The 57,671-nt window shown below is 44.5% G+C and carries 44 protein-coding genes and 1 rRNA gene (1 of these 45 running past the window's edge); 27 read left to right on the forward strand and 18 right to left on the reverse strand.

Annotation, left to right across the window (positions count from 1 at the left end; translation table 11 throughout):
• Positions 1-147: 147 nt before the first annotated feature.
• From rrf to T426_RS0114910, 3 genes are all read left to right on the forward strand, one after another.
• A 5S ribosomal RNA gene (gene rrf, locus T426_RS0114900) occupies positions 148-258 on the forward strand.
• Between the two features lie 318 nt (positions 259-576).
• The gene (locus tag T426_RS0114905) at positions 577-2,595 is read left to right on the forward strand and encodes a putative porin (RefSeq protein WP_027585909.1); all 2,019 of its coding nucleotides are present in this window, start codon (positions 577-579) and stop codon (positions 2,593-2,595) included.
• A gap of 48 nt (positions 2,596-2,643) precedes the next feature.
• Positions 2,644-4,086 carry an MltF family protein gene (locus T426_RS0114910; RefSeq protein WP_027585910.1) on the forward strand — a complete coding sequence of 481 codons (1,443 nt, stop codon included), beginning with the start codon at positions 2,644-2,646 and terminating at the stop codon, positions 4,084-4,086.
• On the opposite strand, the gene T426_RS0114915 is transcribed toward T426_RS0114910, so the two are convergent.
• From T426_RS0114915 to T426_RS23880, 3 genes are read right to left on the reverse strand one after another with little or no spacing between them, the layout of a single operon-like run.
• Positions 4,073-4,714 carry an NUDIX hydrolase gene (locus T426_RS0114915; protein ID WP_051569001.1) on the reverse strand — a complete coding sequence of 214 codons (642 nt, stop codon included), beginning with the start codon at positions 4,712-4,714 and terminating at the stop codon, positions 4,073-4,075. The genes T426_RS0114910 and T426_RS0114915 overlap by 14 nt on opposite strands.
• A gap of 43 nt (positions 4,715-4,757) precedes the next feature.
• Positions 4,758-6,023 carry an ABC transporter permease gene (locus T426_RS0114920; protein WP_199898664.1) on the reverse strand — a complete coding sequence of 422 codons (1,266 nt, stop codon included), beginning with the start codon at positions 6,021-6,023 and terminating at the stop codon, positions 4,758-4,760.
• Between the two features lie 43 nt (positions 6,024-6,066).
• Complete coding sequence (locus T426_RS23880) at positions 6,067-7,059, reverse strand: lysylphosphatidylglycerol synthase transmembrane domain-containing protein (protein ID WP_025865351.1); 993 nt, start codon at positions 7,057-7,059, stop codon at positions 6,067-6,069.
• Between the two features lie 163 nt (positions 7,060-7,222).
• Here T426_RS23880 and rsmA point away from each other — a divergent pair, with 163 nt between their 5' ends.
• Complete coding sequence (rsmA, locus tag T426_RS0114930; protein WP_027585912.1) at positions 7,223-8,005, forward strand: 16S rRNA (adenine(1518)-N(6)/adenine(1519)-N(6))-dimethyltransferase RsmA; 783 nt, start codon at positions 7,223-7,225, stop codon at positions 8,003-8,005.
• Here rsmA and T426_RS0114935 read toward each other — a convergent pair whose 3' ends face one another.
• The gene (locus T426_RS0114935; RefSeq protein ID WP_025865352.1) at positions 8,006-9,256 is read right to left on the reverse strand and encodes an ABC transporter permease; all 1,251 of its coding nucleotides are present in this window, start codon (positions 9,254-9,256) and stop codon (positions 8,006-8,008) included.
• Between the two features lie 158 nt (positions 9,257-9,414).
• Here T426_RS0114935 and purH point away from each other — a divergent pair, with 158 nt between their 5' ends.
• The 7 genes from purH to T426_RS0114970 all read left to right on the forward strand — a co-directional run bounded on the left by purH (position 9,415) and on the right by T426_RS0114970 (position 18,266).
• Positions 9,415-10,938 (forward strand): bifunctional phosphoribosylaminoimidazolecarboxamide formyltransferase/IMP cyclohydrolase, encoded by a 1,524-nt coding sequence (gene purH, locus T426_RS0114940; protein ID WP_025865353.1) that lies wholly within the window; start codon positions 9,415-9,417, stop codon positions 10,936-10,938.
• Positions 10,939-10,976: 38 nt separating this feature from the next.
• Positions 10,977-11,999 carry a rod shape-determining protein gene (locus tag T426_RS0114945; protein ID WP_025865354.1) on the forward strand — a complete coding sequence of 341 codons (1,023 nt, stop codon included), beginning with the start codon at positions 10,977-10,979 and terminating at the stop codon, positions 11,997-11,999.
• 55 nt (positions 12,000-12,054) lie between these two features.
• Positions 12,055-12,888 carry a rod shape-determining protein MreC gene (mreC, locus tag T426_RS0114950; RefSeq protein ID WP_025865355.1) on the forward strand — a complete coding sequence of 278 codons (834 nt, stop codon included), beginning with the start codon at positions 12,055-12,057 and terminating at the stop codon, positions 12,886-12,888.
• Positions 12,878-13,384: a rod shape-determining protein MreD gene (mreD, locus tag T426_RS0114955; RefSeq protein WP_027585913.1), complete on the forward strand. Its 507-nt coding sequence runs from the start codon at positions 12,878-12,880 to the stop codon at positions 13,382-13,384. The genes mreC and mreD overlap by 11 nt, the downstream gene beginning before the upstream one ends.
• A 21-nt stretch (positions 13,385-13,405) precedes the next feature.
• Entirely contained in the window at positions 13,406-15,364 is a 1,959-nt protein-coding gene (gene mrdA, locus T426_RS23885) for a penicillin-binding protein 2 (RefSeq protein ID WP_234406813.1), read from the forward strand.
• Positions 15,361-16,785: a rod shape-determining protein RodA gene (gene rodA, locus T426_RS0114965; protein ID WP_025865356.1), complete on the forward strand. Its 1,425-nt coding sequence runs from the start codon at positions 15,361-15,363 to the stop codon at positions 16,783-16,785. The genes mrdA and rodA overlap by 4 nt, the downstream gene beginning before the upstream one ends.
• A 182-nt stretch (positions 16,786-16,967) precedes the next feature.
• Positions 16,968-18,266, forward strand: coding sequence for a KamA family radical SAM protein (locus T426_RS0114970; RefSeq protein ID WP_025865357.1), 1,299 nt, complete (start codon positions 16,968-16,970; stop codon positions 18,264-18,266).
• Positions 18,267-18,270: 4 nt separating this feature from the next.
• Here the strand turns inward: T426_RS0114970 and T426_RS23890 are convergent, their stop codons facing one another.
• Positions 18,271-18,882 (reverse strand): acyl carrier protein phosphodiesterase, encoded by a 612-nt coding sequence (locus tag T426_RS23890; RefSeq protein ID WP_025865358.1) that lies wholly within the window; start codon positions 18,880-18,882, stop codon positions 18,271-18,273.
• A 162-nt stretch (positions 18,883-19,044) separates the two neighbouring features.
• Here T426_RS23890 and T426_RS0114980 point away from each other — a divergent pair, with 162 nt between their 5' ends.
• Positions 19,045-20,394: a cyclic 2,3-diphosphoglycerate synthase gene (locus T426_RS0114980; RefSeq protein WP_027585914.1), complete on the forward strand. Its 1,350-nt coding sequence runs from the start codon at positions 19,045-19,047 to the stop codon at positions 20,392-20,394.
• 104 nt (positions 20,395-20,498) lie between these two features.
• Positions 20,499-21,401 (forward strand): carbohydrate kinase family protein, encoded by a 903-nt coding sequence (locus T426_RS23895; protein ID WP_025865359.1) that lies wholly within the window; start codon positions 20,499-20,501, stop codon positions 21,399-21,401.
• 16 nt (positions 21,402-21,417) lie between these two features.
• On the opposite strand, the gene T426_RS0114990 is transcribed toward T426_RS23895, so the two are convergent.
• Positions 21,418-22,374 carry a DMT family transporter gene (locus T426_RS0114990; protein ID WP_025865360.1) on the reverse strand — a complete coding sequence of 319 codons (957 nt, stop codon included), beginning with the start codon at positions 22,372-22,374 and terminating at the stop codon, positions 21,418-21,420.
• Between the two features lie 544 nt (positions 22,375-22,918).
• Between T426_RS0114990 and T426_RS0114995 the strand changes: the two genes are divergently transcribed.
• From T426_RS0114995 to T426_RS0115005, 3 genes are all read left to right on the forward strand, one after another.
• Positions 22,919-23,560 carry a hypothetical protein gene (locus T426_RS0114995; RefSeq protein ID WP_027585915.1) on the forward strand — a complete coding sequence of 214 codons (642 nt, stop codon included), beginning with the start codon at positions 22,919-22,921 and terminating at the stop codon, positions 23,558-23,560.
• Between the two features lie 444 nt (positions 23,561-24,004).
• Positions 24,005-25,168 (forward strand): hypothetical protein, encoded by a 1,164-nt coding sequence (locus T426_RS0115000; RefSeq protein ID WP_025865362.1) that lies wholly within the window; start codon positions 24,005-24,007, stop codon positions 25,166-25,168.
• A gap of 251 nt (positions 25,169-25,419) precedes the next feature.
• Positions 25,420-25,965 (forward strand): DUF1697 domain-containing protein, encoded by a 546-nt coding sequence (locus T426_RS0115005; protein WP_025865363.1) that lies wholly within the window; start codon positions 25,420-25,422, stop codon positions 25,963-25,965.
• A gap of 121 nt (positions 25,966-26,086) precedes the next feature.
• Here T426_RS0115005 and T426_RS0115010 read toward each other — a convergent pair whose 3' ends face one another.
• The 3 genes from T426_RS0115010 to lysS are packed head-to-tail and all read right to left on the reverse strand — an operon-like array spanning position 26,087 to position 30,189.
• Positions 26,087-27,430, reverse strand: coding sequence for a glucose-6-phosphate isomerase (locus T426_RS0115010; protein ID WP_025865364.1), 1,344 nt, complete (start codon positions 27,428-27,430; stop codon positions 26,087-26,089).
• Between the two features lie 21 nt (positions 27,431-27,451).
• A complete protein-coding gene (locus T426_RS0115015) occupies positions 27,452-28,456 on the reverse strand; it encodes an NAD(P)H-dependent glycerol-3-phosphate dehydrogenase (RefSeq protein ID WP_027585916.1) in 1,005 nt (334 codons plus the stop codon).
• An 11-nt stretch (positions 28,457-28,467) separates the two neighbouring features.
• Complete coding sequence (gene lysS, locus T426_RS0115020; RefSeq protein WP_027585917.1) at positions 28,468-30,189, reverse strand: lysine--tRNA ligase; 1,722 nt, start codon at positions 30,187-30,189, stop codon at positions 28,468-28,470.
• Positions 30,190-30,505: 316 nt separating this feature from the next.
• Between lysS and recJ the strand changes: the two genes are divergently transcribed.
• Together recJ and T426_RS0115030 are read left to right on the forward strand one after the other, a co-directional pair.
• Positions 30,506-32,242 carry a single-stranded-DNA-specific exonuclease RecJ gene (recJ, locus tag T426_RS0115025; RefSeq protein WP_025865365.1) on the forward strand — a complete coding sequence of 579 codons (1,737 nt, stop codon included), beginning with the start codon at positions 30,506-30,508 and terminating at the stop codon, positions 32,240-32,242.
• Between the two features lie 31 nt (positions 32,243-32,273).
• A complete protein-coding gene (locus T426_RS0115030) occupies positions 32,274-33,545 on the forward strand; it encodes a uracil-xanthine permease family protein (RefSeq protein WP_025865366.1) in 1,272 nt (423 codons plus the stop codon).
• A 121-nt stretch (positions 33,546-33,666) separates the two neighbouring features.
• On the opposite strand, the gene T426_RS0115035 is transcribed toward T426_RS0115030, so the two are convergent.
• The 4 genes from T426_RS0115035 to T426_RS0115050 all read right to left on the reverse strand — a co-directional run bounded on the left by T426_RS0115035 (position 33,667) and on the right by T426_RS0115050 (position 39,462).
• Positions 33,667-34,053, reverse strand: a complete 387-nt coding sequence (locus tag T426_RS0115035) for a hypothetical protein (protein ID WP_025865367.1) — start codon at positions 34,051-34,053, stop codon at positions 33,667-33,669.
• A gap of 347 nt (positions 34,054-34,400) precedes the next feature.
• On the reverse strand, positions 34,401-34,910 hold the full coding sequence (locus tag T426_RS0115040; protein ID WP_025865368.1) for a shikimate kinase: 510 nt from the start codon (positions 34,908-34,910) through the stop codon (positions 34,401-34,403).
• Positions 34,911-34,932: 22 nt separating this feature from the next.
• Positions 34,933-37,569, reverse strand: a complete 2,637-nt coding sequence (locus T426_RS23900) for a DNA gyrase/topoisomerase IV subunit A (RefSeq protein ID WP_025865369.1) — start codon at positions 37,567-37,569, stop codon at positions 34,933-34,935.
• A gap of 51 nt (positions 37,570-37,620) precedes the next feature.
• Positions 37,621-39,462 (reverse strand): DNA topoisomerase IV subunit B, encoded by a 1,842-nt coding sequence (locus T426_RS0115050; RefSeq protein ID WP_025865370.1) that lies wholly within the window; start codon positions 39,460-39,462, stop codon positions 37,621-37,623.
• Positions 39,463-39,788: 326 nt separating this feature from the next.
• On the opposite strand from T426_RS0115050, the gene T426_RS0115055 reads away from it, so the two are divergent.
• From T426_RS0115055 to T426_RS0115070, 3 genes are all read left to right on the forward strand, one after another.
• Positions 39,789-40,115, forward strand: coding sequence for a TfoX/Sxy family protein (locus T426_RS0115055; protein WP_025865371.1), 327 nt, complete (start codon positions 39,789-39,791; stop codon positions 40,113-40,115).
• 294 nt (positions 40,116-40,409) lie between these two features.
• Complete coding sequence (locus T426_RS23905) at positions 40,410-41,264, forward strand: metallophosphoesterase (protein ID WP_159103358.1); 855 nt, start codon at positions 40,410-40,412, stop codon at positions 41,262-41,264.
• A gap of 217 nt (positions 41,265-41,481) precedes the next feature.
• Positions 41,482-41,925: a DUF6790 family protein gene (locus tag T426_RS0115070; protein WP_025865373.1), complete on the forward strand. Its 444-nt coding sequence runs from the start codon at positions 41,482-41,484 to the stop codon at positions 41,923-41,925.
• A gap of 171 nt (positions 41,926-42,096) precedes the next feature.
• On the opposite strand, the gene T426_RS0115075 is transcribed toward T426_RS0115070, so the two are convergent.
• Both T426_RS0115075 and T426_RS0115080 read right to left on the reverse strand, forming a co-directional pair.
• Positions 42,097-43,440, reverse strand: a complete 1,344-nt coding sequence (locus tag T426_RS0115075) for a fibronectin type III domain-containing protein (RefSeq protein WP_025865374.1) — start codon at positions 43,438-43,440, stop codon at positions 42,097-42,099.
• Between the two features lie 41 nt (positions 43,441-43,481).
• Entirely contained in the window at positions 43,482-44,315 is an 834-nt protein-coding gene (locus T426_RS0115080) for a hypothetical protein (RefSeq protein ID WP_036984801.1), read from the reverse strand.
• Between the two features lie 404 nt (positions 44,316-44,719).
• Between T426_RS0115080 and T426_RS23910 the strand changes: the two genes are divergently transcribed.
• From T426_RS23910 to T426_RS0115120, 6 genes are all read left to right on the forward strand, one after another.
• Positions 44,720-46,654, forward strand: a complete 1,935-nt coding sequence (locus T426_RS23910; protein ID WP_025865376.1) for a helix-turn-helix domain-containing protein — start codon at positions 44,720-44,722, stop codon at positions 46,652-46,654.
• A gap of 362 nt (positions 46,655-47,016) precedes the next feature.
• Positions 47,017-47,517: an RNA polymerase sigma factor gene (locus T426_RS0115095; protein ID WP_025865377.1), complete on the forward strand. Its 501-nt coding sequence runs from the start codon at positions 47,017-47,019 to the stop codon at positions 47,515-47,517.
• Positions 47,518-47,521: 4 nt separating this feature from the next.
• Positions 47,522-48,112, forward strand: a complete 591-nt coding sequence (locus tag T426_RS0115100) for a hypothetical protein (RefSeq protein ID WP_027585919.1) — start codon at positions 47,522-47,524, stop codon at positions 48,110-48,112.
• A gap of 423 nt (positions 48,113-48,535) precedes the next feature.
• A complete protein-coding gene (locus T426_RS0115110; protein WP_025865380.1) occupies positions 48,536-51,814 on the forward strand; it encodes a hypothetical protein in 3,279 nt (1,092 codons plus the stop codon).
• A gap of 823 nt (positions 51,815-52,637) precedes the next feature.
• Positions 52,638-53,600 carry a HEPN domain-containing protein gene (locus T426_RS0115115; RefSeq protein WP_025865381.1) on the forward strand — a complete coding sequence of 321 codons (963 nt, stop codon included), beginning with the start codon at positions 52,638-52,640 and terminating at the stop codon, positions 53,598-53,600.
• A gap of 470 nt (positions 53,601-54,070) precedes the next feature.
• Positions 54,071-54,430 carry a helix-turn-helix domain-containing protein gene (locus tag T426_RS0115120; RefSeq protein ID WP_025865382.1) on the forward strand — a complete coding sequence of 120 codons (360 nt, stop codon included), beginning with the start codon at positions 54,071-54,073 and terminating at the stop codon, positions 54,428-54,430.
• Positions 54,431-54,441: 11 nt separating this feature from the next.
• Here T426_RS0115120 and T426_RS0115125 read toward each other — a convergent pair whose 3' ends face one another.
• The 3 genes from T426_RS0115125 to obgE all read right to left on the reverse strand — a co-directional run.
• On the reverse strand, positions 54,442-56,253 hold the full coding sequence (locus T426_RS0115125) for a MutS-related protein (protein ID WP_025865383.1): 1,812 nt from the start codon (positions 56,251-56,253) through the stop codon (positions 54,442-54,444).
• Positions 56,253-56,942, reverse strand: a complete 690-nt coding sequence (locus tag T426_RS23915) for a phosphatase PAP2 family protein (RefSeq protein ID WP_153637583.1) — start codon at positions 56,940-56,942, stop codon at positions 56,253-56,255. The genes T426_RS0115125 and T426_RS23915 overlap by 1 nt, the downstream gene beginning before the upstream one ends.
• A 256-nt stretch (positions 56,943-57,198) precedes the next feature.
• Positions 57,199-57,671 carry the 3' portion of a GTPase ObgE gene (gene obgE / locus T426_RS0115135; protein WP_027585920.1) on the reverse strand. It continues 520 nt past the right edge of the window, so the window shows 473 of its 993 coding nt (coding positions 521-993); its start codon lies beyond the right edge, outside the window; it ends in the stop codon at positions 57,199-57,201.

Consider the following 57,671-nt stretch of genomic DNA (forward strand, 5'->3'; position numbering starts at 1 on the left):
TTTTCTTCCAGGGTTCATGTCAGTAAATCAGGGGACAAGTAAAAAGGCAAAAGTGAGAAGTAAGAATAGTTTCTAAACACTAAAAAGCTGATACTTGGCACTGTTTTACAACAAGATATTGTATAGCTGAAAAGCAAGCTGAAAACTTTAGGTGGCTATAGCGACGGGGCCCCACCTCTTCCCATTCCGAACAGAGAAGTTAAGCCCGCCAGCGCCGATGGTACTGCAGAAATGTGGGAGAGTAGGTCGCCGCTTATTTTACACAAAGCCCGGTTCCTGTATTGGAGTCGGGCTTTTTTGCGTCAGCAAAGTTTTCAGACCAGAAGAAATATTATGCAGTTGTATGGGATTTCAGTTATTAACAATAATTAATACGTGGGTTGGTTCGGTTTATCGTTGGTAAAGGATAAACTACCAGCTAGTTACTAAGTTGTTGGTTTAACGATAGTTTAATAAAACGGCAAGAACTTGTATTAACTGGGATTACAGGATGTTTTCTGCTTGACAGACCATATAACATATGATAAAATGGTCACGGAGTAACGTCACGACGCCGAAATAGCTATCTTTGCGCAGATGAATTTTCAGAGGCAAATAGGACTTTTATTTATCCTGCTGGCGTTAGCCGGTACGGTTAAGGCTCAGCGCGGGATGCCCGAGAATGTGGGAAAACAGCGCTTGCCAGCTAAGGAGGCGAAAAAGGACTCGATAGTTTCGGTTATTCATGTTTACAACCTGGTTGACGGGCTGTCTCGTCCGCAAGAGGTACAGCTCGATACCACATTAACCGACTTTCAGCAATACAATTTAACTTACGAGGATAATATTTCGGTACAAAATCTTGGTAACTATGGCACGGCCTACAAAACCAATCAATTCTTCAACCGAAAGAATTATTCCGATTTTATTTTTTTGAATAATCATGGAGCCTACGGCGTTTGGCCGAAAACCAATGATTATTATAACACCACTACTCCGTATACGCTTTTGCAGTATGGACAATGGTTTAGCAACCGGCCTAATGGGGAAACCTGGTTGGATGTTCTACACACGCAAAACGTATCTCCTGAATTTAACTTTGGTATCCATTACGGGTCAATCGGTTCGCAGGGAAAATATTTGAACGCCGAGGCTAAGAGTAATAATCTTAGTATGTTTCTCAGTTATAATGGTCCCAAATATGACCTGTGGTTTACATTTGGCCATAATTCATTTAAAAATCAGGAAAGTGGTGGATTACTTCGCCCCACTGATATTGCAAATCCTGATCTGAAGCCTGAAAATATGCCTGTATGGCTCGACGGAGCCAATTCGAAGATGCAGAGTCTTTACGGAAGCCTGTCTCACCAGTTCAAGGTGGGGAGCTGGAAGGAAGTGAAAGAAGGTGATGAGATGTTCCAAAAATTCATCCCTCGTGTAGCTTTTATGCATACCATCGATTTTGCCGATAGTAAGCGGACATTCACTGAATCGGATCCCAATCCATATTTTGTATTCAGTAATCCGGTTGATACGGTTTATTTTTATGGAACCAATCATCAGCCGTTAATTAACGACGTGGCAGGTACCACTTCCGATCCGGCTACTAAAGATATGGCCGGCGAGACTCGGGTGACCAATACCTTCCGGATGAAGGTGCTGGAATCAGCCGACCGGAAATATTCATTCGGGAAGCAAGCCTTCATCGGTAACGACTTAATTAAAGTTTATTACCCTACGAAAGGGACTGACAATACTGTGGGTTTAACCCAATCGCATAACCTCACGAACACCTACATCGGTGGTGCGTTGTACCGTACCGAAGGAAAGTTCTGGAGCTGGAATGCTTTTGGAAAATACTACATACAAGGATATAAATTTGGTGATTTTGACCTTAGCGGTTATATCGAAAAGCCCATTCGCACCAAGCGTGATACTTCGGTGCTCCATATTTACGGAAGAATGCAAAATGTGACGCCCGATTATTTCTTGCAGCATTACTTCTCGAATCATTACGAATGGGACAATAACTTCGATAGAACCTATAACCTATCAGTGGGCGGATATTATGACAATCCGCATTGGCATCTGACCACTGGTGCTGACTATCGTATCGTTAATAACTACGTTTATTTTAACGAAAACGCTGTTCCCGGGCAGGCGAGCTCGGAGTTCTCTGTCATGCAGGCCTATCTGGCCAAAGAATTTGTGGCAGGAGGACTACATTTTTATAACAAGCTTGTTTATCAATGGACTACTACTGATAAATATCTTCATCTCCCGGAGATTATGTTCCGGAACCGTACCTATTATCAAACGCTGGTTTCGCAGGTTTTGCATGTTCAAATCGGGTTTGATTTTCATTATGAAACCAGCTATTATGCCGATAATTACAATCCGGCTACTGGTATGTTTTATATTCAGAATACCGAAAAAATCGGTAACTACCCCTGGCTCGACGCCTTTATCAATCTTAAACTGAAACGTACCCGGTTCTATCTGAAATATTCGAACCTGGGTGAAAAGTTTATGGACGGAGGTTATTACAGAACCCCGTCTTATCCTGAACAGATTGCAACCTTGTCCTTTGGAGTTGCCTGGTCGTTCTACGACTAGACTTCCCGACATTTGGTGCGTTTGCAATTATTCCCTTACATTTAGCTTATGAGAATCAGAAGATACATATTTCTTCTCTTTGCTGTTTTCTCTCTATTGGTCATTTCATGTGAGCAGGCTACGGCTCCTACACGTGCCGATGATGATCATATCCCACAAAAGACAAATGAATTGGACAGGGTCCTGAAAGATGGGAAACTGAAAGCAGTTGTTGACTATAATTCAACCAACTATTTCGTATACCGTGGTCGTCCGATGGGTTTTCAGTACGAATTGCTGAAAGCTCTGGCTAAGAACATGGGCGTGACTTTGGAAATTAATGTGCGGAATAACCTCGAAGAGACTTTCAACGACCTGAATGCCGGTCGGGTGGATCTCGTTGCCAAAAATCTGACGATTACAAAAGAACGGAATCAAATCGTTTCGTTCACTTATCCCCTGGGACAAACGCGTCAGGTTTTGGTTCAGCGCAAGCCCAAAGACTGGCGGCAGATGACGGAAGAGCAGATCGACCAACATTTGGTCCGGAATCAGTTGGACCTTGCCGGGAAAACGGTTTATGTACAGCAAAACACCGCTTATGCTGAGCGTATGCGTAGCCTTTCGGACGAAATTGGTGCTGAAATCAATTTAAAAGAAGACTCGGTGTACGGCGTGGAACAATTAGTTGCCATGGTAGCTGAAGGAAAAATCGATTATACGGTTTGTGACGAGAACGTTGGAAAAGTAAACGAGGGCTACTACCCTAACCTCGACGTGAAGACTCCGGTAAGTTTTCCACAGTATCTGGCCTGGGCGGTTCGAAAGAATGCTCCGTCGCTGAAGAAATACATTGATAAGTGGATAAAAGATTTCCGGAAAACCGATGATTACCGGAAGCTGTACAACAAGTATTTCCGCAATCCGCGCACCGCATCCATCGTACAAAGTAATTATTATTCACTTAACGGGAACCAGCTTTCCCGCTACGATTCCATTATTAAGGTTGACAGCCGGAAGATTCATTGGGACTGGCGTTTAGTAGCATCAATCATATACCAGGAATCGCGCTTCGACCCACATGCCGAATCATGGGCCGGTGCTGTTGGCTTGATGCAGTTGATGCCGGAAACAGCCGAGTGGTTCAATGTAGATGACATGATGGATCCGAAACAGAATATCTACGGAGGAACGCAAATGCTCTCGTGGCTCGACAACTATTTTTCCGATGATATTCCGGATAAGACCGAACGGTTGAAATTTGTACTGGCTTCCTACAACGTTGGATTGGGGCACGTGCTTGACGCTCGTCGTTTAGCCCGGAAATATGGCAAGGACCCGAATATTTGGGACGGCAATGTCGACTACTTCCTGTTGCATAAATCGGTAGCTAAATATTACAAAGATCCGCTTGTTAAATGGGGATATTGTCGCGGAGAAGAACCGTATAAATACGTGAAAGAAGTTTGGGAACGGTACCTGCATTACCGGAACCTGGTTAAGGAGTCCTGACAGGCATCTGTTTCAGCACCTCCCGGAATTCTGAGAAAATCATCGCGGTTGCGCCCCAAATGATGTGCCCGTTAAAGCGGAAACAGGGAACTTCCCTGGAACCACTCCGGGTTTCAATTTGGGTCGTTTGAATGGCGTCTGGAGCCAGCAGTTTCTTTATGGGAACCAGTATCAAATCATCTACTTCGGTTTGATTAATCTGGAAATTAGGCTTTGAATCGCTCCAACCAACGACCGGCGAAATAAAGAAATTGCTGACCGGAACATACAACGGGCTTAATCGTCCCAATATGTCGATATCAGAAGGTATTACGCCAACTTCCTCCTGTGATTCCCGAAGGGCTGTGGCAATCAAATCGGGGTCCTGATCTTCTTGTCTTCCTCCCGGGAAGGAGATTTGACCGGCATGATTTTTCATGGTTTCCGGTCGCCGGATGAAGCAAGTGTAAAGCTGTCCGTTATCCGGGAATAACGTCAGCAAAACGCCACTTTGGTTAACCGACAAATCACTGGTGACAGGCTTTAACTTTCGTCCGGCCGGAAGCAGCATCTGATGTGCTTTTTCTCCCGGAAGGGAATGCGAAAGCGCAAAACGGAGATAGGATTGTATGTGAATAAAGTCTGTCATAATTTGCCGCTGAATTTACGAACTTCCTGCCGGAGGTTACTCATCAATCGAAACGAATGGCTTTATCGGGAGTAATGCGGGAAATATACCACGATGGAATAACCAGCATTGACACGGTAATGACCAGTGTTCCGATATTCAGTAAAACAAAATGAAGCAGTTTTAAGTTGATAGGAACCGTGTTAACATAGTAGGAAGTTGGGTCGAGCTTGATGATACCAAACTGTGCCTGCAGAAAACAAATCAGCAAGCCAATAATGTTTCCCCATAGCATTCCTTTCCCGATAAGGAAAGTCGAGAGGTAAAGAAATACTTTTCGAACACTCATATTCTCGGTTCCCAAAGCTTTCATAACACCAATCATGTTGGTCCGTTCCAGAATGAGAATTAACAATCCCGATACCATATTGAAACCGGCGACAATTAAAATCAATCCCAAAATCACCCAAACGTTCATGTCGAGGAGATTCAGCCAGTCGAAAATCTGGGGATATTTTAATTTGATACTCACGGTGCGTAAAACCGGTAAATTTTTCTGGTCCTCATATCTCAACGTCAGGTTGCGGACTTCCTGTGTCATTCGGTCAATTTGGTCGAAATTATTCAGCGAAACTTCAAAACCACTCACCTGGTCACTCGTCCAGTTGTTTAAGCGTTGAATGTGTTTGATGTCAGCCAGAATGAATAGCCGGTCAAACTCTTCGAGGCTGGTTTTGTATATGCCCGTAATTTTGAAACGCCGCATTCGTGGAGCGCTTGAAACATCGTTCAGAAAATACATGAATAACGGATCGCCCAGCTTGAGTTTTAGTAAGTCGGCAAGTTGCTCTGAAATAATAACATCGTCGGTGCGAACCGAATCGTTAACATGAAATATTTTGCCTTTCACCATGTTCTGGCGGAAGAAACTCCAGTCAAAATCGGGACCGACTCCTTTCAGCACTACGCCCTGAATTTCTTTTTTTGTTTTAATGATACCCGGTTTGGTGGCAAACATTTGCACATGCCTGACATCGGGCATGCCCCGCAACGAGTCGAGCCAGGGCTGCTGTTTGGGAACGGGCTTGGTTTCGTACGATGAATTGGAATCGTAGTTCACTACCTGTATATCCGAACCAAAGCCAATCACTTTCTTGCGAATTTGGGATTTGAAACCAGTGACAATCGCTACGGAAAGAATCATCACAATTAATCCCAATGCTATACCAATGATCGCAAATGAGACAATGGACCGCGAAAATCGTTTTTTTCCTTCTCGGGTCGAGAAAATCCGTCGTGCTATAAAAAGTTCTGTGTTGATTCTGGACACGGGGTAATGATTTTGCGTAAAGGTAGCGAAAAATTCTCCGGTGCTACGCCCGGTGGCGGTTACGGTTAATGAACGGCAATGCCCAAAGAGAAATCAGGCCGATAACCAGCATCATGGAGGTTTGGGCTGCATGCACTAAAAAGGCGAAAATAACCCCGTTGCTTTTAGCCACTCCGTAAAGTGCTAATCCTTCAATGGTCATTACGTGCCATGCGCCAATGCCACCCTGAACAGGGGCGACCATGCCGTAACTTCCTAACACAAATACGGTCATTCCTGCCAAAATTGGAAGATCGCGCGTGAATTCAAAACTCTGGAATGAAACATAGCTCATCAGGAAATACATAGCCCAGATAAAGAAGGTGTGAAAAACAAATGCTCCCTTGTTATCCATACTTTTGAATGAGCGGAATCCTTCTCCAAAGCTGCTTAAAACGTCGTTGAGTTTCTTTGCTGCCGGTAGATGTCCGTATTTCTTCCGGAAGATGATAAGGGCTGCAATTCCAAAAATAACGGCTCCAATTAATACAGGTGATGTTACCACAGATACAACTTTATCTTCCACTTCTGGGTTGTGATGGAGGAAGAGCAGCATTTTATCGAACTGGGTAACAAATACAAACAACGTGAGCAGCAGTAGCATGATAACATCCACGAATCGCTCGAGAACGACCGTTCCCAGCAATTTCGGCATGGAAATCTTTTCATATTTCGATAGCGCACCGCAACGCGAAACCTCTCCCAGGCGTGGAAGGGCCAGGTTCATCAGGTAGCCGGTCATAACTGAGAAAAAGGTGTTCAGGAATCCTGGTTTTTTTCCCAGTGGTTTAATCAGAATCACCCAGCGCAGGGTTCGGCTAATATGGCTCAAAAGCCCCAGAAACAGCGAAAGCCATATCCAGCTATAATTCACGTTATTTTTCAGCACCGATTTGATGCGGTCAACATCCTGACCACGGTAAACCAGCCAGAAGAGAAATACACCTAATGCCAGAAATATAAGTGCCTTGGCTATATCGAGTAATTTTTTTTTCAAAGCGAATCAAGTTTTTGGATGGGCAAATTACTTTGGTAATCTACCATCTTCTTCAGACGAAAGCCGCTGAATTTTTGTACTTTTGGACTTCTTTTTAAGTTGAGCAAATTTAGTTTTTTTCGGGAAACAGAACACATTTAGTCTAAGTCTTGATAACGCAAATATGACAGTAAGGGCAAAGAAAAACCTGGGACAGCATTTTCTTACGGACAAAAATATTGCCCATGAGATTGTTAATAGCCTCCAGAGAAAGGATGTTAAACAAGTGCTGGAGGTAGGGCCGGGTATGGGCGTACTAACGCAGTTTTTACTGGAAGACAAAGACTTGCAGACGTATGTGGTCGAGATTGATCGCGAGTCGGTTGCCTACCTTCACGAGCATTTTCCGGAGCTTGGAGACCGCGTGATTTCAGGCGATTTCCTGAAAATGAATTTAGCAGAACATCTTCCTGCGCCTTTTTCCCTTATTGGAAATTTCCCGTATAATATTTCATCCCAGATTTTTTTCAGGGTACTGGAATACCGTAACCAGATTCCCGAGGTGGTGGGGATGTTACAAAAAGAGGTAGCCGAACGGATTGCCGCCGGGCCGGGAAGTAAAACCTATGGAATATTGAGTGTATTGCTTCAGACCTGGTACGATATCGAGTATCTTTTTACGGTGCATGAACATGTCTTTTCACCACCACCCAAAGTGAAATCGGCTGTTATCCGGTTAACCCGGAATAAAGTCGAATCGCTCGAGTGTGATGAGAAATTGATGTTCACTATCGTGAAACAGTCCTTTAATCAGCGGCGAAAAACGTTACGAAACAGTTTGAAGGGACTTGTTCCGGAAATCGATAAGGTCGATAAAGTCTTACTATCGAAGCGGCCCGAACAGCTCTCCGTTCAGGAATTCGTTGCCTTGACTCGTGAAATAGAAAAGGTACTTCACGCTAAATAATTAAATGGTATTGATGGCTTCTACCGGGTCGAGGCTGGAAGCTTTTCTTGCCGGTAGCATCCCCGCTACCACTCCGATGGTTGCCGAGATAAAAATTCCGGTGAAGATATTTCCCAGTGTCAGCGAGAGATTAAAGGAGGACATATGGCTGACGAGCACCGAGCCGGCATATACGATTAGAAGGCCAATCGCTCCTCCCATGACAGAAAGAACCACCGATTCAAACAGGAACTCCAGCATGATGAAATAATTCTTCGCGCCCAGCGATTTTTGAATACCAATAATTTTGGTGCGCTCCCGCACCGAAACAAACATGATATTGGCAATGCCGAAACCTCCTACCAGGATAGCAAATCCTCCAATAATCCATCCTGCCAGGTTGAATACCTTGAAGAAATTATCGAGCTGTCCGGAAATCAGACTGACTTCATTCAAGGCAAAATCATTCTCTTCGCTTGGTTTGAGCCGCCGGATGGAACGCATCACTCCCTCCAGATCGTCGCGAAGCCGTTGCGCCGAAACGCCTTCTTTCCCTTTTACAATAATGCTTTGCCCCATGTCGCGATGAATATCGACCATGCGGGCTGCAAATTTGATGGGAAGTAGAACCCGTTTATCCATGCTGGTACCAAACATGTCTTCCCCCATCTTCGTAAAAACCCCGATGATGAAAATTTTGTACCCCTGTATTTTGATGGTTTTACCAATCGGATTTTCATTCGGGAAAAGTTGCGATGCCACATCGGCTCCCAACATGCCGAGGTTTCGGGCCGAATTCATTTCAATTTCGGAGAATGCCCGTCCCCGGGCAACGTCCAGCGACCAAATGTGAATTAAGCCCGGCGAGGTTCCCATGATTTGCACATTCTCGGCACTGTTTCTGCCCACTTGTACGGTGCGCTGAAAACCGACATTAAATGACGCGTCCCGGGAGAGTTGCGAGCGCCGCAATATATCTTCTGCTTCCTGCAGTTTGGGAACCGGACGGTTCAGATATTTCCACCATGGATATTCCGTTTCCCCTTCGGGCGGAGCCCACGGCCATTTCTGAATATAAATTACATTGCTGCCCAATGACTCCATACTGTTACGAATGGCCCGTTCCAGCGAATCAATCACGGTGAAAACCGATATGATACAGAAGATGCCAATTGTAATGCCTAAAAGCGACAGGAATGTTCGCAGTTTGTTTACGATCAGTGCATTGTACGCAAAGCGAAAACTTTCGAGTATGAGTTTGAGTAAAAGCATAGCGTTTAATGGTTGTTTAAAGGTAGGAATAATTTGAAAAGAGAACTTTGCTCGCTTTTGTTTTTATGTTTATTGAAAATATTATAAATCAATTTATAAAAGGCCTGAAAACTTACGGCTTTTTATTAACTTTGCGGGTAAAAGTTAAATAATTATAAATGAGCGGCTTAAAGAAGATAAAATCAGCGTTGGTTTCTGTTTATCACAAAGATAAACTGGATCTCATTGTTAAGAAACTGAATGAGCTGGGGGTTATTATCTACTCAACTGGTGGTACACAAAAGTTTATCAGCGAACTAAATGTTCCGGTAACGGCAGTGGAAGATTTGACCACATATCCTTCTATTTTAGGAGGACGAGTTAAGACACTTCACCCGAAAGTATTCGGTGGAATCCTGGCCCGTAGAGAGAATGACGGAGATAAAAGACAGTTGGAAGAGTATGAGATTCCGGAAATTGATTTGGTAATTGTCGACCTTTACCCTTTTGAGGAAACAGTTGCCACAGGAGCTTCTGAAGCCGATATCATTGAAAAGATTGATATTGGTGGAATTGCGCTGATTAGGGGAGCCGCCAAAAATTTTAATGATGTGTTGATCGTTTCCCACCGCGGTCAGTACGAAGAAGTGCAGGCTTTACTGGATGAAAAAGGCGGCGAAACTTCTCTGGATGATCGGAAAGCTTTTGCAGCACAGGCTTTCGCTACTTCTTCGCATTACGATACAGCTATTTATAATTATTTTGCTGGCGAATGGCCGGAAAAATTCCGGGCTAGCCAGAATGAGTCGAAGTCGTTGCGTTATGGTGAAAACCCGCATCAAAAAGGTGTTTTCTTCGGCAAATTTGATGAAATGTTCGAGCAACTTCACGGCAAGGAGATTTCGTATAACAATTTGCTGGACATCGATGCGGCGGTCAGTTTGATTGATGAATATGACGACACGACTTTTGCCATCCTGAAACACAATAATGCCTGCGGATGTGCCAGCCGCGAAAATCTTGTAACCGCATGGAAAGATGCATTGGCTGGTGATCCGGTATCTGCTTTTGGTGGAATATTAATTACCAACCGGGAGGTAGATGCTGCAACCGCTACCGAAGCAAATAAGATTTTCTTCGAGGTAATTATTGCTCCGTCTTATTCTGCAGAAGCACTCGAAATTCTGGAGAGTAAGAAAAATCGTATTATACTGATTCGGAAAGAAGGTGAGACACCTGATGTTCAGTTCAGGAGTGTGTTGAATGGAGTGATTGTTCAGGAAAAAGATAGAAAACAGGAAGTCGCTGATGAGCTGAAGCCGGTAACGAAAAAAGTACCTACAGCAGAGCAGGTGGAAGATTTATTGTTTGCAAATCGTTTGGTTAAACAATCAAAATCAAATACGATCGTTCTAGCTAAGGGGAAACAACTACTGGCTAGTGGTGTTGGTGAAACTTCCCGTGTGGATGCGCTGAAGCATGCCATCGAAAAAGCAAAATCATTTGGTTTTGATTTGAAAGGCGCTGTTATGGCATCCGATGCGTTCTTTCCGTTTGCCGACTCGGTCGAAATTGCACATAACGAGGGGATCGATTGTGTGATTCAACCGGGAGGATCCATCCGGGATAAGGACTCCGTCGAATTTTGCGATGCGCATGATATGGCGATGGTTGTAACCGGATTCCGGCATTTTAAGCATTGAGTTAGTAAAACAATAAATGAACTAAGACACGTATACGTATGGGCCTATTCTCTTTTCTTACCCAGGAAATTGCCATCGACCTTGGTACGGCCAATACCATCATTATTCATAATGATAAAATTGTTGTTGATGAACCATCGATCGTGACCATCGATATGAAAACCGAAAAAATGGTCGCCATCGGGGAGAAGGCAAGGCAGATGCAGGGGAAAACACACGCGAATCTGAAAACCATCCGTCCGTTGCGCGACGGGGTGATTGCGGATTTTAACGCGGCTGAACAGATGATCAGAGGGATGATTAAAATGATTCATCCGAAAAGCCGTTTGTTTTCACCGGCATTAAAAATGGTAGTTTGTATCCCGTCCGGATCAACCGAGGTGGAGATCAGGGCGGTACGCGACTCGTCGGAGCATGCCGGCGGACGCGAAGTTTATATGATTTACGAACCGATGGCGGCAGCTATTGGTATCGGCCTCGATGTAGAAGCACCCGAGGGAAATATGATTGTCGATATCGGTGGTGGTACTACCGAGATTGCCGTTATTTCGCTTGGCGGAATTGTGACCAACAAGTCCATCCGTATCGCGGGTGACGACCTGACCGGCGACATCATGGAATACATGCGCCACCAGCACAATATCAAGATTGGTGAGCGTACGGCTGAGGAGATTAAAATCAACGTGGGAGCAGCTCTATCCGAGTTGGAGGACCCGCCATCTGATTTTATCATCCAGGGACCGAACCAGATGACGGCATTGCCTATCGAGGTTCCGGTATCTTACCAGGAAATCGCACACTGTCTGGAAAAATCGATTTCGAAGATTGAAACGGCTATTTTGAGTGCGTTGGAGCAAACTCCGCCTGAGTTGTATGCTGATATCGTGAACCGCGGTATTTGGCTGGCCGGTGGAGGAGCCTTGTTGCGCGGACTCGATAAACGCCTGTCCGATAAACTTAATATTCCGTTCCATATTGCTGAAGACCCGTTGCGGGCTGTTGCCAGAGGAACAGGAATTGCACTGAAGAATGTGGACAAATTCTCATTCCTTCTTCGTTAACATGAAATAAAATTAACGCAGACCAGGGAGGAGTATATTCCTCCCTTTTTTGCCTATGAGGAATTTACTACGTTTTCTGGCTAAGTATCATGCCGTATTTTTATTCGTATTTCTGGAGGTGTTGTCCATCACGATGATAGTGAAGTACAACAATTATCAGCATGTCAAATTTTTGAACTCAAGTAATCGGGTAACCGGAGGTATATACAACGGTTATTGGGGCGTTGCACAGTATTTTTCCTTGAAGGAGCTCAACAACGAACTGGCCGAAGAGAATGCCAAGTTGCGTTCGGAACTGATGCGTGAAGAACTATCGAAAATCGGAAACGATGCTCCGCAACACGATTCCTTGTACCGCCAGAATTTCTTCTTCATCACCGCCAAAGTGATTAATAATTCGGTAAACAGGGCCCACAATTATATTCTGCTGAATAAAGGTTCGAGGCATGGAATTAAACCTGATATGGGGGTTGTATCAAGCGATGGTGTTGTAGGTGTGGTTACTAATGTATCGAAGAATTACAGTACCGTCATTTCCATCCTGAATAACCGGTTGAAGATTAGTGCCAAGATTAAGCGTAACAATTATTTTGGTTCGCTTACCTGGGATGGTGGTGATTACCGGAAAGCTGAACTTGACGAAATTCCTTTTCACGTGGATGTGGCTAAAGGGGACACCATTGTGACCAGCGGTTATTCGGCCATCTTCCCGGAAGGATTGATGCTGGGAACCGTTTCCGATTATTCACTACAGGGAGGAAGTAATTTCTACAAAATTACGGTTAACCTGTCTGTGGATTTCAAAAACCTGGTGTATGTGGATGTCATACAGAACAAAACACGTGACGAAATATTGAAGCTCGAATCAACGGACGAAAATGATCAATGATATTCTGAAATACGGCATTATGTACGTGGTGCTGGTCCTGGTTCAGGTCCTGCTCATTAATAACGTGCAATTGGGGGGAATATACTCTCCGTTTATCTACATCCTTTTCATTTTACTGTTGCCGTTCGATACTCCCCGTTACCTTTTGTTGATTTTAGGCTTTTTACTTGGACTGACAATTGATATTTTCTCCAACACCCCGGGAATTCATGCCTCGGCTACGGTGTTTGCAGCCTTTTTACGGCCGGGGGTCTTAATGCTGATTTCGTCCAGAGATAACTATGAACCGGGAAGTGCTCCGCGAATCAGTACCTATGGTTTTGAGTGGTTCCTGAAATATGCAGTTATACTGATTTTGGCGCATAACCTTTTTCTCTTTTTCGCAGAAGCATTTACCCTGCACGGATTATTTCATACATTGCTTAAAGCAATTATCAACTCCTTTTTATCGATAATTTTAATAGTTTTGAGCCAGTATCTGGTATTCCGGAAATAACGTGGTTCGAAATTTAACGTGGTGGATTCCAACGCAAAACGCACATACCTTATTGCAGCCATTTTTTTGGTGGTAGCTGTTACGTACATCATACGCCTGTTTGCACTGCAGGTGATTGACACTTCGTATAAGCTTTCAGCGACCAATAACGTGGTGCGCCGTATTGTGAATTACCCGGCCCGTGGTTTGATTTACGATCGCAAGGGAACCCTGATGGTCTACAACCAGGCTGCATACGATGTGCTGGTTACACCCCGCGAACTTCAACCGTTCGACACCCTAAACTTCTGCAACATTACAGGGATATCAAAGGAAGAGCTGAACGAACAACTGCAGAAAGCAAAAGAATATTCTTATTTCAAACCTTCCGTCATCATCAAGCAATTGTCGGCTCAGCGGTATGCCATTTTGCAGGAGCAGATGTATAAATTCTCCGGATTTTTCGTCCAGACGCGTACCCTTCGGGAATACCCGCAAAAAATTGCATCGCATGTGCTGGGATACGTTGGGGAAGTGAACCAGCAGATGATGAAAAAAGACTCGTATTACGAAACGGGTGATTATGCCGGTATTACCGGAATTGAAAAATCGTACGAAAAGGAACTCCGTGGGGAGAAGGGGGTCAATTACCTGATGGTGGATGTGCATAACCGGATAAAAGGTTCTTTTCAGAACGGACGTTATGATACAACGGCCGTTATCGGCGAAAATGTTGTGACCTCGCTCGATGCGGAATTACAGCGGTACGGCGAAGAACTGATGCAGGGAAAAGCCGGAAGTATTGTCGCCATAGAGCCTTCGACAGGCGAGGTGCTGACACTGGTGAGTTCACCTACTTACGATCCGAATTTGCTGGTTGGCCGCGACCGGGGCGAGCACTACCTGGCGCTGGCCCGCGATACATTGAATCCACTGTTCAACCGGGCGCTCATGGCACAATATCCGCCGGGGTCGACCTTTAAAATGGTGAATGCGCTGATTGGACTGCAGGAAGGAGTACTCACACCTCACATGCGGTATTGGTGCCATTACGGTTATACGGTGGGGAATTATCATATGAATTGCCACCATGATTCGGCTTTTGCTTTGAGTGGTTCTATTGCCGAGTCGTGTAACGCTTACTATGCACAGGAATTTCGTAGTATCATGGAGAATCCGAAATACCGGGATGTGCGACAGGCTTACGATACCTGGCGGAAATACGTAATGAGTTTTGGTTTTGGCCGTACGCTGGGAACCGATTTCCCGAATGAGTTGAAAGGCTTTGTTCCTTCTTCCAATTTTTATGAGAAGTATGTGTTTAAAGGTTCCCGTTGGCGGGCATTGCCGATTATTTCGCTGGCCATTGGGCAGGGCGAGTTAGGAATTACCCCTTTGCAATTGGCCAATTATGCAGCCATATTGGCGAACCGTGGATATTATTATATTCCTCACATTGTCAAGAAAATTCAGAACGAAAATATCCCCACGCGGTTTACAGAGCGGCATTATACCGATATTGACACGACCCAGTTCCCGAAAATTATAGAGGGAATGGAAGAAGTTCTAAAGCCCGGTGGAACCGCTGCGATGTCACGGATTCCGGGGATTACCATGTGTGGAAAAACCGGAACGGCACAGAACCCGCACGGGGCAGATCACTCGGTTTTCATGGCATTTGCGCCAGCTGATCATCCGAAGATTGCCATTTCTGTTTATGTAGAGAATGGAGTCTGGGGCGCCCGGTATGCTGCGCCGATTGCCAGCTTGATGATTGAAAAATACCTGACGGATTCGATTTCTTCCGGAAGGAAATGGCTGGAGAAACGTATGATGGAAGCGAACTTACTGGAGCCGAAGAAACCGAAAAAGGAGGTGCCTGCAAAAACGGAAACAGCGGTGAGAAGTAAAGCAAATAAACCAGCGAAACGGGATACGACGGCCCCGAAAGAGATAGCGATAAAAAGAGATTCACTGATTTTACAAGATACAATACATTGATTAGCAGGAATAACATATGGTATAATCTTGACTGGATCACGGTCTTTCTTTACATGATCCTGGTGGTTATGGGATGGCTGAATATTTATGCCGCCGTGTACAACGAAGATCACCAGAGTATTCTGGATATGACACAGCGTTATGGTAAACAGCTTTTATGGATTTTAATGGCAGCGTTTATTGCCATTACCGTCTTGATTATTGACAGTAAATTCTATGTCGCCTTTGCCTATGTGTTTTATGGTGTGGTTATTCTTTTACTGATTGCTGTCCTGTTTTTTGGTAAGGAGGTCAATGGTGCGCGTGCCTGGTTCGAGATTGGTGGCTTTGCTCTGCAACCTGCCGAGCTGGGAAAGTTTGCGACAAACCTTGCTGTCGCGAAATATATTAGTCAGTACAATTTTAAGATGCACCGGTTTAAATCCCTTGCCGTTTTGGGGATGTTGATTGGTGTTCCTGCGTTGTTAATTATTGCGCAGAACGATACCGGTTCGGCATTGGTTTATGCGGTGTTTATCCTGGTTTTTTACCGTGAAGGATTGTCCGGCATGTTCTTGTTCTGGGGATTCGCAGCCTCGGTCTTGTTTATATTGACACTGATCTGGCCCGAAGTTCGCCTGGTTGGCTTTCTCATATTTGCATCGATATTAGCTTATGGAATTGTCCGGCAACGGATGAAAGAAGTGGCAAAGATGATTGGCATCTTTGCGGCCATTTTGGGTGTCGTTTATCTAATGAATTATACGGTACGTTTGAGTTTGTCAACGGCAATGATTTTATATATCGCGACCGGAATTTCAATCTTAATTTTTATCATTTACGGTATCCGAAAGCGGATTCAGCCGGTTTTCTGGGTCGTGTTATTTTTTGTCAGTTCGCTGGCCCTGAGCCGTTCGGTTTCTTTCGCATATGAGGATGTATTGGTTGCACACCAGCGCGACCGGATTGACGAGGTGCTGGGAATTCGCTCTGATCCACTTGGTGTGGGTTATAATGTGAATCAATCGAAAATTGCCATTGGTTCCGGCGGTGTTACTGGAAAAGGTTTCCTGAAAGGGACTCAGACGAAATTCAACTTTGTGCCGGAACAGAGTACCGACTTTATCTTTTGTACAGTTGGTGAAGAGTGGGGATTTCTCGGAACTTCTACCGTGATTATTCTATTCATGATTTTGCTGATACGCCTGCTAATTCTGGCGGAACGACAACGATCCCGTTTTAGTCGTGTATATGGTTACGGCGTAGCTGGAATTCTGTTTTTTCACTTTGCTATCAATGTCGGTATGACGATCGGATTGGTCCCGGTGATTGGTATACCCCTCCCGTTTTTCAGTTACGGCGGGTCATCGCTGTGGTCCTTCACATTCTTGTTGTTTATCTTTTTGCGTCTCGATGCTAGTCGCATGGAAATCCTTAGATAATAGCACGATAGTGTCCTGGTTTGATTAATAGCCTTTAATTTACTACCTTTAGGAGCCATGAAAATGGAGCTTCCGCCTAACGTGCTATCTAATAGGTGAATATGCGCCTTCCTTAAATCGGCTTCATTATCCTTATTTGGCATCAATTTTATTTTGGGGTTATTTTTTAATTTTTCTAGGGTATGATAAAGTATCGTTCTTATTCTTTGTCCAATTTTCGTTCGATTCCGCAAATCGATCTGCTTTCTGAAGAACAAAAGTTTACCATCGAAGTGGTGGGTACCGTTTTGCCATTCAAAGTGAGTAACTATGTCATTGACGAACTGATTGACTGGGACCACTTCGAGCATGATCCGTTTTTTATTCTTACCTTCCCGCAAAGGGGAATGCTATCCGATGAACATTTTCATGAAGTAGCTGATTTACTGAAGTCAGGTGCTGAAAATGATGCAATCAAACGGGCGGTCGAACGCATCCGTTTGCAGCTGAATCCGAATCCTGCCGGACAGGAACACAATGTTCCGGTTTTTCACGGGGAACGTCTATCTGGTATTCAGCACAAGTACCGCGAAACCATGTTGTTTTTTCCCAGTCAGGGACAAACCTGCCATGCTTATTGCACGTTCTGTTTCCGATGGTCGCAGTTCGCTTTGCAGGATACCAAATTCGCCATGAAGGAAGCTGATTTGATGGTGAAATATCTGAGAGAGCATCCGGAAATATCGGATGTGCTGTTTACGGGAGGTGATCCGGCAGTGATGAAAACGAAGTTTTTCAGGCATTACCTGGAAGCCATTCTCGATGCCGACCTTCCCGGTGTTAAAACGATTCGAATAGGAACCAAAGCATTAACCTATTGGCCCTACCGATTTACCACTGATGATGACGCTGAAGAATTAATGGATTTGTTCCGGAAGGTGACTGACAATGGAATTAGCTTGAGCATTATGGCTCATTTTAATCATCCCAGGGCTTTGGAAACGCGCGCTGTTCAGGATGCTATTGCCAATATTCTTTCGACGGGTGCACAGATTCGTTCGCAGTCGCCATTGATGCGGCACATTAATGATCGCCCTTGTTTGTGGTCGAAGATGTGGCGCCGGCAGGTAGATCTGGGTGTCATTCCTTATTATATGTTTGTCGCGCGGGATACCGGTGCGCAGGATTATTTCGCGGTAACGCTGGAAAACGCCTGGAAGATTTTCCGCAAGGCCTATCAGCAGGTGAGTGGGATATGCCGAACCGTTCGCGGACCGAGTATGTCGAGCGAGCCGGGGAAAATTCGTATTGTGGGTGTGTCGGAGATTAACGGAGAGAAGGTGTTTGTGTTGAACTTCATTCAGGGCAGGAATCCCGACTGGACCAATCGGCCGTTCTTTGCCAAATATGATCCGGATGCTATCTGGATAAGCGATTTAAAACCAGCGTTCGGTGAGGATGCGTTTTTCTTCGAAGAAGAGTTGGTTTCGATGAGTGATTAAATATTCAGCCCCGCTTGAGTCGGGGCATTTTAATGTTTACGCCGGCCTCTTCGATGGCAAATTGAATGATTTCGGGAAAGAAGCGGGCAAATGCTTCATCAAATTGCGCATATTCGTCCTTCAATGTTTTCATCGCATAAGGTGTTTCTTCAGGTAGTGAGGTGCGACGGCTTAAAATTCCCAGCGATTCTTCAATCCCTTCCAGCCGGGCATAGGATTCCAGCCGTTTGTGCTGAATGAGGAACGGTGCAAAAAGCTTTACCCGGGCAGGTAACATGCGGTAGTTGGACATCAGAATGCCATGAAAACGCCGGGTGGCATTTTTCAGCGAATGAGTTGAATAGCGTTGCCAGTTGGCTGCCAGAAAATGATCGAAGAAAATATCGGTAACCACGCCGGCATATTTTCGGTAACCTGGACGAAGTATTTGATTACAGGCACGCACTGCTTCGTGTTGGTCGGTAAATTCATCTATTTTGCGGTGCAGTAAAATACCCCGCTCCACCTCGGCCGGAAAATCACGGTGTTGCCTTCCTTTCACGTAATCGCCAATGAAATTTCCCAGCATCAGCTCTTCCGATTCTCCCGATAAGTATATGTGCGCAAGATAGTTCATTCCATCCCTCCTAATCTGCGGGCAAAGTGCCATTTATTCATGTAATATCCAAATCGGAGGTTTGTGTCCGCTGATCAGGTGAGAAAATTCATGTTCTGGACGTATTGTTTTAGTTAACTTAAGAGAATCGTTTAAACCTCTCACATCTAAATCATTTCAACTATGGCACGCCGTAATGTTCTTATCATCGGGGCTGCTGGCCGCGATTTTCACAATTTTAATACCTTTTTCAGGGACAATCCCGATTACCGGGTTGTTGCATTTACTGCCACGCAAATTCCGGATATTGATGGAAGAAAGTATCCGCCGGAGCTAGCCGGAGCCAACATTTATCCGGACGGCATTCCGGTTTACGAGCAAAACGATTTGGGAAAATTGATCCGCGAACTCAACGTTCAGGATTGTTTCTTCTCGTACAGCGATGTAGCGTACGCTAAAGTAATGAGCCTGGCTTCTGTTGTTCAGGCTGCCGGTGCCAACTTTATGTTGCTGGGCCCGGGCGAAACCATGCTGAGAAGTACCAAACCGTTAATCTCGGTAACGGCAACCCGCACCGGGTGTGGAAAAAGCCAGACTTCCCGGAAGGTGGTTGAACTGCTGACCCAAATGGGACTGAAAGTGGTTGCCATCCGTCACCCGATGCCTTACGGTGACCTGAATGCACAAAAAGTACAGCGTTTTGCCGAGATTGCCGATCTGAAGAAACACAAATGCACCATTGAAGAGATGGAAGAATATGAACCGCATATCGTCCGTGGAAACGTTATATACGCCGGTGTGGACTACGAAGCTATCCTCCGCGCTGCCGAGAACGACCCGAATGGTTGCGACGTCATTCTCTGGGATGGTGGTAACAATGATATGTCGTTTTACCAATCCGATCTGTCCATTGTAGTGGCTGATCCGCACCGTGCCGGAGCCGAAGGCGCTTACTATCCGAGTGAAGTGAACGTACGCCTGGCAGACGTGGTGGTCATTAACAAAATCGATACCTCGGGCCCCGAACAAATTCAGGAGGTGAGGAATAACATTGCCCGCATCAACCCGAAAGCGGTGATTGTGGAGGCTGCTTCTCCCGTACGGGTAGAAGATCCCGATTTGATTCGCGGCAAGCGGATTCTGGCAGTGGAAGATGGCCCGACGCTTACCCACGGAGAAATGAAGATAGGAGCAGCCATCGTAGCTGCACAAAAGCTGGGTGCTTCCGAGATTGTCGATCCGCGTCCATGGTTGACCGGGCGGTTGGAAGAAACTTTCCGGATTTATCCGAATATTGGAACGTTGTTGCCGGCGATGGGCTACGGTGATGAACAGGTGAAAGACCTGGAGAAAACCATTAACAAAGTAGATTGCGATGCCGTGATTGTTGGAACCCCCATCGACCTGCGGCGCGTGGTGAAAATTAAGAAACCGTCGACCCGGGTATACTACGATCTGGAAGAGATAGGGGAGCCCAAACTAACGGGTATACTGGGTGAGTTCGTTAAAAAACACCTTCCCGGAAGGGGATAAGAAAAGGAAAGCGGCTTCGGTCGCTTTTTTTTATTTTATATAAACATTACCTTCACGTGAAACTTGATGGCAACAATTGGTTGCTCCAAAATTTTACTTCGTACATGACATATAATATCATTGCATTTGGGGAGTTGTTATGGGATTTGTTGCCTGGAGGCAAGGCATTGGGAGGCGCTCCGGCGAACTTCGTTTTTAGGGTGAACCACTTTGGAAATAACGGACGACTGATTACCCGGCTGGGAAACGACGAGCTGGGTAAAGAGGCAATGGATCGTGTAAGGGAAATTGGCCTGCCGACCGGATATGTGCAGGTGGATGAAGATGTTCCTACCGGGACGGTGGATGTTTTCCTGGATAAACAAGGAATTCCCGATTTTACGATTAATACCGGCGTAGCGTTCGATGAGATTGAATTTACCTCCGATATGAAGGAACTGGCATCCGAAGCACACTGCATTTATTACGGAACGTTGGTGCAAAGAGGTGAGAAGTCCCGGGAATCGCTTTTTAAACTGATCGATGCGGCACCCAAAGCCTTGAAGTTTTGTGATATCAATTTACGGAAAGACTGTTATACCCGCGAAACCCTGCATGAATCACTCCAGCGAGCCGATGTGGTGAAGATCAACGATGACGAGATTATGGAGCTCGGGAAAATTTTTACACTCATCGGGACCGATCCTCGAAGCTATGGCGAAGATTTGATGATGCGCTATGATCTGGGTATCCTGTTGGTGACGATGGGCCCCAAAGGTGCTTTGTGTATCACGCAGGATGGTGAGTTTTTCTACGATTCAGGGTACGAAGTGAAGGTGAAAGATACGGTGGGCTCAGGAGATGCTTTTTCCGCCGGATTTATCCACATTTTACTGAAAACCGGAGATGTGCACCATGCGCTGAATTTTGGTAACGCATTGGGCGCATTGGCGGCTACAACGGCTGGTGCGACGGTTCCCATCAGCGAATCGGAAGTGATGGCTTTTATGCGAAAGTATTACGTCTGATTCGAACGAAACAAAATCACCTAATGGTTGAAATATTCTTCTGCCCGGAATTCTCTTTCCGGGCTTTTTTATTCCGGTACTGTTCCGGCAGCTTGGCTACGGCGATTAAAATAACGCCGGCAACAGAGAGGACTCCACCAAATATCTGGTAACCCTGCGGCAACTGTCCGAAGTAAATCAGCACGCCTCCCATCACGAACAATCCTTTTAATGCCTGAATAATGGACGAACGCGAAGCTTCGATGTGCTCGAAACTTTTGTAGATCAGAAGTACTGCGAGGAACGGCCCGAAGAAAGCGCCCAGTCCGGCATTGAGCAACGCCTTTCCGGGAACATGCAACGAATCGCCCGAAACAAGTATCCAGCCAATGGCAAACAGGAAGAGCCAGAAGGTACGGTTGAAATTGAGCAGCTCGGGCGGAAAATCTTTTACTTTCACTTTCACCAGGATGGTGGTAGCTGCGGCAAACAACGCATTGAGTACCACGATTCCCGTACCCGGAATGAAGAAATCGGCGAGTTTGGCTGAGCCCGAATAGCTGGTGATGAAGGCGCCAATCAGTACGACGACAATGCCCACCGTTTCGAGGCGGGTAAACCTTTCTTTTAACAGCACAACCCCCATCAAGGTCACAAATAGCGGAAACAGGTTGCCGAGGAAACTCGTCACGGCCGGATTTTCGATGACTTTGATGGAAGCGAAAAACAAGGTTGTTGTCGCTATCTCCATCGCGCCCAGCGTGGGCAATACCCAGCGCGACTTTTTCGGAATGGTCCGTAGCATCGATAACTTGCCACGGGAAACCACGACAGCCAGGTTCAAACTAACAGCAATCAGGAACCAGTAAAACCAGAACTGCGACATGCTCATGTCGTTCATGGCAGCTTTACTGAAGATGTACACATTGCTGAACGAAATAGTGGCCAGCACCGTGTAAAAGTATCCGCGCGGGCGGTTAGCCTGTGTTGTCATACGGTTGGTATTTGGGTGCAAAGATAGACTAATGTAAATTTTAAATGATGGATGTTGAATTTTGAATTAAAAAAAGACGAAAAGACATTAGATGTCAGACTCCAGTCATCAGATGGTGACAGTGGGAGATGAAGTAAGGCGCAGGCTGAGGCAAAAGCGAAGAAATAGCTCCGCATTTTGTTGGTCTAATATCTTTCATCTAATATCTAATAGTCTTATTCGAAAAACTTATCAACCATCTCGTGTTATGTTTAGTAGTGGCGAACGTTCGATTTTTGATGGTGAACGTGCAAAAATCTGTGGTGAATGACATACTGTACGAAAAAGTACACCTGGACCAACCGGGTTATTAACAATATGCAGAGAGGTCGATTTAGGTTTCCTGAACGTAATGTTTTAATTTAGAATAGTTCATTTGGCGATAGCTGATAAATGTGAGGTAGTCTATCGCCCACAAGCAAAAGACCCAAAAAAAATGGCGGTTGCAGAAACCCCGATAATTTGAGCCATACAGATAAGTAATAAAGCATTTAAAATTTAGCTTATGAACACCAACCAAAACAAACATCTGCGTATGTACCTCAATACGCAAGCTGCACTCGACAACCACACCAATAAGTGGAATACGCTTCCGATTATGGTGGCGAAGAAGAACGAGTATGATGAACTGATTCAGCGTATCATCGGGCAAAACGAGAAGACAAACCCGGCGAGCAAAGGTGTTACCGAAAGCAAAGAAATGGTACGAAACGGGCTTATCGGGAAGGCGGTTTCGCTGTCGGGAACTATGCAAGCTTTTGCCGCGGTAAACGATGACCCGGCGTTGGCCGAAAAAGTGACCCTGAACAAATCGGACCTGACTCGTTGCCGGGAGACTGACGTGGAGGCCATGGTAGTTCCGTTGATTACCGAAGCCCGGAACCATATAGAGGCGCTCGCCGATTACCAGGTTACCGAAGATATGATTTTGGAGATAGAGACCAGTCTCGACAACTTTATGGCGCTCATCGGGCAGCCGCGCACCATTCGGAACAAGGCGTTTGTCGCCAAAACGGTATTGAGCGATTTGTTCGATCAGGCGGATGACCTGCTGAAAAATCAGCTGGATAAGCTGATGATACGTTATAGCATAACCGATAACGATTTTTACGAAGAATATACCCGGGCACGGGTGATTGTTGATTAATTTGCTTTTAATGGTTTAGAAGAAAGCCCCGGCACCCTTTGTCCTGTTTCCGGCAAAGGCCTGTCGGGGTTTACTTAGTAAGAAAGCGGTGCAGAGAACAACTCATCTCTTTCGAACTAGTCGGCGAGTGATGCAATCTACTCCGGGAGGCGTTCGAACTACTCGACACCCGATGCAAACGACTCCGCTTGTGATTCGAAGAACTCCGGTTGCCGTTCAAACTACTCCGGAGGTCATGCAAAGCACTCGCGTTCCCGTTCGAAGAACTCCGCGACTGACGCAATGGCAGTTGCGACTGCTGCAATGACAGTGGGGAGGCGTGCAATGGATATGGTGGTGAATTCTTTAGTTAAATAATTTTGTTGTAACTGTTTGAGGGAGAATTTTATAATGTATGTATATTACAATCAGTCCTAACTATAGGTTTCTCTAAATTTAAATTCAATGTTTGATTCAATAACCTATAAAATAAACAATCCATCAAACCCATTAGATATCGGCTATTTAGCAGAATGTTTGCTCTTCTATGATAGGGTTAATGTTTTAATAGACAGTGAGAATCTTGCTCATTTGTTTTTGTTCTGTGGAGTTGAAGAAATATATGAACTAATTCAGAGAGGTAATCTGGCAATTCTTACCAAAGAAAATATTCTTGGGGCTGGAAAGAGGGAAGACATGTATTTTGTGGATTTATTTTCAGCACAGAATATTGACAAGCATTATGAAACTATTTATAGAGCTTTCTTTAAAATTTTCGATAAACAAGGGAAATCAAGAAGATATGCTCAACGATTTTTAAATATTACTTCTTCCTATACATATGATTCAATTATATTGGAAGATATAAGAGCATCAATCAATGATAGACTATTTGTAAAGCGAATTATCAATAATTTTATTACTCAAATAGACAATGAAGGTGAGTTTATCGGTAGAGAATGGTATTATGATTTTGTTCCGATAGATGAATATTCTTTTCAGCATATAACAAATCTGGATTTGGATATTCTAAAGAAAATCTCACAGTCAAAGAATCTTCATTTTGATTTTTCTCCAAGTTCTTTGATCTTAAGTTTATCAGAGTCTTTCGGAGACACTCAAATTGCAGTTAATAGAAATTCAGAGATTTTCACCACCTCGATAAATTCACAGATCATTAAATTAAAATTTGACACTCTGTTTGAAAGGGCACATATAAGTAGAGAGACAATAAGTAACTTTCAGAAGATCGCCTTACCAAATTATAAGGATTTAGCAACCATAATAAACAATAAGGAAAGATCCTTCAGTGATTTGATCACTCTATTAGAAGAAGCTGAGAGATTCCGGAGTTGGAAAAGAGAACTTGATAATGAGTCTAATTTTATAGAAGAGTATTCAAAAGCCTTGTCCGCAGAAGGATGGTTCGAAAAACTTCCTTCTAAAGTTGGACGATTTGTGATTTTTGAAGGTGTTGGAGTTGCACTCGATTTTATGGGGGCAGGGGGGCTGGGAACTACTACTGCAACGGCATTAAGTGCAGTTGATTCTTTTTTTCTCGATAGGTTGTTGAGAAATTGGAAGCCGAATCAGTTTATTAAAGAAGAATATAGAACGTTTGTTAAATGAAATATATGGCCATACTATTCAGAAATAATTGATTTCAAACTTTCACTTCTATAATCAGTTATAGGGATTAAAACCAACTCATCTCCCCATATGACCAAATACAAGCAATTCTTTGTGGCATCAATGTGGGTGGAACCAGGAAAATAAGTTTAGTGAAGGATGTCATCCCTCGGAGGGATGACATCCTTTTTTCTTTGAACCTTCCGTCTCAGTCGTTGGTTTCATGAACCATAACCAACCCATCCTTACAAATGAACCAATACATCGCTATTCTTCGCGGCATTAATGTGGGAGGTAACCGGAAAATCAAGATGGCAGATATGAAGGAACTCTTTGCCGACCTGCGCTTCACGGAAATTTCTACCTATATACAAAGTGGTAATGTACTATTTTCTTCTGCGAAAGCGGAGGATACAGTCGCATTGGGCGACAAATTGGAACAAGCCATCGCTAAATCTTTCGGCTTCAATGTGCCGGTAATTGTCCGTACCGTTGAGGAACTGGAACAAGCTGTTGCCACCAACCCGTTTTACTCCTCACCCGATGCCGATATCGAACGGCTGCACCTCACCTTCCTGAAAACAGCACCGGCACCTGCTCAGCTGGATGCCATTAACCAAATCAATCACTCACCTGACAAATTCAACATCATCGGAAACCATGCATTTGTTTATTGCTCGGGCCGATACAGTGAATCAAAACTCACCAACGCTTTCTTTGAAAAGAAGCTGAAAGTGCCGGCTACTACGCGAAACTGGAAAACGGTGCTGAAGCTGATAGAACTTGCGGGACACTAATTGAAGGATTTTGACTTCGCCAAACTAACCACCGACAGGGTTTTCAACCACTGTCGGTGTCAAACAAAAAAAGCTGCCCGAATGAGCAGCTTTAATATTCTTATTGCAACCTGTTAATTGCTTACAGGCGTGATTTGATTTTCTTGGTTTCCTCTTCGAAGCCGGGTTTTTCGAGCAGGGCGAACATGTTCTTTTTGTATGCTTCTACTCCGGGCTGATCGAATGGATTTACCTCGAGGGCATAACCGCTCATACCGCAGGCAATTTCGAAGAAATAAATCAACTGTCCGATGTTGTACTCGTCGATTTTCGGAACTTCAACACGGATGTTCGGAACGCCGCCGTCCATGTGGGCCAGGGCAGTTCCCAGCTCAGCCATCTTATTTACCTCGTCGACGCGTTTGCCGGCCAGGTAATTCAGCTTGTCGAGGTTGTCCTTGTCTTCCGGAATACGCACTTCGTTATCGGGATTAGCGATCGAGATAACGGTTTCGAACAGAATGCGCTCGCCTTCCTGGATGTACTGTCCCATGGAGTGCAGGTCGGAGGTGAAGTCAACACTGGCAGGGTAAATACCTTTACCTTCTTTTCCTTCACTCTCGCCGTACAGCTGTTTCCACCATTCGGAGAAATAGTGCAGTTTCGGGGTGAAGTTCACCAGGATTTCGATTTTCTTACCCGATTTGTACAGGCTGTTACGAGCGGCAGCGTACTGAGCTGCGAGGTTTTCTTCGAACGGAACGTTCACATCGCTGGCTTTTTCCATGTCGCGGGCTCCCTGAACGAGGGCACGCACATCGAATCCGGCAACAGCAATCGGTACCAAACCGACGGGAGTAAGCACGGAATAACGGCCACCGACATCGTCCGGAATGACGTACGTTTTGTAACCTTCGGTGTTGGCAAGGGTACGCAGCGCACCTTTGCTTTCATCGGTAATGGCCACAATGCGCTGACGGGCTTCTTCCACACCATATTTCTCTTCAATATCCTGACGAAGCAAGCGGAAAGCCAACGCCGGTTCGGTGGTGGTTCCCGATTTGGAAATAACCGCCATGGCGTATTCTTTGCCTTTCAGCAGTTCGCGCAGTTCGTACAGGTAATCTTCACCGATGTTCTGTCCGGCGAAGAGAATATGTGGAGCATCGCTTCCTTTCAGGTGAGCAAATGAATCGGACAAAGCATCGACCACGGCTTTAGCACCCAGGTACGAGCCACCGATTCCGATGACCACAAAAATGTCGAGTTTCTTACTTCTGAGACGGGCTGCTGTTTCTTCTACATCACTCAGGTGTTCTTCGGTGATGGCAGTCGGCAGGTTGACCCAACCCAGAAAATCATTTCCTTTTCCAGTCTTCTCGTGGAGAGCTACATTGTTCTTTTCCATAGTTTCCTTCCAGGCGAAAACTTCGTCACGGGAAACAAAGGAAAAGGCCTTCTCCATATCCAGCTTAATATTGTTCATGATAGCGAGATTAAAATATGATTATCGAAGATGTTCTGTTAAGATTCTTAATTCAATGGCCGGCGAGATGCTTTCGTAAAGTATATTGAAAACAGCGTCGGTGATGGGCATGTTCACATTATACCGGCTATTTATTTCGCGAATACATTTGGTGGCGAAATAACCCTCTGCAATCATGTGCATTTCGAGCATCGCGCTACGAACCGTGTAGCCCTTGCCAATCATAGTTCCGAATGTCCGGTTACGGGAATATTGAGAATATCCGGTTACCAGCAGGTCGCCGAGGTACGCACTCGATTTGATATCACGGGTAATGGGATGTACTGTATCGACAAAACGTTTGATCTCCTGAATGGCATTCGACATCAGGACGGCCTGAAAGTTGTCGCCATAACGCAAACCGTGCGAAATGCCGGCAGCAATGGCCATGATATTTTTCAGAACGGAAGAATATTCGGTTCCCCAGATATCGTCAGAAATGTGCGTGCGGATGTACGGACTCTCGAGTAAGAAAGCAAATTGCCTTGCTTTTTTTACATCCGGACTGGCAATGGTGAGGTACGACAATAATTCCCGTGCAACCTCTTCGGCGTGGCACGGGCCGGCAATAACCCCGAACTGCTCGTAGGGCACATTAAAATATTCATGGAAAAACTGTCCCACCACCAGGTTATCATCGGGAACAATCCCTTTGATAGCAGACACCACAAACTTGTTCGTAATATCGACCTTCAGATCTTTTAAGGCATCTTTCAGAAAGGCCGAAGGAATAGCAAAGACCAGAATATCCGATTGCTCAGCAATTTCGTTGATGTCGGAATAGAAATGAATCCGGTCGACATCGAACTCCACTGCCTGCAGGTAGTTGGGATTGTGGTGAAATTTCCGAAACAGTTCAATGGTCTCTTCCTTGCGGAAATACCAGTTGAGTCCCGGAAGGTTATTCATAAACATCTTGGCGAGAGCTGTGGCCCAGCTTCCGCTTCCGATGATGGCAATTCTTAATTTCTCGCTTATTTCAGACATTCAGTGAAAGTCTAGTTTACCCACTGCTTGACTTCATCCGCCGAGGGATTGGTCAAGCCCAGTTTGTTTTTCTTGTTGTACCCACAGAGGTCGTTGAATAACTTGCCGGGTTTAATCTCTTTGAGTTGCTCTACTTTGGTGATGCCCATCTTCCGAATGACACCAACCCAATCGGTCGGAATTCCCAACTCTTCGAATTTTCCGTCGGTGTCACCTTCCGATTTCTTCTCCGGTTTCATTTGCGGGAAGAGGAGGACATCCTGAATAGAGAGATTATTGGTCATCAACATGGTGAGACGGTCGATACCGATACCCATTCCCGAAGTGGGGGGCATGGCGTATTCCAGCGAACGCACAAAGTCCATATCGATGTACATGGCTTCATCATCTCCTTTTTCCGACAGCTGAAGTTGTTCCTGGAAACGTTCCAACTGATCGATGGGATCGTTCAGCTCGGAATAAGCGTTGCAGAGCTCTTTTCCGTTCACCATTAACTCAAAACGCTCAGTCAAATCAGGATTGTCGCGGTGCTTTTTACACAGCGGCGACATCTCTTTCGGATAATCGATGATGAAGGTTGGCTGAATGTAGTTGCCTTCGCACTTTTCGCCGAAAATCTCGTCGATGAGTTTGCCTTTTCCCATGGTTGGGTCCACCTCGATATCGAGATCCTTGCAAACTCCGCGAAGTTGTTCTTCATCCATTCCGGAAATATCGATGCCGGTGTATTCCTTGATGGCATCGTACATGGTTACCCGCTTGAACGGGCGTTTGAAATCAATTTCCTTGTCGCCCAGCTGCACTTTGGTGGTACCATGAAGTGCCAGGGCCACGCGTTCGATCATCTCCTCAGTGAAATCCATCATCCAGTGGTAGTCTTTGTAGGCTACATAGATTTCCATCACCGTGAATTCAGGATTGTGCGTACGGTCCATTCCCTCGTTACGGAAATCCTTGGCAAACTCGTACACTCCATCGAAACCACCGACGATCAATCTTTTCAGGTAGAGCTCGTTGGCGATACGCATATAGAGCGGCATGTTCAGCGCATTGTGATGTGTGATGAACGGACGGGCCGCTGCTCCTCCCGGAATGGGTTGCAAAATGGGGGTTTCTACTTCGAGGTAACCGCGCTCGTTAAAGAGCTCGCGCATGGTGTTGATAATTTTCGTGCGTTTCACGAAAACGTCCTTCACCTGCGGGTTAACAATCAGGTCAACATATCGTTGACGGTAACGTTGTTCGGGATCGGTAAAAGCATCGAATACTTTGCCGTCTTTCTCCTTTACCACCGGCAACGGGCGAATGGATTTGCTCAATACGGTGAGCTCTTTCACATGAATGGATATTTCGCCCATCTGGGTGACAAACACAAAGCCTTTCACGCCAATAATGTCGCCGATATCGAGTAATTTCTTAAATACTTCGTTGTAGAGGGTTTTGTCTTCACCCGGACAAATCTCGTCGCGGTTGACATATATCTGGATACGTCCGGTACTGTCCTGTAATCCGGCAAACGAGGCTTTACCCATAATACGCCGGCTCATGATACGACCGGCAAAAACTACTTCCTGAAAATTCCCTTTTTCGGGGTCGAACTGCTCCTTTATTTCCTTCGCGGTAGCGTTGACATTGTACATTTCGGCGGGATAGGGATTGATGCCCAGTTCCCGCAACCGATTCAACGAATTTCGGCGGATAATTTCCTGTTCACTCAGCTCTATGTTACTCATTTTTAAACGTTCTCCAGTTCTACGTTTGAGAAAATTATCTGCAAAGATAACAAAGAAATCTTATTTGAGGTTGAATGCCCGGTCGACAAAGCATTTTATAACCAAAGGATTATATTTTTTGGTAGTCTGAAAAAAGAGACAATGGTCAGAGTGAAGGGGAAATAACCATACGGTGTTAATGTGTTTATTTTCTCCTTAATGTTTTGTTAACAAAACTTGATGAATGTTAGATTTTTGTTTTTGCTCCCTGCCGGCATTTTGTATCTTTGGAAGATTTATAAATAAAGCAGAAAAGCGAGTTAGGAGACCATAGGGTATGCAAAAAATCTGGAACTTAAAACAGCCTGCCGACATGAATGAGGTGAAGCACTTATCTGCAGCCTTGAATGTTGACATGGCGATTGCTAACCTACTGGTCCAGCGAGGCATCAAAACCTATCAGGATGCCCGTTCTTTTTTCCGCCCCCGGTTATCCGATTTACACGACCCTTTTTTGATGAAAGACATGGACAAGGCGGTCAAACGTCTTGTTGAGGCCATTCAAAGCGATGAGAAGGTGTTGGTATACGGTGATTACGATGTGGACGGAACTACTTCGGTCGCCCTGATGTATTCCTTCCTCCAAAACAAACTGACGAATGTCGATTACTATATTCCCGATAGGTACATGGAGGGGTATGGAATCTCGAAACAGGGAATTGAGTATGCGGCAAAGAATAATTATTCGCTCGTCGTTGTGCTCGATTGTGGTATTAAAGCGATTGATAAGATTGCCCAGGCGAAGGAGATGGGAGTTGAATTTATCATTTGTGACCACCATAATCCCGGCGATGAAATTCCCGGTGCGGTGGCGGTTCTGGATCCCAAACAGCCCGGCTGTAACTATCCTTACAAAGAACTTTCAGGTTGTGGCGTTGGATTTAAATTTGTACAGGCTTTTTGTCGTGATCAAGGCATTCCGGAGGATGTGATTTACGAATTGCTCGACCTGGTGGTCGTAAGTATCGCGTCCGACATTGTTCCGCTCACCGGTGAGAACCGGGTGTTGGCATATTACGGCTTGCGGAAACTGAATTCCAATCCTTCAATTGGCTTGAAGACCCTCATTAAGTATGCAGGCATGCAGGGCGAGATTCGTGTGAATGACATTGTCTTCCGAATTGGGCCACGGCTGAATGCTTCGGGCCGGATTGAACACGGAAAGAAATCGGTGGCCATTTTGATGGCGCAGGATGAAGAAGAAGCCGAAGCGTTGGGCTCGGAAATCAACTCCTACAACGAAATACGTAAAACGCTCGACCAAAATATTACCCAGGAAGCGCTGGAGATGATTCAGCAAAACGACGGATGGGAGAAACTGAATTCTACTGTTCTGTACAACCGCGACTGGCATAAAGGCGTGGTGGGAATTGTTGCTTCGAGATTGACCGAGCACTATTATCGCCCAACCATCATCCTGACTGAATCGAACGGAATGGCGACTGGCTCGGCACGTTCCGTTGGGGAATTTGACCTCTACGAAGCGGTTGGGGCTTGCGCCGATTTGCTGGAATCATATGGCGGTCATATGTACGCGGCGGGTATGTCGATGAAGATTGAAAATGTGCCGGAGTTCAGACGTCGCTTTGAGGAGATTGTGACGGAATCGGTCAAAAAAGTAAAACTGGTGCCAACCATCGATATCGATGCGAAGGTGAGTCTTTCGGATTTGAATCCGAAATTTCTCCGGGTACTGAACCAATTTGAACCGTTTGGCCCGCATAACATGATGCCGGTTTTCCTGACGGAGGACGTGATGGATTACGGAACAAGCCGGCTGGTAGGAAAAGGAAGCGAACACATCAAGCTCGATTTAATTGAGGCCAACCGATCATCTTCGGTTTTCTCGGCCATTGCTTTCTCTCAGTCACAGCATTTCGAGATGATTAAACAATCGCTGCCGTTTGATATTTGTTATTCGGTTACGGAAAATGAATACAGGGGAAAAGTATATATGCAGTTGAATGTGCGGGATATGCGCTCCCGTTTGTCTGAAAGTAATGACAACGCTTAATCATAGATTCTAAACACAAAACGCCTAATCAATGACTTCAACAAATTTGAACCAGCTAACTGGCTGGAAAAGGACTGTTCTGGGGATTCAGTTCCTGTTTGTGGCTTTTGGGGCCACTGTACTGGTTCCGCTTCTCGTGGGAATTGACCCGGCCGTTGCGCTCTTTACAGCTGGTGTAGGAACCCTTATTTTTCATCTAATCACCCGGGGAGTCGTTCCGGTTTTTCTGGGTAGTAGCTTCGCTTTTATCGCACCAATTATTGCCTCTACCGAGATGTACGGCCTGGCCGGTACGCTTTCGGGACTGATGGCCGTTGGTTTGGTGTATGGTGTTATGTCCACGCTGATAAAACTGCGGGGGATTCGCTTCATCGAGCGTTTGTTTCCTTCAGTCGTTGTTGGCCCGGTTATCATTGTTATCGGGCTTTCTCTGGCTCCGGTGGCTATTAATATGGTACAGTCGCCAAGTGCGGAGATTCTGCAAACGACCGGAATCGGTCTGCGCTGGTTGGTAGCGGCTGTAGTACTTGGCACGGCTATCGTGGTGGTTACTTTCGGAAAAGGCATGATGAAGTTGATTCCGATTTTTATTGGAATGGCGGTAGGATATATTCTTTCGGTATTGCTCGGTATCGTTGATTACTCTGCGATTCTGGCGGCGGATTGGTTCTCTCTGCCCGAATTTACGCGTCCGGAATTTAGCTGGGGAGCTATTCTGTTTATGATTCCTGTTGCCGTGGCTCCCATCATTGAACATGTGGGGGATATGTATGCCATTGGTGGTGTAGTAGAAAAGAATTTTATTGAGAAGCCCGGCTTGCATCGTACGTTGCTTGGTGACGGAGTTGCGACCTTCTTCGCTGGTGTCATGGGCGGACCGCCTAATACGACCTATTCGGAGGTGACGGGTGCTATTTCATTAACGAAAGTTGGCGATCCGAAGGTTCTTCGCATTGCGGCCATAACCGCCATTGTTTTCTCTTTGGTTGGAAAAATTTCCGGATTCCTGAAAACCATTCCGGAGCCTGTGCTCGGTGGCATCATGCTATTGCTGTTCGGAATGATTGCCTCGGTCGGCATTAAGACACTAATCGACTCCAAAACAAACATGAATATTACCCGTAACCAGGTAATCGTTTCCGTAGTGCTCACACTTGGTGTAGGTGGTGCGACATTGCAATGGGGCAGTTTTTCGCTGGCTGGAATTGGATTGGCATCGGTCGTAGGGGTTGTATTGAATTTGATTTTACCCGGCCATTCATTGCGTGTTCACGAAACGAAAGAAGATGATATTGTGATTTAGCTTTTGCTGAATAGCAGACAGATATAAAAAGGCTGCACCATCGGTGCAGCCTTTACTTTGAAAAAACTGTGCTTAATACAACTAAACCTAATAATAAACTATTTGCGTTGGAAATTTCTTGCTATTTAACTCCCCAGTACTCGTTCGAGGCCATCCAGTTTTCAACTGTTAACGGGGTATCGGAAAAATCGGCTTGTTCCTTCATGCCCCAGTAATTTTCATTACTCATCCAATCTTCTACCTGCAGTTGTTCGTCCTGTTCGTTTACTCTCCAGTAACTATCACTGCTCATCCAGTTTTCTACGTTCAGTTCGCTGTCGTTCAGTTCTTCGTTTACTAAGACCGCCATCTTTTCAACGTTTGTACTGTTCATTGTATTTACGGGTGAAAGCATGGCTACAAAACCTGAGATTCCCTGAGCGTTGGCAATGCTGATTATACTTACAGTCAGAACTATCATGAAGGTTGCGATTACCTTTTTTGCTGAGTTTGTTACTTGTGTTTTCATGACGTTATCTCCTATTTTTTTAATCTTCTATTTTTTTGTCCGTTTGACCAGCTTAAAACAGGAAACGTGCCAAAAAACACACTGAGCAGATATTGAGTGAGTTGTGAAATTATTTATGATTTTTATTGATTGTGGAGGGTCAAAAAAATGAACGCTACAGAACAACGTGTGTTCGGTTTCGTACATTAATAAGTAACGTCAGAGAATATATTTTGGGTGGAAATAGGTGCAATGTAAATACGAAATCATACGTTTGGTTAGTCAATTATATTGCATTGCCGGGCACTTCTACAGACTGCCTTTGGGTGGGCTTTTTTTTTGACTAAGGGAAGAGTAGAGAGGGGAGTTTATTGGTGCTTATCCAGGTATGGCAGGACATCGTCTACCTCCAGGTTGCGTTTATCCCGAATGATAACCGATGCTTTCTCGTAAAAAGTGGCTCTTTTTTGCAGATTTTCATCGATGAAGCGGGTGAGCTCTTCCCGGGACTTTCCTTTAATTAATGGTCGTTCGTTTTTCGATTTCAGTAACCGTTCGACTAATATATCTACCGGAGGTGCCAGGTAAAGCGTGACACCGGTCCGGTTCATCAAATCGATATTCTCAAAAAAGCAGGGAGCACCGCCTCCGGTGGCCACCACCAGGTTTTCAAAATCGGCAATCTCTTCCAGCGCTTTCTTTTCGCGCTGACGGAAACCGTCTTCGCCTTCTTCGGCAAATATAGCTGGGATGGTCCGGAAATTTCGTTCTTCGATGTATTTATCCAAATCGATGAAACAGAGATTCAGACGCTGAGCCAACTTCCGACCCAGCGTCGATTTTCCGCATCCCATATATCCGATTAGGTAAATTTTCACAGGCAGATTCCGGTTTTCCGAATTATTTGTCGAATGATATTTCTATCTGGTTTTCGTCGTCCTCGTCGTCTTCATCCGGGCGGTTGATTTCCAATGGAACATCATCATCATTTCCCTGTTCGTCTTCATCTTTGATGACCGGTTCAATTTCCTTAATATTCTTTATCGTGAAATTGGTCAGACGTTTTCCTTTGGCTTTGAACGATTTTACGCCAATGAATTCCGCTACTTCGATAATTTCGTCCTCCCGCTCCTGACTGTCGCCGCCAAATTTCAGTTCCAGTCTCGGGTAGGTAACCCACGTGATGCTGATTAGCTTATTCTCCTCATTATCGCCAATGAAACGACAGGTTTTGTTCGCGCCATTGTCGATTTCGAAACGTTTCACATAGTAGAAATTCTGATCAGCATCCCAATACACTACCGAAGCCACTTTCCCATCGTGAAATTTCTCGATGGAGAGAATATTATTCTCGAAGTGATTGGTTAAATCATATGAATAAAGCTGGAAACAACCATCTTTGGTGATAACCAGAATTTTATCTTCGCCGCTGAATTCTCCGAGGAATTTTCCCCTTCCGTCAGCATTCAGCCGAAGCACATCCGGATCGAACCAGATTTTCCGGCCGCCCAGTGTTGAAGTTCCTTTTTCCTTCAGGCTAACCTTATGAATATCGTGTTTGGTGACCAGGTTACCCATGGAACTCCGTCCCTTAATCGCCAGTTCACCCATATCAATGTCGAGCGTTAGCTTTTTCAAGCGGGGCCTAGGTTTGAGCATCACCTTCAATACCTCAGCTTCACCGTTGGGATTGACGCTGAAGTACAAAATGCGGGAGCCCGGTGTTCCTTTGGTCATGTTGTATTCTTTGTCGCGGGTCACGCCGGTGACAAAGAAACGTTTCATGTAAGTGTTGCCGGCCCGGCCGTCGCGGTACACCAGGTTGTAAATGGTACGTTTGTCGTTTTTCTTGAAGACGGCCAGGTGAAGAATGTCTTTTCCGATGAACGCTTTTTCCGACACTTTCGTGATGTAATAGGAACCGTCGCGCCTGAAAATAATGATGTCATCGATGTCGGAACAATCGCATACATATTCCGCTTTCTTCAGGCTGGTTCCCATGAAACCTTCCTCGCGGTCGATGTACAGTTTTTCATTGGCAACAACCACTTTTGTGGCTTCGATATTTTCGAAACTGCGGATTTCGGTCCGGCGTTCCCGTCCTTTTCCGTACTTCGTTTTTAGCCGCTTAAACCAATCGATAGTATAATCGATGATGTTCTCGATGTTGTGAACCACCTTGGCGATTTCCTCTTCGATGGAAAGTAAATTATCGTTGGCCTTATCGGAATTGAATTTCAGAATACGGGCCATCCTGATTTCCATCAGTTTGAGGATGTCGTCGCGGGTAATGTCTCTTCTGAGCTTGGGTTTCCAGGGCTCCAGCCTTTTGTCGATGTGCTTAACGGCCACATCCATCGACGAAGCTTCTTCGAACTCTTTATCCTTATAAATCCGCTCTTCGATGAATATCTTTTCCAGCGAGGCAAAGTGCCATTGCTCTTCCAGTTCACTCTTTTTGATTTCCAACTCCTGTTTCAGCAACGAAACCGTTGAGTTGGCTGAGCGCTGCAAGATGTCTGTTACCGTCAGAAATTGAGGCTTGTCATCATGAATGATGCAGGCATTGGGTGAGATGGAAATTTCGCAATCGGTAAAGGCATACAGTGCATCAATCGTTTTATCGGAGCTGATACCGGCGGCAAGATGAACCAGGATTTCAACGCGGTCGGCCGTGTTGTCATCAATCTTTTTGATTTTGATCTTACCCTTGTCGTTGGCCTTGATAATGGACTCAATAACCGATGAGGTCGTTTTCCCGTAAGGAATTTCAGTAATGACCAGTGTCCGGCTGTCCTGTTTTTCAATTTTAGCCCTTACCCGTACGGCTCCTCCGCGCAACCCGTCGTTGTAACGCGATGCATCCATGTATCCGCCCGAAGGGAAATCGGGATAGAGTTCGAACTCTTTTCCGCGCAGGTAAGCAATGGCCGCGTCAATCAGTTCGAGGAAGTTGTGCGGAAGTATTTTTGATGCGAGTCCCACGGCGATTCCTTCCACGCCTTGAGCCAGCAGCAGCGGGAATTTCACCGGAAGGGTAACGGGTTCGCGGTTTCGACCGTCGTACGATAATTGCCAGTTGGTGGTTTTGGGATTAAAAAGTACTTCCAGCGCAAATTTCGACAAGCGTGCCTCGATGTAACGCGGTGCAGCGGCCCCGTCACCGGTCAGTGTATTTCCCCAGTTTCCCTGGGTATCAATCAACAAATCCTTTTGCCCGAGTTGCACCAGGGCATCACCAATGGAGGCGTCTCCGTGTGGGTGATACATCATGGTTTGCCCGATAATGTTGGCTACCTTATTGTAACGGCCGTCATCCATCTGCCGCATGGCATGCAAAATACGTCGTTGTACGGGTTTCAGTCCGTCGTTGACATAAGGTACAGCCCTTTCCAAAATCACATAGGAAGCATAGTCGAGAAACCAGTTTTCATACATCCCCGACAAATACTTCACCTGATGCAAATCTTTTTTTGATTCGTTTGCGCTGTCATCTTCCGGCTCACCAGTGGGCAACTTATCTTCCTCTATACTCATCTATGGTCTAAATCGTTTAGGGTTGACGTAAATCTCCGTTTTGCTTCTGCATTAAACTACTTCCACCTCGTCTTTTTCAACATACAGGTTGTCGATGATGAACTCCTGCCGTTCGGGTGTATTTTTCCCCATGTAGAATGTAAGCATGTCGGAAATCGATTCATGTTTGTTCAGTATCACTGGTTCGAGGCGAATATCCTCACTGATGAAGTTTTTAAATTCATCCGGCGAAATTTCACCTAAACCTTTGAAGCGGGTGATTTCCGCTGTATTCTTCAATTTTTTGATGGCGGCTTCTCTCTCCTGATCTGAATAGCAATAATACGTAACTTTTTTGTTTCGTACCCTGAAGAGCGGTGTTTGCAGAATATACAGGTGACCTTTTTTTATCAATTCCGGGAAGAACTGCAGAAAGAAAGTGATCAGCAACAACCGGATGTGCATTCCGTCCACATCGGCATCGGTTGCGATGATAACCTTGTTGTAACGCAGTTCGTCAACTCCTTCTTCGATGTTCAGTGCCGCCTGTAGCAAATTGAACTCCTCGTTCTCGTAAACCACTTTTTTGGTCAAGCCGAATGAGTTGAGTGGTTTTCCGCGTAAGCTGAATACCGCCTGTGTATTTACATCGCGCGATTTGGTGATGGAACCACTGGCCGAATCACCCTCGGTGATGAAGATGCTGGTATCGTTCTTCCGCTCGTCGTTGGAGTTATAGTGAACACGGCAGTCGCGCAGTTTTTTGTTGTGCAGACTGGCTTTCTTGGCCCGTTGCTTTGCCAGTTTTTTTACACCCGAAATGGCTTTTCGCTCCCGTTCCGATTCCTGTATACGGCGTAGCAGTACTTCGGATGTTTCGGAATTCTTGTGCAAGTAATTGTCAAGTTCCTTCTGAACGAAGTTCATAATGAAATTCCGGACCGAAGGACCATTGGGGCCAATATCTCTCGAACCCAGTTTGGTCTTGGTCTGCGACTCGAAAACCGGCTCTTCCACTTTAATGCTGATGGCTGCTACAATGGAGGCACGAATATCCGAGGCATCGAAATCCTTTTTGTAAAAGTCACGTATGGTCTTCACCACGGCTTCGCGGAAAGCTGCAAGATGCGTTCCGCCCTGTGTGGTGTGCTGTCCGTTGACAAACGAATAATAATCTTCTCCGTACTGGTTTCCGTGGGTGATGGCCAGTTCGATATCTTCATCCTTCAAATGGATGATGGGGTAGAGCGAAGGCTGATCGAGGTTTTCTTCCAGCAGGTCGAGCAGTCCGTTTTTGGAAAGGTATTTTTCGCCGTTGAAATTGATGGTCAGTCCGGCGTTGAGGAAAACGTAGTTTTTGAGCATGCTCACCACGAAATCCGCAATGAAATGGAATTCACGGAAAATGGTACTGTCCGGTACAAACGTAATCAGGGTGCCGTTGAGTTCGTCGGTTTTGTCAATATCAACCTCTTCAACCAGCACTCCCTGTTGGAATTCAACGCGCTTTCCTTTTCCTTCTCTGAAGGCGCTGATGATGAAACTTGAAGACAGCGCATTGACAGCCTTAATACCGACTCCGTTCAATCCGACCGATTTCTTGAAAACTTTGGAATCGTACTTAGCACCTGTGTTCATGCGCGATGCAACTTCCACCAGTTTCCCCAGCGGAATTCCCCGTCCGAAATCCCTTACCGACACGAGTTCGTCGCTCACTTCCACGTCGATTTTCTTTCCAAAACCCATCATGAACTCATCGATGGAGTTATCGATGACTTCCTTCAAAAGCACATAAATCCCGTCATCAGGAGAAGAGCCGTCGCCCAGCTTCCCGATGTACATCCCTGGTCGTTTCCGGATGTGCTCTTTCCAATCAAGTGTACGAATGGAATCTTCAGAATAAGTTGGTGTCATTTTCGATCGATTTTGCACAAATATAACGAAATTCAGAAGCCATAAAGAAACACCGATTCCCTTGAAATAAACAATCTGCGGTTAATAAACGGTTCATATCGGCCATTTTTCACGATGATTTCAAACAGATTTTCAACTGGATAGGAATCAATTGGCAGGATTGTTAATATTATGTTTTAAGAGGATTCTTCTCCGATTCGCTGGTCCGCGGTATCGGTAGGGGCAGGACATGTCCTGACCGGCTACGTTTTAATTAATGATAAAAAGCACTAATTTCAGTGGCCGGAAGGCAGGAAATGAGAAGTGAACAGCTAACAATTAAACACATGGCAACCAAACAGGAATTTGTGGATTTCGTCATCGATCAGATTGATAAGGCCGGAGAAATAACGGCCCGGAAAATGTTCGGCGAATATGGCATTTACGCCGATGGAAAATTCTTCGGCGTAATTTGCGATAATAAGCTATTCATCAAACCGACCAACGCAGGACGCGAATTTGTTGGCAATGTGGTGGAAGCACCTCCATACGAGGGCGCAAAACCGAGTTTCCTGATTGAGGACAAACTTGAGGAGCGGGAATGGTTGAGCGAATTAGTCCGGATTACGGTAAAGGAATTACCCATGCCCAAACCAAAAAAGAAGAAGAAATAACTGAAGCTATTTCTCATATAAGTAGAAAAGTTCCATTTGTAATGCCCGTGACGCCTTCGTACAATCCCAAATTATGTTCCAATCCGTTTGCTGAGGAGCAATACAATGCGGCAGACAACTCCGAATCGTATTTTTTGAAGATTTTATTGGAATTTAACACTTTAACTTGCCGGAAACATCTATTTTCGCAGGCAGATTTTGCGTCGTACGGTGTTCAGGAAGAGTGAAGAAGCACGTACCGCAATGGAATGAAATGAGAAGAGGAGAATGCTGGGTTCGGTTTTGTTATACCAAATGAGTTTTTTTGTAGCTGCTATTCCGGTGGTGTCCGTCCTGTACGGAGTAACCAAAGGAAAATTCAAGTACCGGGTTATACACGAAAAAATTCATTTCAAAAATCTTCCGGAATCGTTTCGTGGATTGAAGATTGTCCAGGTATCGGATATGCACCTGGGGAGTTTTCGCCGGAAATACGAACAAATTGCCAAAGCGGTAGAAATGATCAATGAGCAGGAGCCCGATCTGATTTTCTTTACCGGCGATTTGGTTAATAACTTTGCCGAAGAAACTGATGGCTGGGCACCGGTATTGTCCAAAATGAAAGCCAGATACGGCAAATATTCCGTTCTGGGTAACCACGATTACGGTGACTACTCCGAGTGGGAAACCCCCGCAGCCAAAGAGAGAAATCTGACGGCCATTAAGAATTTTCATAAGAAAATCGGTTTCCGGTTATTACTGAACGAATCGGAGATCCTAACCATCAATGACGAAGAAATTGCATTGGTTGGCGTCGAAAACTGGGGCAAACCTCCGTTTCCCCAACACGGCGATCTGAACAAGGCCTTGGCGAACGTAGCCCCGGAACAGTTTAAAATGCTCTTGAGCCACGACCCGTCACACTGGGACGAAGAGGTGCTCACCGGCACCGATATCGACATCACCTTTGCGGGACATACCCACGGAATGCAGTTCGGCATCGAGCGGGCCGGCATTAAGTGGAGCCCGATACAATATAAGTACCCACGCTGGGGCGGACTATACCGTCAGAATAAACAGTACCTGTATGTCAACCGTGGATTGGGCTATCATGGCTTTTCCGGCCGCATCGGCATGCCCCCTGAAATCACTGTAGTGGAGTTGGTATAGTTCCTTATATCCAAAGAAAAAATTCATCAATACAGTCCTGAATTATCGGGATTGCGGTCAGCCGTGCGCTCGCATTGTGGGGATGGGCTCACCCTCTAAGATCGTTGATTAATGGGGTGTTGAGATGGCTTTTACCGAAAAATAAAGGATAAAAGAGTATTAATATTGTATTTTTGGAGCAAGAACGAAAAATGGTTGACACAAAATCGTTTTAAGGATGATTTATATTTATTCGTATATCGTTGGATGGCTCGTTGGCTTGCTCCTGTTTCAATTTGATGGTTCCTTATCATTACTTGATGCGCTGACGCTTGGTCATTTAGTTTTTACCGTCGGTTTCTTTGGCCTTTTTAATTTTCTGGGCCACGTGATCTTCAGAAAAAGAGTCGCCAGGCAGATTGGATGGGAATCAAATGGCTTTCAGATTGAATTGGGGATCGTTTCATTGGGGATTGGGATCTCGGGAATCCTTTGTTACTGGATCCGGGATAGCTTTTGGATAGCAACAGTCATTCCATTCTCCGTTTTTTTGATCGGAGCCGGAGTATTGCACATCATCGAAATTATTAAAAACAAAAATTTCAATATGGGGAATACGTGGATCATTATTCCGGACTTTCTGATGCCTGTAACCCTGATAGTTCTTCTGCTTTTGAGATAGTTTAAGAATTGAACGTGTGACGGGAAAGCCAGCTTCGTTTCGATGATACTTGTTTAACGCCTGATGTTGCTTAAATGAAAAGGCAGCCCGGTAAAAAACCGGAACTGCCCCTCTTCTAAAAATGCATGATTTGTTTTTGAATAAAACTTCTTAAATCATGAAAAAGAAGTTCTATAACCAAATATCGACTACGTCGCTAAATGTTTTATTACCCGTTGATGAGACCGCAGCCACCTGGTAGTACACGCGTACGTTTTGTCCTCTGTCAGGATCATCCATGGAAGTGCTGCTGGTTTCTCCAACTTTTGTTTTATAAGACATATCCTGACTGGTTGAAACATATACGATATAGGAGTCCGCATCCTTGGCTTTGTCCCAGGAAATAGTCGGAGTAGACCCGTTTAATGTTACCGATATGTTCCCCGGCTTGCCGGGAATGATATCATTCGAGGCGGGAGTTTCAAATTTCACCTCCTGAACAATCGTTTTACCCAGTACATCACCTGCTTTGTTTTTGGCTATCACCTGTAAGTAATAAGTCTGTCCCTCCTGGAAATCCATGTTACTACTCCAGGCTGTCAAATCAACGATTTGATTGTTTTGCCAGTTGGGATAAGTACTGTTATCAGAAGTGGCCAGCTTGGGATCACCATCAGCCGTATCAGAACAATACAGTTCAAGAACTAATTCGCCGCTTTCAGTCCATTGACTCTTGTCAGAAAACAAATCGGATGCTGCAATCACAACGCTCATTGTCAAACCGCCGCCATATTGTTCGTTATAACCATAGTGGTCAATGCTAATGGCAGCCGTTTCCTTAGCGGTTGAAAACGTGACCGAAACTTCCTGGGAGGAGAAGACCGTCTTGTCGCCATTGGTATTGTAGGCATAAAGATATAGGGTATAATCGGTGCCGGAAGTTAAGTTCTTTACCGTAACACTATTCTCTCCTTCCGATACACTGTCGATGGAAAGAAGTGGGGTTGAGGACTCCGTTTTGGCTTCCGAATAGATTTTTATTCCGCTGCAAGTACCACTGTAGGAAAACGTTAGGGTAGCACTGGTTTTATCGGCCTTGGTTACACTCACATTGGAGGGAGCATTCGGGGCTTCCAGTGGCGTTTCGGTTACGGTATAAGTCGTTTCTCCCTTGGCGATAAGAGCGGTAGCGTCTGCATCGGAATAGGCTTTTACCTCTATTTTCGACTGATCAGGAACATTGGTGAGCATCGCACTCATGGTACTGGTACCGATATCAGGAATGTCCGAAACCGATACGCCATCCACAAATACCTGATAGCGACTGGCGCCCTCATAAGCGTCCCATTGCAATAGTACCGTACCGTTTGTTTCTGTATAATTCAGGTTGGTCAGGCTTCCAACAGGTGGTACATCATTGCTATCGTTTTTACTGCAACCAAACACCAAAAGTGTCAGGATCAGGATACTTAATTGCTTGATTTTATTCACGATTTTATAGTTTTTCCGTTTTTCAATATTTATTACTCTTTTCATACACATCTTTCTATGTGTCAGCTTATCATATAGCAATGGAACTATTGCTTTTTTGACTTTTGATCATAGACCCAGAAAAATTCGGGAGTGTATTTGAATTTCCGTTTAAACGATTTTGGATAGCAGGCCATAAAATCGGGGTTGTCACTGAAGAGGTCTACAAACTCTTTATTCCGGAACGCTCCAAACAGGAAGGGGATACCCGCTGGTTGTTTTATTCGTATACTTTGAGGGGCTCCCTTCTTCAAAACCCAAAACGATTTATAATAGTTGCCTGTTTCGCCTCCGCCAAAAAGCAGGGAAAACAGATTAAATCCTTGTCCAAACGATGTGGTTTTTTGCCCCAGGTCAACATAGACTTTGTATCTACTGTCGAACCCGTTATTGACCAGCACCATTAGCCTGGAGTTTTGTTTCCCTTTTTTCGATATTGAGGTGACTACTCTTTCCAGAATAAGCGGTTTGTAATATTTTTCTCTATCGAAAGAATCGAACTGGGGGATGTTAAAAGGTAGATTTTTGTTTTGAATATCGGAGGAACTCTTCCCTCCAATGCTGATACCCACATGAATAGCGATGTCCTTGTCCACAAATTTCATGTCTGGGGAAAAGACAACGCGCTGTACATCCTTTTCCTTGATCTGATGAAGCTGGCCATCATCTCCATGCCATTGCCATCTATCCATTTTTACAGTCAAGCCCTGCTGAAATTCTCCTTTTATGGATTTGCCGGAAACCAATGTGATGGTGCCCTTACCCGGAGTCGGGAAATTATCAAACCCTTGCCGGAAAGCGACACATTCTACGGTTGGTTTTTGTGCCCACGCCATCGAGACGGAGCAAACCATTAAAATCAAAAGCTTAATTTTTTTCATGATACGCATTTTTAAAATTTCATGATTTTGAAGTTTTATTTATCAAAAACAGAATTGGAATCTGATGCCGGCAATCATGATTTCAATCGATTTTCGAGCGACAAATATATTTGGAAAAAGTGCCTGTATTCCGCACTCTGCTTAGGTTTTAAAGTTTTCGGAATGGTTTTTTAAGTTTTGGGAACGATGAGAAAACAAAATACTTTCATTTGGCCATTTGGGGATTTTCTTAATTTTGTTGCCTCGCGAAAAAAGTCCGGTAAGAATGGAGGTCGGTGGATTTTTTATATCTGTCGCTAATCAATCCATACAGCCTTTTAATACTGAATTTTAGGAACGAAATTGAATGGCTGAAAACCTATGGGTGTCAGCGCATTTTATTAATCCGGAAACTTATCAGCTTAATGAACAAACGTTTATCTCTTGTAATGATGCTTATGGCAGCCGGGATAACTCTCTTCTCCTGTCAGCAAAAAAATGATTCAGATGCCGCAATTGCAAAAATCTTCCAGCAGGCCCGAAACAATCATCAGACATCACGCGACTCGATAGGATATTTTCTTGATCAGTGTCAAAAGTACGATACCCTTCAATTATCTAATTTATCCAAAGCCCGAATTCTTTATCTGAAAGGCCTTTGGGATGAACTTCGACTGCAGTATGACAGTGCGTCGGCAACCTTTATGCGCGGTGCAACCCTGCTTCCTGACAACTCCTTTAAAGCTGCCACGATCCTTCGCGCCGCCAGCGACGAGGCCTGGGCCTCCGACTACGACAGCTACCGGACCCTTTTGACCAGGGCCCAAAAACTGTTAAAAAAACGGAAAGATCCGGTGAATGAAGCTGCCTTTTGGAGTGTGCAGGGTGACTATGAAATTGAAATTAATGATTACCGAAAGGCAATCGTAGATTATACGACTGCCGACAGTATATTGAAATCAAACCACATCGTCAGATCCCGCGACTATTATCAATACCGGATTAGCTACGCCTACCGAAGAAGTGGTAAATACTCGCCTGCCTTTAAACACATGCTTAAAAGCATCGAAATATCCAACCAGTTAGGCAACCGGTTCCGACTGACCTCCAGTTATATCGATATCAGCAGGATGTACCGGGATGCCCAGCGATACGGTGAAGCGACGAAATGGGAAGAGAAGCATTTGTCCCTGGCCCGGGATATCAAAGACTCAAGCCAAATCAGAGCTGGGCTGGAAAACATGGGCATCATTTATGCCGAAAAGAAAGAGTGGGATACCGCCGAGTCATATTTCACCCGGTCACTGCAAATGGCTTACGATATTCATGATCCGGTATCCATCGGGACTGCCCTGGTTAATATGGGAAATTTCTTTAACCGAAAAGGTGATGTGGATAGAGCCCTCTCGTATTATAAGAAAGGTTATGTGTACGTCAAAAAGCACGATAATAAGCCCGTCTCCATCATGGGAATCATGTTCCATCTGGGGGATGCTAACCTGGCTAAAAAAAACTTTTCGTTAAGTGAAAAATATCTGAAGAAGGCTCTCGACCTGGCTGATTCACTGCATCTGTCCGGTTGGTCCGTTACCACGAATCTACGTTTGAACGATTTGTATCGAACGACGAAGGATTACAAAAAATATGTGCTCAGCCTTCAACACTATATCAATGTCAAAGATAAATGGGAGGCGGATAAACAGAATGCCCGGTTTAACAAACTGAGCCTTCAATACGAAAAGAAGCAGCAAGATGCTACCATTGCTCTTCAGACCGCTGAGCTGAAAAACCGCCGGCAATTGTTAATCATCCTGGGGATTGCTCTGTTGCTGATTATCTCTGTTGTTACGGCCATCCTGATCAATAAAAAAACCAAGGAACGTGCTATCAGAACCATCTACCGGCAACAGCTGCTGGCTCACGACCAGCAAAAAGTGATTAGCAGCTTGTTGAAGAAAACCGTCCCCCTGGCCCCGGAAAGACCGGAAAATAAGATGCTGACGACCCTGCTTCACCTGCTGGATGAGCAACATATTTATCAGAATGCCGATCTGTCACTCGAAATGCTGGCCCAGGAATTGGGCACCAATGTTACCTATGTGTCACAACTCATTAACCGGGAGTTTAATTGCAATTTTAAAACACTCATTAACCGGTATCGAATCAATTACAGCAAAACCGAAATCAAAGAAAACCCCGGCAACCTGGCCATGAAAAATATTGGTCTGAAAGCCGGATTCAAGTCTCAGTCCACTTTCTATGCTGCCTTTAAGAACGAGGTGGGAATGACGCCGATGCAATTTTCCAAAGTGGCTCAGCTGGAAAACAACCCAAACGAAAATCCCAAAAAATCGGACTGATCCCGAAAGGGAAAACGCCCGCGCCCTTTCATGGTTCGTGTCCGGAGAAAATCTTGAACGTTCCCGGTCAGCGGTTAAATATTTGCCAGGCCGTCAACTCATACAACGCTCCGGCCTAACTCCTCTCCCCAATTTGGGGAGAGGCTGGGTGTGGGGCTAATATTCCCACCTTTTGATTAACGATACGTAAGGATAAGCAAAGGTTGCTACCGATTAAGGGAAATAAGAACAATGCATTGACACTCTAGTTAACGACAATAATAAATCTCCCCCCAATGTGATTTTTACAGACGTTATGTTACTAATAGGATAAAGTGAATTCACAAAATGATTTTGAAACCTAAAAGTAACATTATGAAATAATGACTGACGATAATCGAAAAACACAATTTGTTTCTGATTTTGAAAAAAATATTGGAATCATTTTAAAGATATCCAGGGCATATACCAACACTAATCATGACAGAGAAGATCTGATTAATGATATTGCGCTGGAATTGTGGAAAGCCTATCCCAAATTTAATGGGGACTCTAAAATATCGACATGGTTCTATCGCATTGCGTTGAATGTTTCAATGAATTATAAGAGGAAAAAGAAACCTGACCTGATGTTTTATCACGAGGTAAATCAAATTAAAGTATCAGACTGGCTAGACAGAGAGGAAGAAAACGAACAAGTTGATTTACTGTATGAATGCATTGATGACTTGAACGAATTTAACAAGGCGATAATCATTCTATATCTTGACGGCAATTCACACGATGAAATTTCAACTATAACAGGAATTTCAAAAACAAATGTGGGTACTAGGATTAGCCGTATCAAAGAACAATTAAAAGAAATTGCAAAACAAAAAAACTAAAATCATGGAATTAGCAGATATACAAAATACATGGAGAGAACATGACAAAATGTTAATGGAAAATATTCGAATCAATAAAGATGTTTTTAAAAATATCCTGACTGAAAGGGCTGAGAAAAAAATTAGATGGATGAAAGCTAAAACTATTTTCAGCCTGATTGTTCCACCAATTTTTTTAGTAATTTTTTTCATTTCTAATCTTAAATATCGCCCTGATACAAATTTTATTATTGGCGCAATTCTGTTTGGAGCTGTATTTATTACAAGCTATATCTGGACAGTTCAATATTTTATTAAACTTTCACAAATAGACTTTAAAAATGCCATTACTACCACAGCAAAGAACTTAACAGAACTGAGAAGGTATAAATACAGAAATACGAAACTGGGATATACATTCATCCCATTTGTTTTGATTGGAACTTTTATGATTTTCGATATTCCATTATTTTCAACAAATTCACTTCTGCCTTTCCTACTCATTCTTGTGACGATGATTGTTTCGATTTATACAACATTCAAATTTTCAATAGATGAATCCTTTAAAAGAATAAATCAAGAAATAGTTGAGATTGAAAAACTTGAAAAGGAATAAATTACGATTGCTAGCAAAAGCTATATGTAATGCGGGGGACAGAGACCTCGGAATTGACGTAATGTGAATGCTGCTAACTTCATTTGACGCTCCGGCTCAACACCTCGCCCCAATTTGGGGAGAGGCTGGGTGTGGGGCTAAAAATCCCCAACTTTCGATGAACGATAAAAACGCTGAACGTATTTTTGCTTCACGTCTTGGAGCGGTGAGACCGTCGAAGACCGTTTCTGTAGTTGGGGCGACTAGCTTTATAAATAGTGACAAGTAATATAACCATAAACGATTTTCGTATATATTAGGGGCTAATTGATGAGTTGGTTGTACTTGATCAAAACTTTCGTTCTATTTACATCACTGACGGGAATATCAAAGAAGTCTTCTATAGACAATTTTTGATATCTTCTTTTCCCAAAAATATTTCATATGAATAGAGTTAAATTTTCCCTTCTAATTGCATTCATTTTGCTTATTTCCGGAAATCTCCCGGCTAAAAATGTAAAAACAGATTCAGACCAGGATTCGCTTAAAAATCTCTCGTTAAGCGGACTATCCTTCAGAAGTATCGGACCGGCAATAACAGGAGGCCGTGTGGTAGCCCTCGCCGTAAATCCTTTCAATCATAGCGAATATTTTGTGGGGGCCGGTCACGGATCATTGTGGAAAACAACCAATAACGGAATCACTTTCACTCCGGTATTCGATCATCAAAAATCATATGCAATCGGGGCTGTAACCATTGATCCGACGAATCCTAACACGATATGGGTTGGGACCGGAGAAAATAACAATCAGAATAATGTTATTTACGGCGATGGAGTTTATAAAAGTGAAGATGGCGGGCAGAGCTGGAAAAACATGGGGCTTAAAAATTCCTATCACATCGGAGGAATTGTTGTTGACCCGAAAGATCCGAATATCGTCTATGTCGCTGCTTACGGATCGTTGAGAAAAGCAAATGATGAGCGGGGAATATTCAAAACGACGGACGGCGGAAAAACCTGGAAAAAGGTTTTGTTCATCAGTAAATATACCGGTTGCTATGAGATTCACATGGACCCAAGGCATGACAATATTCTGTATGCCGTGGCACACCAGCGAATGAGGAAATTATTTACCGGGGTCTCCGGCGGACCGGAAAGCGGAATATACCGAAGTACCGACAGCGGAAAAACCTGGACTAAAATGACCGAGGGGCTTCCAACGGGGGATGTCGGAAGAATCGGAATGGCTATTTCTCCGGTAAATCCCGATATCTTGTTTGCCATTGTTCAAGCAAAAAAAGGCGGAGGCGTATACCGAAGTACCGACCGAGGGATTAGCTGGGAAAAACGGAGTAGTTATGTTTCTTCTTATCCGTTCTATTTCCAGAAAATTTACTGCGACACAAAAAATGTCGATCGGGTTTATAGCATGGATGTATTTATGAAAGTAAGCATCGATGGAGGCAAAACATGGAAAAATTTAGGCGAAGATAAAAAGCACGTCGATAATCATGTGTTGTGGATCGATCCATCGAACAACAAACATCTGATTGACGGATGCGACGGTGGTGTTTACGAAACGTATGACGAGGGGAAAAACTGGGATTTCAAATCAAATATTCCAATCGCTGAAATTTATAAAGTAACAACAGATAACGCCAGGCCATTTTATAACGTCTACGCAGGCTCGCAAGACAACAGCAGCTTCGGAGGTCCTTCCAGAACAATTAATTCCAGCGGCATTACCAACCGCGATTGGTTTTTTACAACCAGCGGTGATGGTTTTCAATCGCAGGTTGACTGGAAAGATCCGAACATTGTTTACGCAGAATCACAAAATGGCGGTCTGGTTCGGTATGATAGAAAAACGGGTGAACAGTTATTCATTAAACCGTATGACTTTGCTGATGCGGCATACCGGTTCGACTGGAATGCGGCCTTGTTAATTTCCAAATTTGATCATAAAAGATTGTATTTCGGGGCCAATAAATTATTCCGTACCAACGATATGGGAAGCACCTGGGATGTAATCAGTCCGGATCTGACCCGCGGTGTGCCGAAAGAAATGCAAAACCTGATGGATCGAAGCTGGAGTGTTGACGAACTGGTCAGAAAGGGCTCGATGGGACAAATAAGTGCAATTGCCGAGTCTCCAATCGACGAGAATCTGCTATTTACGGGTTCCGGTGACGGATTGATTTATTATACAACCGATGGAGGGAAAAACTGGAATAAATCTTCAACGCCCGGATTGCCGAAATATGCAAGAATATCTCAAATCATTGGGTCACACTTCGACAAAAACGTGGCTTACGCTGCTTGTGAAAATTTTCTTGACGGCGATTTCAAACCGTACCTTTTCAAAACGACGGATGGAGGAAAATCGTGGTTCCTGTTCAACGGAAATCTACCGGAAAAGGGAAGCACTTACACGATCGCAGAAGATGATAAAGACAAAAATCTTCTTTTTGTCGGAACGCAATCTGGAGTCTTCTTTACAAATAACGGCGGACATGAATGGGTACAATTAAAAAACGGAATTCCTACCGAGTGTGTCAAAAGCCTTGTTTTACAGCGAAGAGAACACGATCTGGTGGTATCAACATTTGGTCGTGGAATTTACATTCTCGATGATTATACCCCATTGCGAAATTTAAGTCCTGAAACCTTGAAAAAGGAAGCTTACATTTTCCCGATTAAGGATGCAAAAATGTTTGTTCAGGCAAATCCGCTTGGATTCAAAGGCGTAGGGTTTCAGGGGGCAAGCTTTTATTCCGCACCAAATCCGCCGGTTGGAGCTGTGTTTACTTATTATTTGAAAGATGACATCAAATCGCTGAAAGAGCAACGAAGAGACGAAGAAAAAGCAAAGCAGAAAAAAAACGAAGAGGTGAAATTTCCAACCTACGACAGGTTGCATGAAGAAAAGGAAGAACCAACGGCCTATTTGCTTTTCACCATCACCGATGAAAATGGAAACGTCATCCGGAAAATCAAGACGTCACCCAAAAAGGGAGTTAACCGGATTACCTGGAATTTCAGGTATAATCCATTTACACCTGTTTCATTAAAGCCGGTTGATACTTCTGTACCCTGGTATACACCGGATATTGGCTATATGGTTGTTCCCGGAAAATATAAAGTCTCGCTTTCAAAATTTGTCGATGGAGAATTTACGCAATTGGTGCCACCACAGGATTTTGTCTGTGAACCGCTAAATACTACCACGCTTACTGCTGATGAACGACTTGCTCTTGATCAATTCAATAAAAAAGTGGCTTCATTGACCCGGGCAATTTCCGGAGCAGATGCTTACAGAAAATCCCTCGTTAATAAAATTGGATATCTGGAAAAGGCAGTGATTGATGGAGCGAATGTTCCCGACAGCATTTACAACTCCATTTTATCCATTAAAAAGGAGCTCGATGAGTTGAACGAAGAGCTGAACGGAGATCGGTTGAAAGCCGATTACGAAGGTGCTTCACCCACTTCGGTGAAAGAAAGAGTGGATTTAATTACCGGCGCATTGTGGACGACAACGGCAGCTCCAACCACAACATTTAAGCAATCGTACGATGCTGCTGCCAGTAAATTTGGAGACTTATTGACGAAACTGAAATCGATCGATAGTGAAATCAAATCGGTTGAATCAAAACTGGAAAAGTATGGTGCCCCATACACGCCCGGGAGATTCCCTGAATGGAACGAAAGCAGCAAGTAAAGACTGACGTTCTAAATGGGTGTTGTCCATTCAAATACAGGCAATCGATTCGACTGTCCTGATATCCGTATAAGGTTATTTGATGGATCACTTGGTATTTAATTGCCATCGACTTTACAACGGGGAATTGGAACCGCTGAAACAACAGTAACAACCAAAAACCATTCGTGCAACCTGAAACCGTTGCCCGCGAGTCCCTGTAGGTGACCCCGGAGTGGGTCAAATATTGTTAGCCCGGGGTGTGAACCCTGGGTTGGGAAGTGCGCGGAGGAAAGCGCTCGCGTGATGAATAGGATTGAAATGTCTCCCTGTTTCGAGCGCAAGGGTGATGCTGCCGTTGATTGAAATGAAAATAGTTGGGCTAAAGCCCGGGAATTGGCTGCGACAACTAATCCCGGTGTTTAGTCCGTGGGTTGATTCCCGAACATTATGGCTTTAGCCAAATTCCGAATGAAACGCTATCGTTCGAACTGTGCGCTGATCTCATTCTGCTCGAAGGAATAGTTCAACGAAAACTTAAGCACTGCTCAAGCTCCGGCCTGACTCCTCTCCCCAATTTGGGGAGAGGCCGGGAGTGGGGCTAATATTCCCACCTTTTTGATTAACGATAAAAAACGCTAATTTCAATGGCATGAAGATCAGTATGGATGAATGTCAGGCAAATCTTTGCAAACAAAACCCATTACTGCTTACTTCCTTTGGTAACATAATAGGTACACAATACATCCCGATATGGAGGTGTAAGCACAAGTTGCATACCGATATAAGAGAAATAAGAACAATGTACATACACACTAGTTGTGCATAAGCTAAAACAAAGAACATGGATGAAATTGAATGCAAATTATTAGTTGGACTACATGATATTCAAATTGACACTAATTTAAAGAAAGGTGTTGAGTTAGACACCAATGTATTTTTGACGAATGACAAAGGGATAATAAAAGAACTGATACCTGAAAAATTAATCCCTGTAATAGGATTGAATGAATATCACAACCTGCTAAGTTTAAATGCTTTTGTTTATGCAACAATAAAAATCCCTAAAAAGAAATTTGATGAGAGAACTGTTTTAACACATTTCTTAGAATTAAATGCTCTTCTTTGCCAAGCATTCTGGCTGATTAAAGACAATTCTGTTAAAATGGAATTGGGCCATCTAATCTACAGAAAAGACAACTATTTGAATACCCATTCTAATTATCTTAGCTCAATGTATACTACACAACTTGGAGACTCTAAACTAACAAAATTTTCAAGTGGTGAGATTCAACATATTGGAGATTTACAAAGATTCTTATTTTTCATCTCACAAAATAAAACAAAACAGAAATACACTAAACTTGTCAAGGAACATAATAGAGTACAGAGAGCTTTTTTATTTATTCAATCAGCTAGATGTGCTACTGATATAGGAATCAAAGTCGCTGAATTTTGTACTGCTTTTGAATGTCTCTTCGCAGTATCAACATCTGAACTTAAACATAGATTAGCGGAAATAATAAGCATTCTTTTAGGTAAAGAGAAAAAAGAGAAGCTTGAAATTTACAAACATATACAAAAAGCCTATGATTTAAGGTCTGCAGTGGTCCATGGTGATTCTATTCCTTCTCGTTACTCTAAAATGGAATTTCAGTTATTAAAAGAAACATCTAACAACTGTGATGAATATTTGAGACAAATTTTTAATGACTTCATTTCTGACGAAAATTTACTCAATACTTTTATTGATTATCCTAAAGACGAATTACAGGATTATTTTTTAGGGTTACTTTTTAAAGAATAAAAGCCTATGCACAACAATATATAAAGGTAAGGCGAGCAAAAGTGATAAATTTAAACTAATGAACTATTAACAAGCATGGCGGGAAAGTTGAAAGTAAGTGAGCCGTAATCACGAACGACGCTTATACTTCACCGTTGCTCTTCTTTACACTCCCGTTTTCTCTAACTCTTCCCCGTCCCAAAAGTATTCCATTCAATCATGGGCAATAGAAATAACACGATAAACTTTGCAAAAAAGAGAGTAAAGTGATGAATGTAAGTAGGTAGAGAAAAGAGAAAAACCAGTAGCAATACAAAATGCACGTGTATCAATACAATAGGCACAGTGAAAATTGTAAATAGCACGATAAATAAAGGGAGACATACAGGTAGCAAAATAGTAAGAGCGTGTAGCGGAACAGAAAGAAGTGTTTTATTTTTCAAATAAGGAGTAAATCGCCTAACTTGTATAGGTCATTCAAACCCAAACCTATGCTAATCTACAACTTCGACCGTATTTTTAAAGCAAGAGGCATCATACGACCTTTTTCCTACCTGAAAAATGCCGGCTTCTCCGACAATTTTGCCACAAAGGTTAAAAACAACAAGGTGGCCCGGCTCAATCTCCGCGAAATCGAACGGCTTTGTGTGCTCCTGCGCTGCACACCCAACGATTTCTACGAGTGGACGCCCGACAAAAACACGCAGGTCGATGCGGAGCATCCGCTCAACAAAATAAAACGCTCCGATAAAGTCATCGACCTCACCCGGATGCTCAATTCCATCCCGCTCGAACAACTCGACGAGGTGGAGCAACTGATCAAGGAAAAAATAGAGAAAGGCGAGGCGTAGTGGTCTCGCTTTTATGACTGACCTTTTCCGGGAATAATCCCCATCTGCCGCATCAGGAAGGTGGCGTTCATGGTGCGGGTCACACCCTCGTACAGCTTGTAGTCGAATGTGAGCCCTTCGGACGAAAGATTGACCTCGAAGCATTGGTTGCGCAACGTTTTGGGGTGCTTCTCGTGTAGCTCGGTCAGCTTCAAATCGTGCGTGGCGATGATGCCCATGCCACCGTTTACAATCAACTGTTCCAGGTATTGGATGGAGCCGCTGAGTTTGTCTTCCGAATTGGTTCCCCGCAGTATTTCATCCAGGATAATGAAGATTCTCCCTTTCTCTTTCAGGGCTTCCAGGATAACTTTCAATTTCTTCAGCTCGGCAAAGAAGTACGACTCGTGCCGACCCAAATCATCGTCGGTGCGCATGTGGCTGTAAAGCGGCGTGGGCGTAAAGCGGAACTCTTTCGCGCAAACCGGCGCTCCGGCCATTGCCAGCACCAGGTTCACTCCCACGGTGCGCAGGAACGTGCTCTTTCCGGCCATGTTGGCCCCGGTAATGATGACAAATTCGCCGTTTCCGTCAATCTGAAAATCATTGTCCACCCGCTCAGTTTCCGGAATCAACGGGTGACCGACCAGCGTTGCATTTAATGCATGCCCGTCATTCTCCGGGACAGGGAAATTCGTTGACGGTCGGTTGTAAGCAAAGTTGGCCAGACTGTTCAGCGCATCGAACTGCTCAGCTGCCTGGAGCCATTGTGGCAGCAACGTGGCATTTCGCCGGTGCCATTTCAACAACGCCAGGCTGCAGTTGATGTCCCACATCAGAATGGAGTTGAACAGGAACACCGTGATCATGTTGAGCCGTGCTTCGAAAAGCTTGATAGTCTTGTTCAGGCTGTTTATTTCCGTGCTTGCCCTTCGCGGCGAAATAAGCAGCTGGCGGATGGCCTGTGTTTCTTCTGCAGCGAATGTTTCGTTCTCGATTAAATCGAACAGTTTCCGGTACTTATTTAAGAGCGCTGAGTTTTTTCCAAAGTTGTCGAAGAAAAACGCTAGCACTTTACTGCGAATTCCAAACAGGATCCATTGCACATAAAAGGTAATCATGTACTGGCCGAAAGTAATCTCACCGGCAATGAGCAGCCCAATGGCAACCAGGGTAAGAAGGGGAACAACAATGCCGGCTATCCGGAAAAACGTTTCGCCCGGGAACTTTACCTCGATATCCTTCCAGTTTTTAATGGTCTCGATGTGCGCATCATCTTCGTGATAGAGCATGGCACTGGCTGAAAAGGTCTGCCGCCACGATAGTTTTTCTTTCAGCTCCTTAACCGCTTCCTGCCGGGCTTTGATTTTTTCCGGCGAAAGCATCATGTTCTGCAGCCAGGTTGCTAGTCGCCGGCTTCCCACTGAAGTGGTGGTCCGGTTCAACATCCTGAAAAGGGAAAAATCGCCGAAGAGGTCCAGGTCAAAAGAATAGGGATGTTCTGATTGCTTGTATTCGTTTCCCGGCCCGAACGGCGAAAAATCAAAACCGAGCGCTTTCAATTCGTTGCGGTTGACTTCGATGTAATTCTCCTGCATTTGCTTTACCTCCGAAAGCTCGGAGTATCGTTTCATCAGGAAAAGGAAGGTAGCGATCAACACGATGGCCAATCCGACGATGAGCAGTGGCGACGCCATCCGGAGTTGGTAGAGCAGAATCAAACCACCCATAAAAACAATCAAACGAAGAAACGACAGCAACCGCAACCATTTGTTCGTTACCGTCAGTTCCTGTTCAAACTTTTGCTGTCTTTCCTGGTAAATCTTTTCGGCTGTTTGACTCATTAGGCGAACATGTGGTGTTTGAGAAAAAAGTTAACAACCAGCATCGAAAATCCAATCACGACAAAAGCTGCCAGGATGATGTTGTACACCCTTTTGTTCTCCATAGGAATAATGAACTCCGGTTTGCGCGGCCGCATAAAAGCTTCCAGAAATAACAGTAAGCGGTACATGCCCCAACCAATCAGGCTGCCCAGAATTATCCCGCCCAGGATATCGCCTGGATAATGAACGCCCAGGTAAATGCGGGTGGAAGCAATGAGGAGCGACCACGTAATCATGAAAACGGTGAAGATCCGGTTGCGGAACAACAGGACTGAAAAAATGGCGAAGCCGAAGGAATTGGCAGCATGTGCCGATACAAATCCGTACAAGCCTCCCTTTTTAAAGAAGTTGTGAGCCAGTGGAGCCACGTAGGGATCGTGCGACGGCCTTAGTCGCTCGATGCTGTGCTTCAAAATTCCGGAACCCTGGTCGGCCAATATAATCAACAGCGTGATGACCAAAAATACCAGCAGTGACTTTCTCTTGTATTTCCGGATGATGGTGATAAATATGACCAGGTAAAAAAGCAGCCATATTTCGGTCCGGGTGAAAAGGGTCATGGTGTAATCCCAAAAGCTGTTGTGAAAGCTGTTGAGGTAGAGGAATAACTCCGTGTCCCATTGATTAAGCGTTTCGATAATGCCCATGTCAATTTCTTTGTAACATTCGTTATAAAGGGGGAATTTTTTAACCGTTGTGTGAAACTGCCCGAAATCAGGAAAAATCAAGTTTTTTTACCCTGACTCCCTAAAGGGAAAACTCGATTTTTCAGTATTCACCCTTTAGGGATGGGGTAAAAAGACTGAAAAATCTGCCTGTCGTCGATTTTACACAACGGGTTTGTTATCTGAATTCGCTCCAAAATACGAAGAATCGCGGTTTTTGCAATGCAGGTCCTTCGACTTAATAGCCGTTCAGCGTTTTCCAGATTTGGTCTTTCAGTTCCATAATGCCCAGTCCGGTAACCGAAGAGATAAACAGGTGTGGGATTCCCTCCAGCTCATGGCCAATCTCTTCCATCAACTGTTCGTCGAGCATGTCGCTTTTGGAGATGACCAAAAAGCGTTCTTTATCCAATAGCTCCGGATTGTATTTTTCCAGTTCGTTTAGCAGAATGCCATATTCCTTCCGGTGATCATCGCTGTCGGCCGGAACCATGAAGAGCAGCATGGAGTTTCGTTCGATGTGTCGCAGGAAGCGCAAGCCCAGTCCCTTTCCTTCGTGTGCTCCTTCAATAATTCCGGGTATGTCGGCCATCACAAACGACTGATTGTCGCGGTAGCCTACAATCCCCAAATTGGGAACCAACGTGGTAAACGGATATTCGGCAATTTCGGGTTTGGCAGCCGAAACAACCGATAATAAGGTGGATTTTC

Origin of the sequence: Prolixibacter bellariivorans ATCC BAA-1284 (assembly GCF_000621705.1) — a bacterium.
In the GTDB taxonomy this organism is placed as follows: domain Bacteria; phylum Bacteroidota; class Bacteroidia; order Bacteroidales; family Prolixibacteraceae; genus Prolixibacter; species Prolixibacter bellariivorans.

What these genes read in the sequence shown, in the direction of transcription:
- T426_RS0115050 (WP_025865370.1), bottom strand. Translation starts at nt 39,462, where the DNA reads ATGACACCAACTTATTCTGAAGATTCCATTCGTACACTTGATTGGAAA.
- T426_RS0114995 (WP_027585915.1), top strand. Translation starts at nt 22,919, where the DNA reads ATGAACACCAACCAAAACAAACATCTGCGTATGTACCTCAATACGCAA.
- T426_RS0115005 (WP_025865363.1), top strand. Translation starts at nt 25,420, where the DNA reads ATGAACCAATACATCGCTATTCTTCGCGGCATTAATGTGGGAGGTAAC.
- T426_RS0115000 (WP_025865362.1), top strand. Translation starts at nt 24,005, where the DNA reads ATGTTTGATTCAATAACCTATAAAATAAACAATCCATCAAACCCATTA.
- T426_RS0115125 (WP_025865383.1), bottom strand. Translation starts at nt 56,253, where the DNA reads ATGAGTCAAACAGCCGAAAAGATTTACCAGGAAAGACAGCAAAAGTTT.
- T426_RS0115035 (WP_025865367.1), bottom strand. Translation starts at nt 34,053, where the DNA reads ATGAAAACACAAGTAACAAACTCAGCAAAAAAGGTAATCGCAACCTTC.
- T426_RS0114990 (WP_025865360.1), bottom strand. Translation starts at nt 22,374, where the DNA reads ATGACAACACAGGCTAACCGCCCGCGCGGATACTTTTACACGGTGCTG.
- T426_RS23890 (WP_025865358.1), bottom strand. Translation starts at nt 18,882, where the DNA reads ATGAACTATCTTGCGCACATATACTTATCGGGAGAATCGGAAGAGCTG.
- T426_RS23900 (WP_025865369.1), bottom strand. Translation starts at nt 37,569, where the DNA reads ATGAGTATAGAGGAAGATAAGTTGCCCACTGGTGAGCCGGAAGATGAC.
- T426_RS0115110 (WP_025865380.1), top strand. Translation starts at nt 48,536, where the DNA reads ATGAATAGAGTTAAATTTTCCCTTCTAATTGCATTCATTTTGCTTATT.
- mreD (WP_027585913.1), top strand. Translation starts at nt 12,878, where the DNA reads ATGATCAATGATATTCTGAAATACGGCATTATGTACGTGGTGCTGGTC.
- T426_RS0114905 (WP_027585909.1), top strand. Translation starts at nt 577, where the DNA reads ATGAATTTTCAGAGGCAAATAGGACTTTTATTTATCCTGCTGGCGTTA.
- T426_RS0114910 (WP_027585910.1), top strand. Translation starts at nt 2,644, where the DNA reads ATGAGAATCAGAAGATACATATTTCTTCTCTTTGCTGTTTTCTCTCTA.
- T426_RS23915 (WP_153637583.1), bottom strand. Translation starts at nt 56,942, where the DNA reads ATGGGCATTATCGAAACGCTTAATCAATGGGACACGGAGTTATTCCTC.
- T426_RS0115010 (WP_025865364.1), bottom strand. Translation starts at nt 27,430, where the DNA reads ATGAACAATATTAAGCTGGATATGGAGAAGGCCTTTTCCTTTGTTTCC.
- T426_RS0114970 (WP_025865357.1), top strand. Translation starts at nt 16,968, where the DNA reads ATGATAAAGTATCGTTCTTATTCTTTGTCCAATTTTCGTTCGATTCCG.
- T426_RS0114945 (WP_025865354.1), top strand. Translation starts at nt 10,977, where the DNA reads ATGGGCCTATTCTCTTTTCTTACCCAGGAAATTGCCATCGACCTTGGT.
- lysS (WP_027585917.1), bottom strand. Translation starts at nt 30,189, where the DNA reads ATGAGTAACATAGAGCTGAGTGAACAGGAAATTATCCGCCGAAATTCG.
- T426_RS23895 (WP_025865359.1), top strand. Translation starts at nt 20,499, where the DNA reads ATGACATATAATATCATTGCATTTGGGGAGTTGTTATGGGATTTGTTG.
- T426_RS0114980 (WP_027585914.1), top strand. Translation starts at nt 19,045, where the DNA reads ATGGCACGCCGTAATGTTCTTATCATCGGGGCTGCTGGCCGCGATTTT.
- T426_RS0114935 (WP_025865352.1), bottom strand. Translation starts at nt 9,256, where the DNA reads ATGCTTTTACTCAAACTCATACTCGAAAGTTTTCGCTTTGCGTACAAT.
- mreC (WP_025865355.1), top strand. Translation starts at nt 12,055, where the DNA reads ATGAGGAATTTACTACGTTTTCTGGCTAAGTATCATGCCGTATTTTTA.
- T426_RS0115095 (WP_025865377.1), top strand. Translation starts at nt 47,017, where the DNA reads ATGACTGACGATAATCGAAAAACACAATTTGTTTCTGATTTTGAAAAA.
- T426_RS23905 (WP_159103358.1), top strand. Translation starts at nt 40,410, where the DNA reads ATGAGTTTTTTTGTAGCTGCTATTCCGGTGGTGTCCGTCCTGTACGGA.
- T426_RS0115015 (WP_027585916.1), bottom strand. Translation starts at nt 28,456, where the DNA reads ATGTCTGAAATAAGCGAGAAATTAAGAATTGCCATCATCGGAAGCGGA.
- T426_RS0114915 (WP_051569001.1), bottom strand. Translation starts at nt 4,714, where the DNA reads ATGACAGACTTTATTCACATACAATCCTATCTCCGTTTTGCGCTTTCG.
- T426_RS23910 (WP_025865376.1), top strand. Translation starts at nt 44,720, where the DNA reads ATGAACAAACGTTTATCTCTTGTAATGATGCTTATGGCAGCCGGGATA.
- T426_RS0115120 (WP_025865382.1), top strand. Translation starts at nt 54,071, where the DNA reads ATGCTAATCTACAACTTCGACCGTATTTTTAAAGCAAGAGGCATCATA.
- T426_RS0115070 (WP_025865373.1), top strand. Translation starts at nt 41,482, where the DNA reads ATGATTTATATTTATTCGTATATCGTTGGATGGCTCGTTGGCTTGCTC.
- T426_RS0115115 (WP_025865381.1), top strand. Translation starts at nt 52,638, where the DNA reads ATGGATGAAATTGAATGCAAATTATTAGTTGGACTACATGATATTCAA.
- T426_RS0115100 (WP_027585919.1), top strand. Translation starts at nt 47,522, where the DNA reads ATGGAATTAGCAGATATACAAAATACATGGAGAGAACATGACAAAATG.
- rsmA (WP_027585912.1), top strand. Translation starts at nt 7,223, where the DNA reads ATGACAGTAAGGGCAAAGAAAAACCTGGGACAGCATTTTCTTACGGAC.
- T426_RS0115030 (WP_025865366.1), top strand. Translation starts at nt 32,274, where the DNA reads ATGACTTCAACAAATTTGAACCAGCTAACTGGCTGGAAAAGGACTGTT.
- T426_RS0115075 (WP_025865374.1), bottom strand. Translation starts at nt 43,440, where the DNA reads ATGAAAAGAGTAATAAATATTGAAAAACGGAAAAACTATAAAATCGTG.
- T426_RS0115055 (WP_025865371.1), top strand. Translation starts at nt 39,789, where the DNA reads ATGGCAACCAAACAGGAATTTGTGGATTTCGTCATCGATCAGATTGAT.
- recJ (WP_025865365.1), top strand. Translation starts at nt 30,506, where the DNA reads ATGCAAAAAATCTGGAACTTAAAACAGCCTGCCGACATGAATGAGGTG.
- T426_RS0115080 (WP_036984801.1), bottom strand. Translation starts at nt 44,315, where the DNA reads ATGAAAAAAATTAAGCTTTTGATTTTAATGGTTTGCTCCGTCTCGATG.
- purH (WP_025865353.1), top strand. Translation starts at nt 9,415, where the DNA reads ATGAGCGGCTTAAAGAAGATAAAATCAGCGTTGGTTTCTGTTTATCAC.